Here is a 57,270-nt window from a genome sequence, read left to right as displayed (position 1 = left end):
GGCAGGCGATGACCTGCCCATCTTTCCTCTGATTTCCCGGCCTCAAAATCTCTTCCTGTCACGCATACATTCTGTTTTCGAGCCTTGCCGCAATTGGTAAAAAAGCTACCACTCCCAGATTTTGGACGGCGTCACCACCGCAGGCAGCGGGATATCCCATTCTTCGACAGGTAGCTTTTCCACTCGCTGACAATCGTGCGCGTAGCCTACGGGCTGGATCTTATGCTGCTGCCAGTTTTGAAGCGTCCGATCGTAAAATCCGCCGCCCATACCCAGGCGTTGCCCGACCTCATCAAACGCCACTAACGGCGTAATCAGTACATCCAGCTGTGAGAGCGGCAATACGTCACGTACATCAAGTCGTGGTTCCTGGATCTTTAAGCGATTGGTTACCAGGTCGCTGTGCGGATGATAATGCAGGAACAGCAGGTTGCCAGGGCTGAAGGGATGAAGAACCGGAAGATAGACGCGCTTGCCCGCTCGCCACAGCTGATCTATTAGCGGCTGGGTATCGAGTTCGCCATCGAACGAGAGGAATACCGCCACGGTATGAGCGAGTACAACAGGGGGAAAGCTGAGCATTCGGGTTGCGGCTTGCTGACCGTATTGTCGTTGCTGTTCGGAGGTAAGCGCGCGACGACGCTGCCGAATCAGTTGACGGATTTCATGCCGGGATAAAGGGAGTTCTGAAAGTAATGTCATGGCTGTTGCCAGGTAGAAGGGAATCTCCGAGATGCCGCCGCAGGCTGTAACCCTTGAACCCTTGGTTCAAGGTGAATGCGTCGTCACAGTTTTAAGGCTTCTCGGACGGGCCGAGCATGCTCACCAACCGTGGAGCGCCACATTCTTGTGGTATGAAATATCGGCTCAGGGGACTGGCCCGCTTGCAAACATCTCAGAGAAATTTTGTCTTCACGGTCACTCTACCACAGTAAACCGAAAAGTGTTATTCAAAGTTTTGGCCCGTTTTTTCGGTTATGCGACCCTGATCAAGCAACGCCTGTTCGATGGTCTGTTGTAGCATCCGAATACGTTGTTCCATGCTCGCCGCGTACTCACGCGTCTTCGCTTTTTCCTGAGTTAATTCATAGCTGATGTTCAACGCGGCGATGAAAACCAACTGCTCAGTATTTGTGACTCTAGTGCGAACTTTCAGATCTTGCAATCGCTGATTGAGATCGTCCGCAGCCTGATTCAACGCATCCCTTTGTTCAGGCGGGCAATTCACTCGCAGTGAACGGCCAAATATTTGGATATCGACGGGTTGTGCAGACATGCCACCTTCCTGCTGATTGACTGCGCTGCCTTCGTCTCCAGACCGTGGGTCCGCGAAGGGGCGACACTATAGCTACCCTGGTATCAAGATACAAGCCCTTTTCTGGTCCACCAGGGTCCAAAGTGGTAGCATACCATGAATATTCCTCCCTTTGATGACGAATGCTTATGTCTATACAGAACGAAATGCCTGGTTACAACGAAGTTAGCCAGTTTTTGAACCAACAAGGGGCTGGATTAACCCCGGCCGAAATGCACGGCTTGATAAGCGGAATGATTTGCGGCGGAAACAACGACAGCTCATGGCAGCCGCTGCTGCACGACCTGACGAACGAAGGTCTGGCCTTTGGTCACGAGCTGGCTCAGGCGCTGCTGAAAATGCACTCAGCCACCAGTGATGCCCTCGAAGACGACGGCTTCCTTTTTCAGCTTTATCTGCCTGAAGGGGATGACGTCAGCGTGTTCGATCGCGCCGATGCGCTGGCGGGATGGGTAAACCACTTTTTACTGGGCCTTGGCGTCACGCAGCCGAAGCTCGACAAAGTGACCGGCGAAACCGGGGAAGCGATTGACGACCTGCGCAATATCGCTCAATTGGGATATGACGAAGACGAAGATCAGGAAGAGCTGGAAATGTCGCTCGAAGAGATCATCGAATACGTGCGCGTAGCCGCCTTGCTGTGCCATGACACGTTTACGCGTCAGCAGCCGACCGCGCCGGAAGTCCGTAAACCGACTCTGCACTAAGAACGAAACGCAAAGGAGAGTGTGATGAGCGAGATATCTCAGCAAGAATTCCAGCGTCGTCGCCAGGCTTTACTGGCACAAATGCAGCCCGGCAGCGCCGCGCTGATTTTTGCCGCACCGGAAGCGACGCGTAGTGCGGACAGTGAATACCCTTACCGCCAAAGCAGTGATTTCTGGTACTTCACCGGTTTTAACGAACCTGAAGCCGTGCTGGTGCTGATTAAAAGTGATGACACTCATAACCACAGCGTTTTGTTCAATCGGGTTCGCGATCTGACAGCGGAAATCTGGTTTGGCCGCCGTCTGGGCCAGGATGCAGCCCCGGCAAAACTTGGCGTTGACCGGGCGCTGGCCTTCAGTGAAATCAACCAACAGCTGTATTTGCTGCTCAATGGTCTGGATGCGGTATACCACGCTCAGGGCGAGTATACCTGGGCCGACGAGATTGTGTGCACGGCGCTGGATAAACTGCGCAAAGGCTCCAGACAAAATCTGCACGCGCCTGCCGCGATAATCGACTGGCGTCCGATGGTGCATGAAATGCGCCTGTTCAAATCACCGGAAGAAATTGCGGTCATGCGTCGTACCGGAGAAATCACCGCACTGGCGCATACCCGCGCGATGGAAAAATGCCGTCCGGGAATGTTTGAATACCAGTTAGAAGGGGAGATTCACCATGAATTTACCCGTCATGGCGCGCGTTATCCGTCCTATAACACGATTGTCGGCAGCGGTGAAAACGGCTGTATCCTGCATTATACCGAAAATGAAAGTGAAATGCGCGATGGCGATTTGGTGCTGATTGACGCTGGCTGTGAATACAAAGGCTATGCGGGTGACATTACGCGTACCTTCCCGGTAAACGGTAAATTTACCCCAGCACAGCGTGAAATCTACGATATCGTACTGGAATCCTTAGAGACCAGCCTGCGTCTGTATCGTCCCGGAACGTCCATTCAGGAAGTCACTGGCGAAGTGGTGCGCATCATGATTACGGGCCTGGTGAAGCTTGGCATTCTGCACGGTGATGTCGATCAGTTGATTACCGAAAATGCGCACCGCCCATTCTTTATGCATGGCCTAAGTCACTGGCTGGGTCTGGATGTGCACGACGTCGGCGTTTATGGTCAGGACCGCTCACGTATTCTTGAGCCGGGAATGGTACTCACCGTCGAACCGGGACTGTATATCGCGCCGGATGCCGATGTACCACCGGCCTATCGTGGTATCGGTATTCGTATTGAGGATGACATCCTCATCACCGAGGACGGCAATGAAAACCTGACCGCCAGCGTAGTGAAGAAAGCTGATGACATTGAAGCCTTAATGGCTGCGGCGCGACTGCAATGAGCGTGATTATCGTTGGTGGTGGTATGGTCGGTGCGACGCTGGCGCTGGCCATTTCTCAGCTCAGCCATGGGACCCTGCCGGTTCATCTGATAGAAGCGAGCGAACCTGAAACTGACCGCCATCCTGGGTTTGACGCCCGGGCGATCGCGCTGGCGGCAGGAACCTGCCAACAGCTGGCGCGAATTGGCGTATGGCAGGCGATTGCCGATTGCGCAACGGCCATTAAAACGGTTCACGTCAGCGATCGCGGCCATGCCGGATTTGTGACGCTGGATGCGCAGGAATACCGTATTCCGGCTCTGGGCCAGGTGGTAGAACTGCACGACGTCGGGCTGCGTCTGTTTGCGCTGCTGCGCAAAGCACCGGGTGTCACATTGCACTGCCCCGACCGCGTAGCCAGCGTGTCGCGCACGCAGGAGCGCGTTGAAGTGACGCTGGAGAATGGCGAGATGATTACCGGTCGCCTGCTGGTGGCTGCTGACGGCACGCGTTCCGCACTGGCGACTGCCTGCGGTGTTGACTGGCTGCAACAGCCTTATGAGCAACTGGCGGTGATTGCCAACGTCACGACCTCTGTACCGCACGATGGGCGAGCGTTTGAACGCTTCACGCAATATGGCCCGCTGGCAATGCTGCCAATGTCTGACGGTCGCTGCTCGCTGGTGTGGTGCCATCCGCTGGAGCAGCGTGATGAGATCATGGCCTTGTCCGACGAACAGTTTTGCCGTGAACTGCAAACCGCTTTTGGCTGGCGACTGGGACGTATTACCCAGGCTGGTAAACGCAGCGCTTATCCGCTTTCGTTAACTACGGCGCTGAAAGCGATTACCCATCGTACCGTGCTGGTAGGGAACGCCGCCCAGACGCTGCATCCCATTGCCGGGCAAGGTTTCAACCTTGGCCTGCGCGATGTAATGAGCCTTGCTGAGACGTTGACGCAGGCGCAGAACGGCGCGGAAGATGTGGGTGATTATGCGGTGCTGGCACGCTATCAGCAGCGCCGCGAGCGCGATCGCGAGACGACGATTGGTGTGACCAACAATTTAGTGTATTTGTTTGCCAATCACTGGGCCCCGCTGGTTGTTGGGCGCAATGTCGGGTTGATGGCGATGGAATTATTCACCCCTGCGCGCGATGCGCTGGCGGAGCGGACCCTGGGTTGGGTTGCACGATAAATATGACCTGTAGGCCGGATAAGGCAACGCCGACATCCGGCAAGGGTCCCCGCAAAAATGCCTGATGGCGCTGCGCTTATCAGGCCTACGGATTACAGGTTTCGAGGTACAAACAGTGCAAAGTGTTGATGTAGCAATTGTTGGTGGCGGCATGGTGGGGCTGGCGGTTGCCTGTGGCCTGCAGGGCAGTGGGTTGCGCGTTGCTGTATTAGAACAACATGTTCCGCAGCCGTTGGCGGCGGATGCACCTCCTCAGCTTCGCGTTTCGGCCATTAATGCAGCCAGCGAAAAACTGCTTACCCGTCTTGGCGTCTGGTCCGACATTGTTGCCCGTCGCGCTTGCTGCTACCACGGTATGGAAGTCTGGGACAAAGACAGCTTTGGACGCATTGAATTTGATGACCAGAGCATGGGTTACAGCCATTTGGGCCACATCGTTGAAAACTCAGAAATCCATTATGCGCTGTGGCAAAAGGCGCAGCGTTCAGCGGATATTACGCTGATGGCGCCAGCTGAAATTCAGCAGGTGGCCTGGGGCGAGAACGAGGCATTTCTGAGCCTCAAAGATGGCGCAATGCTGACGGCGCGTCTGGTCGTCGGTGCCGATGGCGCTAATTCCTGGCTGCGCAATAAAGCGGACATTCCGCTCACCTTCTGGGACTACCGTCATCATGCGCTGGTGGCGACTATCCGTACGCAGGAAGCTCACGGTGCGGTTGCGCGTCAGGCGTTTCATGGCGAGGGGATCCTGGCATTCCTGCCACTCAGCGATCCACACCTGTGTTCTATTGTCTGGTCGCTCTCGCCGCAGGAAGCAGAACGTATGCAGCAGGCAAGCGTTGACGAGTTTAATCAGGCGCTGAATATCGCCTTTGATAATCGTCTGGGGCTGTGCAGCCTTGAAAGCGAACGTCAGGCGTTTCCGCTGACGGGACGTTATGCCCGCCAGTTCGCGGCCCATCGTCTGGCGCTGGTGGGGGATGCGGCGCATACCATCCACCCGCTGGCGGGTCAGGGGGTTAACCTTGGCTTTATGGATGCGGCGGAACTGATCGATGAGCTTAAGCGGCTACAGCGTCAGGGCAAAGATATTGGGCAGTATCTCTATTTACGCCGCTACGAGCGCAGCCGTAAGCACAGCGCAGCGCTGATGCTGGCGGGGATGCAGGGTTTCCGTGAACTGTTTGCAGGCGAGAATCCGGCGAAAAAACTGCTACGCGATATTGGGCTGAAACTGGCCGATACCCTCCCGGGTGTAAAACCACAACTCATCCGTCAGGCGATGGGACTGAACGATCTTCCCGAGTGGTTACGTTAGTGTCCGTAAGGACAATCTTAAGAGTTTGAGACCCGTCACACTTTCCTCTCCCGGCCTTCGCGCCGGGGTGCTTCTCTCATTTGAAATAATCTAATTCCACGCCTTTTTTCGCATTAGTTTTTCTAATATTACGTTTTTTTCATAACGCCATTTTTGACATTTTTTCCACATTTAATGTGGATTGATGCTGTATTTTTGCGCTTATCTTTGTTTGTTGTTCTGATTGATTGCTATATGTATGGAGTTTTATTCTGTTGGCGATCTGGCTGTTTTTCGCCATAAGCTAATGTGATGGTTAATTTTGACTTATGGTTTAGCGTCTGTTTCGGTGGTAAGTTCAGGACAAAGAGAACGTTTGCGTCGTAGCCCCTGGAGCGGCTGCGGTGCTGGGTTTCGTGGCGAAAATTTCACCGCGAAAGAGTTGGTAGCCCCGCTTATTCAACGAGGAAAAGATGGCTCAACAGACTCCTTTGTACGAACAACACACGCTATGTGGCGCGCGCATGGTCGATTTCCATGGCTGGATGATGCCACTGCATTACGGTTCTCAGCTCGATGAACACCATGCTGTTCGCACCGACGCCGGAATGTTTGATGTGTCGCATATGACCATCGTCGACCTGCGCGGTAGCCGCACCCGGGAGTTCTTGCGTTATCTGCTGGCAAACGACGTCGCGAAGCTAACGAAATCGGGTAAAGCCCTCTACTCCGGGATGCTCAACGCTTCGGGCGGCGTGATAGATGACCTGATTGTCTACTACTTCACTGAAGATTTCTTCCGCCTCGTTGTAAACTCCGCCACCCGCGAAAAAGACCTCTCCTGGATTACCCAACACGCTGAACCTTACGCCATCGACATCACCGTTCGTGACGACCTGTCGCTGATTGCGGTGCAGGGGCCAAATGCGCAGGAAAAAGCAGCTACGTTGTTTACTGACGAGCAGCGCCATGCGGTTGAAGGCATGAAGCCGTTTTTCGGCGTTCAGGCAGGTGATTTGTTTATCGCAACCACCGGTTATACCGGCGAAGCAGGTTATGAAATTGCCATGCCGAATGAAAAGGCGGCAGATTTCTGGCGTGCGCTGGTACAGGCTGGTGTCAAACCTTGCGGTCTCGGCGCGCGCGACACCCTGCGTCTGGAAGCGGGTATGAACCTGTATGGCCAGGAGATGGACGAAGGTATTTCTCCGCTGGCGGCCAACATGGGCTGGACCATCGCGTGGGAACCGGCTGACCGCGACTTTATTGGTCGTGAAGCGCTGGAAATGCAGCGTGAAAAAGGCCACGAACAGCTGGTCGGGCTGGTTATGACTGAGAAGGGCGTGCTGCGTAATGAACTGCCGGTGCGTTTCACCGATGCTTCTGGCAACCAACATGAAGGCATTATCACCAGTGGCACATTCTCCCCAACCCTGGGTTACAGCATCGCGTTGGCGCGCGTGCCTGCGGGTATCGGTGAGACTGCGATCGTACAGATCCGTAACCGTGAAATGCCGGTAAAAGTGACTAAACCTGTTTTTGTGCGTAACGGCAAAGCCGTCGCGTAATTCATCCTTTTTTGGAGATTGATTGATGAGCAACGTACCTGCAGAACTGAAATACAGCAAAGAACACGAATGGCTGCGCAAAGAAGCTGACGGCTCTTACACCGTTGGTATCACCGAACACGCTCAGGAGCTGTTAGGTGACATGGTTTTCGTTGACCTGCCAGAAGTTGGCGCCACCGTCAGCGCGGGCGATGATTGCGCCGTTGCGGAGTCCGTAAAAGCGGCATCCGATATCTATGCGCCAGTAGGCGGTGAGATTGTTGCGGTTAACGATGCGCTCAGCGACTCCCCGGAACTGGTCAACAGCGAACCGTATGCGGGCGGCTGGATTTTCAAAATCAAAGCCAGCGATGAAAGCGAAATTGAATCGCTGTTGGATGCCACTGCGTACGAGGCATTACTGGAAGACGAATAAGATTGTGCCGGATGGCACTGCGTTTATCCGGCCTACGGTTTTATGTAGGCCCGGTAAGCGTCAGCGCCACCGGGCAATTGAGTTAGAGACCATCACGATTCACTGCACGTTTCAGGAACCATCGCCCATGACACAGACGTTAAGCCAGCTTGAAAACAGCGGCGCTTTCATTGAACGCCACATCGGACCGGACGCCGCGCAGCAGCAAGAGATGCTGAATGCGGTTGGCGCCGAGTCGTTAAACGCGCTGATCGGCCAGATTGTGCCGAAAGACATTCAGCTCGCAACCCCGCCACAGGTGGGCGAGGCGGCAACCGAATACGCTGCGCTGGCTGAATTAAAAGCCATCGCCGGGCGTAACAAGCGCTTCACGTCCTACATTGGCATGGGCTACACCGCCGTGCAGTTGCCACCGGTTATTCTGCGTAACATGCTGGAAAACCCAGGCTGGTACACCGCATATACGCCGTATCAGCCGGAAGTCTCCCAGGGGCGTCTGGAAGCTCTGCTGAACTTCCAACAGGTCACACTGGACCTGACGGGCCTGGATATGGCTTCTGCTTCTCTGCTGGATGAAGCCACTGCGGCTGCTGAAGCCATGGCGATGGCCAAACGTGTCAGCAAACTGAAAAATGCCAACCGTTTCTTTGTGGCGGCTGATGTTCACCCGCAAACGCTGGACGTGGTTCGCACCCGTGCAGAGACCTTTGGCTTTGATGTTATTGTTGATGACGCGGCGAAAGCACTGGATCACCAGGATGTGTTTGGCGTGCTGTTGCAGCAGGTTGGCACCACCGGTGAAGTGCACGACTACAGCAAACTGATTGCCGAGCTGAAATCCCGTAAAGTTGTGGTCAGTGTCGCTGCCGACTTTATGGCGCTGGTACTGCTGACTGCACCGGGCAAACAGGGCGCGGATATTGTTTTCGGCTCTGCGCAACGCTTCGGCGTACCGATGGGTTACGGCGGCCCACACGCGGCATTCTTCGCCGCTAAAGACGAATTCAAACGCTCCATGCCAGGCCGTATTATCGGCGTATCGAAAGATGCGGCGGGCAATACCGCACTGCGCATGGCGATGCAGACTCGCGAGCAGCATATCCGCCGTGAGAAAGCGAACTCCAACATTTGTACCTCGCAGGTTCTGCTGGCCAACATCGCCAGCCTGTATGCCGTTTATCATGGTCCGGTTGGCCTGAAACGTATCGCTAATCGCATCCACCGCCTGACTGATATTCTGGCGGCCGGTCTGCAGCAGAAAGGGCTGAAGCTGCGCCATGCGCACTACTTCGACACTCTGTGTGTTGAAGTGGCCGACAAAGCGGCTGTTCTGGCGCGTGCCGAAGCGGCAGAAATCAACCTGCGTAGCGATATCCATAACGCGGTAGGTATTACGCTCGATGAAACCACCACCCGTGAAAACGTGGTGCAGTTGTTCAATGTTCTGCTGGGCGACAGCCACGGTTTGAATATCGATACGCTGGATAAAGATGTGGCGCTCGACAGCCGTTCCATTCAGGACAGCATGCTGCGTGACGATGCGATCCTCAGCCATCCGGTGTTTAATCGCTATCACAGTGAAACCGAGATGATGCGCTACATGCACTCGCTGGAGCGCAAAGATCTGGCGCTGAACCAGGCAATGATCCCGCTGGGTTCTTGCACCATGAAGCTGAACGCTGCCGCCGAGATGATCCCTATCACCTGGCCGGAATTCGCTGAACTTCACCCGTTCTGCCCGCCAGAGCAGGCAGAAGGTTATCACCAGATGATCGGCCAGCTTTCCGAGTGGTTGGTAAAACTGACCGGTTATGACGCCGTCTGCATGCAGCCGAACTCCGGCGCGCAGGGCGAATATGCGGGTCTGCTGGCGATTCGTCACTATCACGAAAGCCGTAACGAAGGCCACCGCGATATCTGTCTGATCCCGGCTTCTGCCCACGGCACTAACCCGGCATCCGCACAGATGGCGGGGATGCAGGTTGTGGTTGTCGCTTGTGATAAGAACGGCAACATCGACCTGGACGATCTGCGAGCAAAAGCAGAACAACATGCTGCGAATCTCTCCTGCATCATGGTGACCTATCCGTCTACTCACGGCGTGTATGAAGAAACGATCCGTGAAGTGTGCGACGTTGTACACCAGTTTGGCGGCCAGGTTTACCTCGATGGCGCGAACATGAACGCTCAGGTTGGGATCACCACGCCGGGCTTTATCGGCGCAGATGTTTCGCACCTCAACCTGCATAAAACATTCTGCATTCCGCACGGCGGCGGCGGCCCAGGTATGGGACCGATTGGCGTCAAATCACATCTGGCACCGTTCGTACCGGGTCACAGCGTAGTGCAGATTGAAGGAATGCTCACCCGTCAGGGCGCAGTTTCTGCGGCGCCGTTCGGTAGTGCATCCATTCTGCCAATCAGCTGGATGTACATCCGTATGATGGGTGCAGAAGGTCTGAAGCAGGCAAGCCAGGTGGCTATCCTTAACGCTAACTACATTGCCAGCCGTCTGAAAGATGCTTATCCGGTACTGTATACCGGCCGCGACGGTCGCGTGGCGCATGAATGCATTCTCGATATTCGCCCACTGAAAGAAGAGACCGGCATCAGCGAACTGGATATTGCCAAGCGTCTGATCGATTACGGTTTCCATGCGCCGACTATGTCATTCCCGGTCGCGGGTACCCTGATGGTTGAACCGACTGAATCTGAAAGCAAAGTGGAACTTGATCGCTTTATCAATGCGATGCTGGCAATCCGCGCTGAAATCGATCGCGTGAAAGCCGGTGAATGGTCACTGGAAGATAACCCGCTGGTTAACTCACCGCACACGCAAAACGAGCTGGTCGCGGAGTGGAATCACAGTTATAGCCGCGAAATCGCCGTCTTCCCGGCTGGTGTGGCGAACAAATACTGGCCGACCGTGAAACGCCTTGATGATGTTTACGGTGACCGTAACCTGTTCTGCTCCTGCGTGCCGATGAGCGAATATCAGTAACTTTTCCGCGCAGTAAAGCTTTTGTAGGCCGGGTAAGGCGAAGTCGCCTCCCGGCTTTTTCATATCTGGAGGTATCCATGGGAATCGCACTGGTTACTGGCGGCAGTCGCGGCATCGGGCGGGCAACCGCGCTGCAGTTAGCGCAAGAGGGTTACACGGTTGCGGTTAACTTTCATCACAATATCCGTGCAGCAACGGAGGTGGTGAATACCATTGCCGCTACCGGGGGAAAGGCGTTTGCTCTACGGGCTGATATCAGCGATGAAAGCCAGGTTGTGGCAATGTTTGAATCCATTGACCGCGAAGGTGAACCACTGTCTGCGTTAGTGAATAATGCCGGGATTTTGTTTGAACAGAGCACGGTGGAAAGCCTAACCGCCGAAAGAATTAACCGCGTGCTGGCGACCAATGTTACCGGCTATTTTTTGTGTTGTCGGGAAGCGGTAAAGCGCATGTCTTTCAAACACGGAGGGCAAGGCGGGGCGATTGTGAATGTCTCTTCGGCGGCATCGCGGCTTGGTGCGCCATTCGAATATGTTGATTACGCGGCCTCAAAAGGCGCTGTGGACACGCTCACCACCGGCCTTGCGCTGGAGGTTGCGGCGCAAGGGATCCGCGTAAACTGCGTGCGACCTGGTCTTATCTACACTGAAATGCACGCTTCAGGCGGCGAGCCGGGAAGGGTCGATCGCGTGAAATCGATGTTGCCTATGCAGCGCGGCGGACAACCGGAGGAGGTCGCGCAGGCGATTACCTGGCTGCTGAGCGAGAAGGCGTCGTACGTAACGGGCAGTTTTCTGGAACTGGCTGGCGGGAAGTAGGGTTTAATCGCCGGTTGGCGCTACGCTTATCCGGCCTACGGGAATTTAATCTGTAGGCTGGATAAGGCGTTTACGCCGCCATCCGGCAAAAAATCAAAGTTTCTCGCCGTTGCTGGCAATCACCGCTTTGTACCAGTTAAAACTTTTCTTGCGTGAACGCGACATATCGCCGGTGCCGTCGTCGTGTTTGTTCACGTAGATAAAGCCGTAGCGCTTGCTGTACTGACCGGTGGTGAACGAGACACAGTCGATGCAGCCCCACGGCGTGTAGCCCATCAGGTCTACGCCATCATAGGTTACCGCTTTCATCATCTCTTCAACGTGGGCGCGCAAATAGTCGATGCGATAGTCGTCGTTGATGCTGCCGTCTTCTTCCACTTTGTCGTAGGCACCAAATCCGTTTTCTACGATAAATAGCGGTTTCTGATAGCGCTCATACAGTTCGCATAAGGCGTAACGCAGACCGACCGGATCAATCTGCCAGCCCCAGTCGGACGCTTTTACGTGCGGGTTCGGTACGCTGCCCTCAAAACCAGAAATGGCATCGCCGCTGCCGCCTTCCGCTTTTACCGCGTTGGTCATGTAGTAACTGAATCCGAGATAGTCACAGGTGCCTTCACGCAGGATTTGCTCATCTCCAGCTTCCATTCGGATGTTGAATTCGCGGCGTTCCCACTCGTTCAGTACATATGATGGATAGTAGCCGCGCAGTTGAACGTCGGTGAAAACGTAGCGCTCACGCATCGATTCCTGCGCGAACATCACATCTTCAGGCTTACAGGAGAACGGGTACAGCGGCACCATCGCCAGCATGCAGCCGACTTTCATTTCCGGGTTGATGCGACGTGCGGCTTTCACTGCCAGAGCGCTGGCCACGAACTGGTGATGCAGCACCTGGTACATGGTTTCTTCCGGGTTTTCATGCTCGGTATACACCACGCCGGAGCAGCAATAACCAAACAGCGGTGCGCGCCAGTTGCGCTGGTTGTTGATCTCGTTAAAGGTCATCCAGTATTTGACCTTGTGCTTGTAGCGCTCAAAAACGACTTCAGCAAATCGGACAAAGAAATCGACGACTTTACGATTGGTCCAGCTGCCGTACTGTTGAACAAGGTGCAGCGGCATTTCAAAGTGGGAAAGGGTGATGACCGGTTCGATGTTGTACTTCAGCAGTTCATCGAACATGTCGTCGTAGAACTTTAGCCCTTCTTCATTCGGCTGGCTTTCATCCCCTTTGGGGAAGATACGGGTCCAGGCGATTGAGGTGCGGAAGCATTTGAAGCCCATCTCGGCAAACAGCTTAATGTCTTCTTTGTAATGACCGTAAAAATCGACGGCTTCGTGGTTGGGGTAGTACTTACCGGGCTCAACTTCCTGAGTGATTTCTCGCGGAACGCCGTGTGCCCCTCCGGTCAGTACATCGCAAATGCTGGGGCCTTTGCCACCTTTGTTCCAGCCGCCTTCAACCTGGTGCGCCGCAACCGCGCCGCCCCATAAAAAATCTTTTGGTAAGGTAAGTTTTTTCATCTGCGCTCAGTCTCAAATTAATACCATCTGATTTTGAGTCTAACAAAGGAAAGATAAATGTCACGATATAACAAAATAGCGCTAATGTGATTTGTTACATCCAAAAAACAGATTGTTTTTTTACGCTATTCTTTTCGCCAACTTGCGGCCGAGTGATTCCAGAATATAAATAACAGGGATCTGCGTGGTTATATCGTATACCCCGGCAATGCGCGTCTGTGGAACGTGCCAGGAGAGATTAAAGTCAGCCAATTTGGCCAGCCGCGAATGTTCATGACTGGTGACAGACAGAACCTTACAGTTATGCAGGCTGAACTGGCTGGCAAAGCGCAGGATCTCTTCTGTTTCACCGGAAACAGAAAGCACGATCGCCAGCGCGTTTCTGGCCATGTCATTCGTTACCGGGAAATAAGGGTCATCAATGTGATTACTGAATTTTCCAACGTTTGAGAAAAAACGTGCACCATATTTGGCTAAGGCTCCGGATGTTCCCGCCCCAACGAATATAATACGCTCGGAAGATAATATAATATCAACAGCCTGATCGAGCAGATTATCGAACTCATCGTTATTAACGCCTTTAAAGAAGCTGATAATTTCGCTGGCACCGAAATTAGCCTGTTGCGGTTCATTCTGCTCTAAATATAATTTGAAGCGCACGCGAAATTCTGAGTAACCTTCACACTTAAGCTTGCGGCAAAAGCGCAGTACGGTGGTAGTGGAAACACCCACGGCATCGGCCAGTTCGCGAATGGTCATGTACATGACTTTGTCACGGTTTTTGATGACATAGTTGTAGACCAGCATCTCAAGATTGTTGAGACTGGCGATGGCAGCGTGGGAGAACATACTCACAATGGCAAAACTCACTCATCAGACTTCATCTACAGGGAATAATAACATGCAGCCAAATGACATCACTTTTTTTCAGCGTTTCCAGGATGACATTCTGGCCGGACGCAAGACCATCACTATCCGTGACGAGTCTGAATCACACTTCAAAGCCGGGGACATTTTACGGGTTGGGCGCTTCGAAGATGACGGTTACTTCTGCACGATTGAGGTTGTTGGCACCTCAACCGTCACGCTGGATACGCTGACGGATAAACATGCCCAGCAGGAAAATATGACGCTTGAAGAACTTAAACATGTCATTGCCGAGATTTACCCGGATCAGACGCAATTTTATGTGATTGATTTTAAATGCCTTTGATTTTAATGGTACGCATGTTAGCTGAAATTTAAAAACTAACACCATGATTTTTAATGGTAAATATTTATCTGGTAATTATTTTAGCTAACAGGTGTTCACTGGAACCATTCTCAGTTACGCTAGAGGAGCAATCACGATAGGGTTCGTTTCTCGGGAGTAAGTTATGGTTCAGAAGCCATTAATCGCGCAGGGATATTCGCTGGCAGAGGAAATAGCCAACAGCATCAGTCACGGTATCGGGCTGGTGTTTGGGATTGTCGGACTGGTGTTGTTGCTGGTTCAGGCAGTGGATACCAATGCCAGCGCTATGGCGATTACCAGCTATAGCCTGTACGGCGGCAGCATGATCCTGCTGTTCCTCGCCTCAACCTTGTATCACGCGATCCCCCATCAGAGAGCGAAAGTCTGGCTGAAAAAGTTCGACCACTGTGCGATTTATCTGCTGATTGCCGGGACCTATACGCCATTTCTGCTGGTGGGGCTTGATTCGCCGCTGGCTCGTGGGTTGATGATTGTTATCTGGAGCCTGGCGCTGCTCGGTATTTTATTCAAACTGACCATCGCACACCGGTTTAAAATTCTGTCGCTGGTGACTTACCTGACAATGGGCTGGCTTTCGCTGATTGTGGTGTATCAACTGGCGGTGAAGTTGGCGGCGGGAGGCGTGACGTTGCTGGCTGTTGGCGGTGTGGTGTATTCGCTGGGCGTAATTTTCTACGTCTGTAAGCGTATTCCTTATAACCATGCGATCTGGCACGGTTTTGTGCTGGGCGGCAGCGTTTGCCACTTCCTGGCGATCTATCTGTACGTGGGGCAACACGCATAGATTCAGTGCAACCCCGGGGGCGGCGTAAACGCCTCGCCCGGGCTGTATTTTGTTGGCCGGACGAGGCAATGCCGCAATCCGGCGGCCTGTGCCGAATGGCCTAATGGCGCTGCGCTTATCAGGCCTACCAATTACTCTTCGTTTAACGAATATGGCAGCGGTACGATACGCAGCGTTTTTGCGTCGTCACGGACGCGGAACACGCTGTCGGCCTCCATGTCGTTATTCATCACAACCTGCACCAGTACCTGACCATCGGCCAGTTGTACTGCGGCAAGTACGGTACCAGTACGACGCCAGTTCTCGCCCATTTTTAATTCAAGGTCTTCGCCAGCTTCCGGTACTCGACCGGCGGCACCCGCCAAAGTCCACATGGCGCGTTTGTTGGCTCCGCGGAATTTTGCACGAGCCACCATTTCCTGACCGGTGTAGCAGCCTTTTTTAAAGCTGATCCCGCCCAGAGCCTGCAGATTGGTAGCCTGTGGAATAAACTGTGCACTGTTGGCTGTATCAATAACGGGGATACCCGCTTCGATATCCAGCGCCAGCCACTGCTGGCTGTTATTTAACTCTGCTTCGCCACGCAGCTTTTCAACCAAGGTTTCTGCTGTGGTGGCATCAACGATCAGCAGAAAACGTTCGGCAGGGTGTTCGAACCACAATACCGTGGAGGCACCTTCGGTAATGACCTGCTTATCACTGTTCGGTAATTCGCTGAAGATATTGGCCAGCGCTGCACGTGCCTGGAATCCCGCTACGCCCAGCAGGACGCGCTCGTCGTCTGGGGCGATCGCCACCTTCGAGAAGACCGCGTATTTTTTCAGCTCAGTGAGCTGCGCATCACGCAGGCTACGGCGCTCAAGCCATGCAAAACCGTCACCCTGGCGGAACAGACGCAGGTTGCTCCACATTTTACCTTTGGCGTCACAATGTGCAGCCAACAGGTGCTGATGCTCGGTCATCTGGCTGACATCCGCCGTGACCTGACCCTGAATATACTTCTCACTGTCGACACCGGTGATGGTGGCGAGCGCCCAGTCATCGAGCGTCATTAGCGTCAGAGGTAAACGCGTTGACGCAAAAGGCTGGCGAGGAGGAAAAGATGTAAAAGCCATAATAATGTCCTGATTTGCTTAACGCAGTGATGATGACTAATGGTAAAAGAGCTATGGCCCATTGCAAGCGGTTTAAACAGGCTATTTGTGCCATATATTGCGCTTTGCGAGGAGACATCCAAAATTGGTGAATCCTTTGGCTTAATAAGGTTTTATTTAGCGAGCGAGCTTCAGTTTACTGATATTCCCGTAAAAAGAGCGGGAAAAACACGTTACAATAGCGGGATACTTCGTTTTCGCGAGACAGGGAGAAGAACATGGATATTAACAACAAAGCACGTATTCATTGGGCATGCCGCCGCGGTATGCGCGAGCTGGACATCTCGATCATGCCGTTTTTTGAACATGAATATGACAGCTTAAGTGACGAAGAAAAACGTATCTTTATCCGTCTGCTAGAATGTGATGATCCAGATTTATTTAACTGGTTGATGAATCATGGGAAACCAGCTGATGAGCAGCTGGAACAGATGGTGCGACTTATCCAGACACGGAATCGGGAACGTGGTCCAGTGGCAATCTGATTTACGCGTATCATGGCGCGCGCAGTGGCTTTCACTGCTAATTCATGGGCTGGTCGCGGTGTTTATTTTATTGATGCCCTGGCCATTGAGCTACACCCCATTATGGCTGGTTTTACTCTCTCTGGTAGTGTTCGATAGCGTTCGCAGTCAGCGTCGAATCAACGCCTGTCAGGGTGAGATTCGGCTATTGATGGATGGCCGTCTGCGCTGGCAAGGGCAAGAGTGGTCTATCGTTAACGCCCCCTGGATGGTTAAAACAGGCATGATGCTGCGTTTGCGATCTGATGCCGGAAAACGTCAACATTTGTGGCTGGCAGTAGACAGTATGGATGATGCAGAGTGGCGGGATTTACGGCGGTTGATGCTGCAAAAGGCGAAGCAAGGGTAACGCATGACACATGCCTGATGGCGCGCAGCTTGAAGGCCTACAGTTAGGTGCGTCATGCAGGCCGGATAACGCATTTACGCCGTCATCCGGCAAATCGGTTATCAGGACCAGTGCTCGGCCATTTCCCCAAGAATTTGCTCGCACCAGGCCTGAATGCGTTCATCGCTGAGATCGTACTGGTTTGTCTCATCCAGCGCCAGGCCAACAAACAGTTGTCCATCAGCAATGACGGGTTTATCGCTGGTGAATTCGTAGCCTTCGGTGGGCCAGTAGCCGACAAACTTTACACCTTTGGTGATCAGTTTATCGTGCAGCATACCCAACGCATCCAGGAACCATTCGCCGTATCCCAACTGATCGCCCATACCGTAAAGTGCGACAATCTTGCCTTCCAGGTTGAGGTCGTCCAGTTGCTCCCAGACCGCTTCCCAGTCCTCCTGAATTTCACCGAAATCCCAGGTTGGGATGCCCAAAATGAGCACGTCATATTGCTCCATTAGGGTCGGGGAATCGTCTTTGAGGTTGTGCAGTGTCACCAGTTCGGGACCCAGGATATCGCGGATTTTTTCTGCTGCCATTTCGGTGTAGCAGGTGCTGGAACCGTAAAAAAGACCCATGTTCATGACGTAAACATCTCAATTCTGCTGTAGCGTTGCGGGTAGTGTAACAGAATCGCCGCATTCACGGCACAATGAGGCATAATGCATCAAAAATGAGAGTGGAATAAGGGGCGCGAGTGGAACAGGATCTGGCGCGCATCGAGCAGTTTCTTGATGCCCTGTGGCTGGAACGAAATCTGGCGGAAAACACATTAAGTGCGTATCGTCGCGATCTGATCATGCTTGTGGAATGGTTACATCACCGCGGCGCTTCGCTTGCGACCGCGCAAAGTGATGATCTGCAAGCCTTGCTGGCTGAGCGGATGGATGGAGGGTATAAAGCCACCAGTTCCGCACGTTTGCTCAGTGCGACGCGACGTTTTTTTCAGCATCTGTACCGCGAAAAATATCGCGAAGATGACCCCAGCGCCTCGCTTGCATCACCTAAACTTCCGCAGCGCCTGCCTAAAGATCTCAGCGAAGCGCAGGTTGAGCGGCTGCTACAAGCGCCGCTTATTGAGCAACCGCTGGAGCTACGCGACAAAGCCATGCTGGAAGTGCTGTATGCAACAGGCCTGCGCGTGTCTGAACTGGTAGGACTGACGATGAGTGACGTCAGCCTGCGTCAGGGTGTGGTACGGGTGATCGGTAAAGGTAACAAAGAGCGCCTTGTCCCGTTGGGTGAGGAGGCAGTGTACTGGCTGGAAACGTATCTGGAGCACGGGCGTCCATGGTTGCTCAACGGCGTATCGATTGATGTGCTGTTTCCTAGTCAGCGGGCGCAACAGATGACCCGTCAGACCTTCTGGCATCGTATCAAACACTATGCTGTGTTGGCGGGAATCGACAGCGAAAAGCTGTCACCGCACGTCCTGCGGCACGCGTTTGCCACGCATCTGCTCAACCATGGCGCAGACCTGCGCGTGGTGCAGATGCTACTGGGGCATAGCGATCTCTCGACAACGCAAATTTATACTCATGTCGCAACGGAGCGCTTGCGGCAACTACATCAACAGCATCACCCGCGAGCGTGAGTGCTGACAGGATAGGATAGGCTATGAAAAAAAGTTTTATGATGTTCACCCTGCTGGCGACGGCGTTTTCCGGCATGGTACATGCAGACGACGCGGCAATTCGTCAGTCATTAGCAAAGCTGGGTGTGCAGAGCACCGAGATTCAACCTGCTCCGGTTGCGGGCATGAAAACCGTACTGACCAATAGCGGCGTGCTGTACGTTACCGAAGACGGTAAACATATTATCCAGGGACCGATGTACGACGTGAGCGGCGCAAGTCCGGTGAATGTCACCAACCAACTGCTGATGAAGCATCTGAACGCGCTGGAAAAAGAGATGATCATCTACAAAGCGCCGCAGGAAAAACACGTCATTACCGTTTTCACCGACATCACTTGTGGTTACTGCCACAAGCTGCATGAAGAGATGAAAGATTACAATGCGTTGGGGATCACCGTACGTTATCTGGCCTTCCCACGTCAGGGGCTGGACAGTCAGGCTGAGCAGGACATGAAGTCTATCTGGTGTGCTAAGGACAAAAACAAAGCCTTTGACGACGCGATGACTGGCAAGGGCGTGAAAGCGGCGACCTGTGATGTGGATATCGCTAACCACTATGCGCTGGGCGTACAGTTTGGCGTCAGCGGTACACCGGCGATTGTGCTGAGCAATGGCTATGTCGTACCTGGTTATCAGGGCCCGAAAGAGATGAAAGAATTCCTCGACGCACATGCAAAACAGACCAGCGGTAAATAATTCGCGTGAAACAACAGATACAACTTCGTCGGCGTGAGGCCGACGAGACAGCCGAGTTACCTGCCGACTTGCCGCCACTGCTGCGCCGTTTATACGCCAGTCGCGGCGTGCGCAGCGCGCAGGAGCTTGAGCGTAGCGTCAAAGGAATGCTGCCGTGGCAGCATTTAAACGGTGTCGAAAAGGCGGTTGAGATCCTCTACAACGCCTTTCGTGCGGGAACTCGCATCATCGTTGTTGGCGATTTCGATGCCGATGGCGCGACCAGCACGGCGCTAAGCATCCTGGCGATGCGCGCGTTGGGCTGCAGTAACGTTGACTACCTGGTGCCAAATCGTTTTGAGGACGGTTATGGTTTAAGCCCGGAAGTCGTTGATCAGGCCCATGCCCGTGGTGCTCAGCTGATTGTCACCGTAGACAACGGCATCTCGTCTCACGCGGGTGTCGAACATGCCAGAACGTTGGGGATCCCGGTCGTTGTAACCGATCACCACCTGCCAGGGGATACGCTGCCGGGCGCAGAGGCGATTATCAATCCTAACCTGCACGACTGTGAGTTCCCGTCGAAATCGCTGGCAGGCGTTGGTGTAGCCTTCTATCTGATGCTGGCGCTGCGCACTTTCCTGCGTGACAAAGGCTGGTTTGATGAGCGAGGCATTGCACCGCCGAACCTGGCGGATTTGCTCGATCTGGTTGCGCTTGGCACGGTGGCGGACGTGGTACCGCTGGATGCCAATAACCGCATTCTGACGTGGCAAGGCTTATGCCGTATCCGTGCTGGAAAATGCCGCCCTGGTATTAAAGCGCTGCTGGAGATTTCCAATCGCGACCCCCTAAAGCTGGCAGCCAGTGATTTAGGTTTTGCCCTCGGGCCACGGCTGAATGCGGCGGGGCGTCTGGACGATATGTCCGTTGGCGTAGCGCTGTTGCTGTGCGACAACATTGGTGAAGCGCGCGTGCTGGCCAATGAGCTGGACGCACTCAACCAGACGCGCAAAGAGATTGAGCAGGGTATGCAGGCCGAAGCGCTGACCCTGTGTGAAAAGCTGGAACGCAGTAGCGATACGCTTCCGGGCGGCCTGGCAATGTATCATCCCGAGTGGCATCAGGGCGTTGTGGGGATTCTGGCATCGCGCATTAAAGAGCGATTCCATCGTCCGGTGATAGCGTTTGCCCCGGCAGGTGATGGTACTCTCAAAGGCTCCGGGCGTTCGATTCAGGGGCTGCACATGCGTGATGCGCTGGAGCGCCTGGACACCCTTCATCCGGGCATGATCATCAAGTTTGGCGGTCACGCCATGGCGGCGGGGTTATCGCTTGAAGAGGCGCAGTTTGAGCGTTTCCAGCAGCGTTTTGGCGAACTGGTTACCGAGTGGCTGGATCCCGCCTTACTGCAAGGTGAAGTGGTGTCGGATGGCCCACTGAGCGCAGCGGAGATGACCATGGAGGTCGCACAAATGCTACGCGATGCCGGACCGTGGGGACAAATGTTCCCGGAACCGCTGTTTGACGGGCATTTCCGTTTGCTCCAGCAGCGTCTGGTCGGTGAGCGTCATCTGAAGGTGATGGTCGAGCCCGTAGGCGGTGGTCCGCTGCTGGACGGCATTGCGTTTAACGTCGATACCACCTGCTGGCCGGACAACGGCGTGCGCGAAGTTCAGCTTGCCTACAAACTGGATATTAACGAGTTTCGCGGCAACCGTAGTTTGCAGATTATAATCGACAATATCTGGCCACTTTAGCGTCACTAATCGCTATAAAAAAGGGCGTGGATTAGTTACAATCCCGCTCTTATCACCGCATTTTGACTAGTCCAATAAAAGAAATCAGACAATGTTTGAAATTAATCCGGTAAATAACCGCATTCAGGACCTCACGGAGCGCTCTGACGTTCTTAGGGGGTATCTTTGACTATGATGCCAAGAAAGAGCGTCTGGAAGAAGTAAACGCCGAGCTGGAACAGCCGGACGTATGGAACGAACCCGAACGCGCGCAGGCGCTGGGTAAAGAGCGTTCTTCTCTTGAAGCCATCGTTGATACGCTCGATCAGATGAGCCAGGGCCTGGAAGATGTCTCCGGCCTGCTGGAACTGGCTGTAGAAGCCGACGACGAAGAAACCTTTAACGAAGCCGTAGCAGAACTCGACACGCTGGAAGATAAGCTGGCCCAGCTGGAATTCCGTCGTATGTTCTCCGGTGAATATGACAGCGCAGATTGCTATCTCGATATTCAGGCAGGTTCTGGCGGTACGGAAGCGCAGGACTGGGCAAGCATGCTGATGCGCATGTATCTGCGTTGGGCTGAAGCGCGCGGCTTTAAGACTGAAATTATTGAAGAGTCTGAAGGTGAAGTGGCGGGTATTAAATCCGTAACCATCAGAATTGCTGGCGAATATGCGTACGGTTGGCTGCGTACTGAAACCGGCGTACACCGTCTGGTTCGTAAGAGTCCGTTCGACTCCGGCGGACGTCGCCATACGTCGTTCAGTTCTGCGTTTGTTTATCCGGAAGTTGATGATGATATTGATATCGATATCAACCCGGCGGATCTGCGTATTGACGTTTACCGTGCCTCCGGTGCGGGTGGTCAGCACGTTAACCGTACGGAATCTGCGGTGCGTATTACCCACATCCCGACTGGGATTGTGACGCAGTGTCAGAACGACCGTTCCCAGCACAAGAACAAAGACCAGGCCATGAAGCAGATGAAAGCGAAGCTTTATGAACTGGAAATGCAGAAGAAGAATGCCGAGAAACAGGCGATGGAAGACAACAAGTCAGATATCGGCTGGGGTAGCCAGATTCGTTCTTATGTCCTTGATGACTCCCGCATCAAAGATCTGCGTACCGGGGTTGAAACCCGTAACACGCAGGCGGTGCTGGATGGCAGCCTGGATCAATTTATCGAAGCAAGTTTGAAAGCAGGGTTATGAGGAACCAACATGTCTGAACAACACGTACAGGGCGCTGACGCGGTAGCCGACCTTAACAATGAACTGAAAACGCGCCGTGAGAAGCTGGCGAGCCTGCGTGAGCAGGGGATCCCGTTCCCGAACGATTTCCGTCGCGATCATACCTCAGACCAACTGCATGCTGACTTCGACGCGAAAGAAAACGAAGAGCTGGAAGCGCTGAACATTGAGGTATCCGTTGCTGGCCGTATGATGACCCGTCGTATTATGGGTAAAGCATCATTCGTTACGCTGCAGGACGTTGGCGGCCGTATTCAGCTGTACGTAGCTCGCGATGACCTGCCGGAAGGCGTCTACAACGAGCAGTTCAAAAAATGGGATCTGGGCGATATCCTCGGCGCGAAAGGTAAGTTGTTCAAGACCAAGACCGGTGAGTTGTCTATTCACTGCACCGAACTGCGTCTGCTGACCAAAGCGCTGCGCCCGCTGCCGGACAAATTCCACGGTCTGCAGGATCAGGAAGCGCGCTATCGTCAACGTTACCTGGATCTCATCTCTAACGATGAATCCCGCAATACCTTTAAAGTGCGTTCACAGATTATGGCTGGCATCCGTCAGTTCATGGTTGCTCGTGGCTTTATGGAAGTAGAAACCCCGATGATGCAGGTGATCCCTGGCGGTGCGGCAGCGCGTCCGTTTATCACTCATCATAACGCGCTGGATCTGGACATGTACCTGCGTATCGCGCCGGAACTGTACCTCAAGCGTCTGGTGGTTGGCGGCTTCGAACGCGTATTCGAAATTAACCGTAACTTCCGTAACGAAGGCATCTCTGTTCGCCATAACCCAGAGTTCACCATGATGGAACTCTACATGGCTTATGCGGACTACAAAGATCTGATCGAACTGACCGAATCGCTGTTCCGTACGCTGGCGCAGAACGTTCTGGGAACGACTGAAGTGCCTTACGGTGAAGAAGTCTTCGACTTCGGTAAGCCGTTCGAAAAACTGACCATGCGCGAAGCGATTCAGAAATACCGTCCGGAAACTAACATGGCCGATCTGGATAACTTCGACTCTGCAAAAGCGATTGCTGAATCTATCGGCATCAAAGTTGAGAAGAGCTGGGGTCTGGGCCGTATTGTGACCGAGATCTTTGAAGAAGTTGCGGAAGCGCACCTGATTCAACCGACCTTCATTACCGAGTACCCGGCAGAAGTTTCTCCGCTGGCGCGTCGTAATGACGAAAACCCGGAAATCACTGACCGCTTCGAATTCTTCATCGGCGGGCGTGAAATCGGTAACGGTTTCAGCGAGCTGAACGATGCGGAAGATCAGGCGCAGCGTTTCCAGGATCAGGTTAACGCTAAAGATGCGGGTGATGACGAAGCAATGTTCTATGACGAAGACTACGTTACCGCTCTGGAACACGGTCTGCCGCCGACTGCGGGTCTGGGCATTGGTATCGACCGTATGGTTATGCTGTTCACCAACAGCCACACTATCCGCGACGTGATCCTGTTCCCGGCGATGCGCCCGGTTAAGTAAGATGTGAAATGCCGGATGGCGGCTGACGCCTTATCCGGCCTACGATTCGTTATGTAGGCCAGATAAGCGTAGCGCCATCAGGCAATAATTTGTTGGCAGTAATTCCGCAACAGCGCACGCGCTTCTTTGTCTGCAACCTGCATTACCATCCACGGGCTAAAAGCCCACGGCGTCGCGTCAATCCCGCTTAAGACATCCTCAAGACTGCTCCACTGGCAATCCATCACTTCATCTGGGTTTAGCTGTAGCGGACTCACGATATGTGCGGCATAAACCGGGCACACTTCGTTTTCCACAATTCCACTCGGGTCTGTAGCGCGATAACGAAAGTCAGCATACACGGGGCTGAGCGAGTCGATGTCTGCACCCAGTTCGAAGCGAGCCCGGCGGACAATAGCGGCTTCGTGGGTTTCACCCAACTGCGGGTGACCACAGACAGAGTTGGTCCAGACGCCAGGCCAGGCTTTTTTGTGCAGCGAGCGGCGGGTGACCAGCAGTTGGCCCAGCTCGTTAAATATCCAGCACGAGAAAGCGGAATGCAGGGGGGTTGTGGCGGTATGCGCCGCATATTTTTCCAGCGTTCCGCAGGGTTGGTCCTGCTCATTCAATAAAATGACATGTTCCTGTCGCATAGCGTCCACCATCAATCTTAAGCATCCATATTATATGCTTAATTAAGTCAGATTGATTAACAGAGGGTGTGAAATGCCAGGGCCGACGGTTCGTTGCGCGATATGATTTGGCATCCGGTTTCTGGCTGCTATGATAAAGCGTCTGAAAATGTTGCGAGGTATTGTTTTGAGTGCAGGACGCCTGAAGAAAAATGGCCTGGGTATCGTGATGTTGCTGTGCGTCGGTCTGCTGTTAGCAGGGTGTTCCGGGAGCAAGTCGTCTGATACAGGAAGTTATTCCGGCTCCGTGTATACCGTGAAGCGGGGGGATACGCTATACCGTATTTCGCGCGCTACCGGGACCAGCGTGAAAGAGATCGCCCGCCTGAATAATATTTCACCGCCCTATACCATTGAAGTAGGGCAAAAACTGAAGGTCAGCGGTGGCGCGAAAACCAGTTCTAACTCTGGCAAAACAACCAAGAAATCCTCAACCAAAACGGCAGCTGTCAGACCGTCTTCGTCCGTACCGCAGTCTTCCTGGCCTCCGGTAGGGCAACGTTGCTGGCTGTGGCCTGCCAGCGGTAAGGTGATCCTGCCTTATTCAACCGCGGACGGCGGCAACAAGGGCATTGATATCTCGGCTGCGCGCGGTACACCGATTTATGCCGCCGGCGCCGGGAAGGTGGTTTACGTCGGTAATCAGCTACGGGGCTATGGTAATCTCATCATGATTAAGCACAGTGAGGACTACATCACTGCGTATGCGCATAATGACACCATGCTGGTGAACAACGGTCAAAACGTGAAGGCCGGGCAGAAAATCGCGACGATGGGCAGCTCGGATGCGACTACGGTGCGGCTGCATTTCCAAATCCGCTACCGGGCGACGGCTATCGATCCGCTGCGTTATTTGCCGCCGCAGGGCAGTAAGCCAAAATGCTGACGGTGATTTAATCGCCAGTCAGTCGGTTAGTCCCTTGCCAAGAAGAGCGTAAGGTTTATAATCCCTTACGCACTTCGATGCGGGCGTAGTTCAATGGTAGAACGAGAGCTTCCCAAGCTCTATACGAGGGTTCGATTCCCTTCGCCCGCTCCAGATCTCTCCCCTTGTGGCAAAACTTCGATAAAACTCGTTTGCTTTCAACAACTTACTTAACATAAGTTGTCGTGATCGTTCTACCAATGAACGACGATTTACCAACACAAGGTACACTGTTAGTTGTCACGGATAGTTACTATGGAAATGAGAGTATAACTATTCGGCGGCGGCAGTTCCAACCTCACACCGCGATAGCACAACGTGAAGGCAAAGCCTGATCCGGGCATTGATTCTCATAACCTTACAGTGAAGCGCATTTTTGCCGATGCTCCCACATGCCACACGTCGAGATGACGTTGCAGGGAATAAACAGGTTTATGGTGGTGTTCGTACCTGCACACGAAATGCAGGCTCTGCCAGCGGTTCGGCCTCGCTCCTTCGGGTACATGGTCATCCTGATAAACTTCACTGTCTGACATACCCTGATGTTGTCGCCTAACGGCTCCGCGCGTTGTCTTACCACCAACGGGCTTATTGGCTGCTATTCCCTTAATTTAAGTATGGTACTATGTAGGGAAAATCTTAAAAGAAGGGTGGTTTATGGGCTGGTCTTCGTTGGTTAGGATAACCATTGGTACATTTCTATTAGCTGGGTTCTCGTTCTCTACATACGCGAAGAACTGCAAGAAAGGTATACCATGCGGTAATTCGTGCATTGCGGTTGGAAAAACGTGCAGGATTGGATCAAGTACCTCTTCTGCGTATAAAAATTATTCTTACTCTTACCCATCATCTTCTCTTCATAGTTCAATCCCTAACTCCTCTTCACATTCCCCATCAGCGAAGGTTGAGGGAAAAAACACAGCTTCAACTGCGAAAACCTATCTCTGTCAGTACGCTATTGCAGCAGTACAGAATGGTAGAATAGGTGCTTTACGTGTGCTGGGTAGTGCAGAGGTAACGTTGTATGTCGATAGCTTCAAAGCTAACCGTTCAAACGGTACATACCTGCTCTCACCAAAGCTGAAAACTAACGGTAAGTTGATGATGGCAGATGATAAAAGCAAAGTGTATGCCTATGATTCGTCGCTGATGAACTTTGCAATTAGTGACCGCATCGCAAGAAGCACCGAGCAATGGGATAATTGTAAACTGGTTCACAATTAATAAACTCAATTCGTGGGGATGGAATGAAAAAATTACTAATGGCTTTCGTGATTCTAACTTTACCTCTGCTCTCATTCGCTAAGGGTATTGGTTATGGAAATACTAAATGGGACATGAATCCGTCAGAAGTTATTGCGGCTCAAGGCAATGGCGCACATCTGATCTCACCAGAGAAGTATAAAGATAATTTTGGAAAAGTGCAGATTGATAATGTATCGATCGGTAGCGGTCTTTATACTGTCACATTCCTTTTTAATAGTGCAGATCGTCTTGTACAAACGAATGTAGCCAGTAATGAGAAAAAAAATGAAGGTATCGCTGCGAGTCAATTTGGCACATTGAGTCAATTGTTGACTCAGAAGTATGGGAAACCTGAGTTTTCAGATTCAGATAAAGCAACGTGGAAACTTCCTGACACTACGGTTGAGTTGAGTAAGATGGTCATTTCTGGAATCATGGCCCAAACAGTAGTTCGTTACATTCCAAACAGTAGGGTAACAAGCGATACTTCTAATCTTTAAGCCTTGCTGCATGGTCGAGCGAGCAATAACATAATGAACAGGGGGCATAATGCCCTCTATGATTGTTAACATCTATCCTCTCAACGCTCTTAGTCACATCATTAATAGGCGTAGTAGGATTCGCATAATCTGTTGCTTGGATAAACATTATGAGTGCTTCTTTATTATTCCGATTGTTCTTTGCGTTAGCGATAATTGCGGGATTTTCTTCTAATGTCGTTGCTATGACCGTTAATGATTTTATTAGCTACAAGGCAATGCTCATGTCTGCTAATGATCCTGCGAGTCCGTTAACACAAGAAGAAAGAGCTAAAATCCATGTACTCGAAAAGATGTCAAACCAGAATTTAAGCGGGATAGTAGATGGCGCTATTTCTCTGAATGATCTTTCAACACTTAAAGGACGTAGTAAAATCATTTGTTATCCTGCCGGAGAGCAGCTAAACGTTCAAAAATTTTCAGATGATCTTGCTGATTACTATGATCACATTGAGCCAAGTAAAAAAGCTATTCTGGCCTCTCAGCGTTTAGGATACTTTGCTACAGCATTTCTAATAAAGTCTTATCCGTGCCAGTGATCGCTCTCAGCTTTTCTACTCCACAAACGTGGCTGTGTAGCGGCATTGCTGTGATGGCTTTATCGTTACTGTCTCCGTATAATTAGCGTTGCTGTAGATGCAGATTTTCGCGTTGTCTGTCTCCTGCTCATCAGCCAGTGTTAACGTAATGCGTCCTGCGTGGGCCAAGGCTGGCAGCAGGGCCAGCGTAAGCACAATTAAGCGTTTCATGTTGATCACCATTCTAAAGAGAACTCCTCTGTTAAATCGTCCTGCACGTCCTGACCATACCCGATGTAATACATCGTTGAGCGCGGATCTGTCTGTCCCAGGAAATGGGCGATTGTCTCTATAGCCACCCCTGCATCGAACATCACGCGCCCACGGCTTTTACGTGGTGTATGGCATCCCACATTAGAGAATCCCGCTCTCCTTCCCAACTTCCCAAATTCAGCAAACACGGTGTTACGTGTCACTGGCTGGCCTTTGCTGCGTAATGTGGCAGCACTGAAAATGTAATCTGTAGCTACAGGCATCTTCGCTTGCTCTGCCTTGCGTTGTGCCACTACTGACAGCATGGACGCTGTAACTTTTGGCCTTACCACGTTTCCGGTTTTCTCCTGCTTCACCTTGAGGTGAGATTGCCCCTCTACGTCTTCATACTTGAGCTTGAGCACGTCAGAGATTCGTAACCCGCTCTCATACATAAACACCCACAAGCAATAGAACAGGTTGCTCCTGGCGTTGCGCTGTAGCTCTGCCGCCACTGCTTTAACATGGTCTGCACTCTTTAGCGCCTGGCTAATTCCTTTCATCGTTATTTCTCCTCTTGTTCGTTTCGTTGAAAACATCATTGATCGGAAATTGATCATTTTCAATAGGTTGTACGATACGCGTATTTAAGAAGAGCACGAAATGATCAAAATGTGTGCGCCATTGCGAGAGCAATTGAACGACCTGATCGAGGCCACCCAATTCTGTCAGCCGTCCCGCTCGAATATCGGTAACTGATTGAAAAATAAATAAAAACACACATCACCTCATGATTCATGAAACGGTGGTTCTGTCAAGAGATTTATTTTCGATGACGGGGAGTTACCCCTGTTTGCACCGTAAAGTGATGGAAAAGTGTACTGAATTAGTTAAATCAATAAGTTACAGAATACACTTTACCAAAGTGTATCGAAGTAGGGCGTAATTGCACTGTAGATGAGGCGTTAATGATAACGCCTCTCATTTGTTGCGATGAGATCTGATTTGTTGAGAATTATTCTCAAATGAAGGGGTTTGTGAGCATAAAAAAGAAACATCGTTTCAATTTAGAAAACTCGTTCAGCACATTGCACCTATCGTAAAAGTTCTTTGCCATGACAAACGACTCAGGAAGCCGCACGGCGTAAGGCTTAATCATAAGTGATGAAAGATACTTTGAAAGTGAGAAAGGCGCTCAGAGAGCGTTACAGGTGGATTATTTGGAATAGATTAAGCATCGCTTTACCTTGGTTTTAGCGGGTATTTAGAATGTAATTAGCGTGGGATTTTTCCGGCGCTATGGAGGCGAGTATTCGCTATTAACACGTAATCAGGATTGATGGAGGGTTAATTCTCCATAAAGTGGAATGCACTATTTGGTATGCGCTGATCATGCGCATGAAAGATAGCTTTACAGGAGAGATCAATCTTCACAGAAAGTTATTGTTGAGAAGAGATGCTCCTGTTGAGATAATTTGTCATGCTCGCTTCGCTCACTGACATAAACCAACTACTAACTACCCTTAATTAAATTAAGGTTATTAATTATCTCTCTTATGTTCTCGTATTCCTCGAACATACATCATTGTGCAAGATGGTTATGTGCAGATACTTTTTCATGCAACATTCACCCGCTGATCGCTGGTTCATCGTGAGCCTATACTTACCGAAGGTATCAAAATAAATGTAAAAGGACTTATCATTTAAAATGATACCTCCTCTTACTTGATACCCTCGTAATCAGGTTGATTGTGCAATGTAGCGTAGCTACAAAATCGGCTCACTTGCATGAAGAGCCGGAAATGATACCATAGATGACTAATTATGCACATTTTACTAATTTTATTCATTTTTTTTGCATAAATAGCTTGACAAACGTTAGTGAAATAGTGTATTCTGGTAAGTATGAAGGGGAGAAAACCTTCTGAAACTTTCGGCCCTGGGCGGGGTAATCTGCCTGGGGCTTTTTGCATCCAAAATCCGAAGGAGGTAGTTATTGAAGTATTTCAGCAGTGACCAGGTTTTTAATGATCTGGTGAATGGCAAGGTGAAACGCCACGTTATTTACGCATCCATGCAAGCAGCAAAATCGAGGGAGTATACAGACCGAATGAAAATGTTCGCTGACGCTCTCGCCCGTTATGACCAACACCGAAAGGAAATTAACCAATGATGAACATTCGTTTTAGTCCAGAAGTTTACGAGGCACTCCGCGAAGCCGCCACAATTAAAGGCGTAAGTATTCCGGCCCTGGTTAACTCCATTGTCAAAAATAACATCCTACAACAAGAGGAACCCAATGAAAGAAAAGAAGCAAGTAGTAAAATTCGTTGATGCAATTTGCGGATCTGGAAAATCCACCACATTACAGCACTACATCAAATCAAGTTTATTAACAAATTCCGAAGCAATTCCCCCTCGCTATCTCCTGGTAATGCCAACACATGAATTATGTAATCAAGTTAAGGAAGAACTTGAAGAGCGAAGGGTAAAGAGTTTTCATGTAGACACTGAAACGGAAGCGGTAAATCTCCTAATCTCAACTCTTGAATACGATTTTCAGCATTCGGTGATCATCTGCACACATCAATGTTTCATTCATTATTGTTATCGTGCAGCGCTTGAAACAGAACTTCAAAACCTTCTCCGTAATTTCAGCATCTTTGTTGATGAAATCCCTGATGCAATGTTTGGCGCTTACATCAAAGTACAGCATACAGATCGGACGGAAGAAAATTTCCCATTCCTAAAGTGGCTGGAAGAGCGGGACGGATTGTTATTCCTGCGTGAGGATTGTCAAACGGATTTCTATAAATACTGGCATGAAAAACAGGCGAGTGGTGCTGAGTTAAAGCGCCTACTTTGGGCGATTATGCAAGGTGCTGGACTTCTCTACGAAGAAAATAAACACCTGTTTGCTTTCACTGCATCACCAATTATCAGATCTGTAGAATGGGCTGAACAATTTACACTCTTAGGTGCTGGCTCTTCTCGAAGTTTGTTTGTCTGGGCTGCTGAACATCTGGCGAAATACGAAGTAGAGGAAGCTGGTGAACATTTACAGCCGCCACTTGAAAGACGTAAGCACAAGGGTGTGCCGGTTTCTCTGGTCGCCGTATGTGAGAACAGATGCACCCTAACAGCTTTACAGAAAGTATTTCATGAACATCTACAGGAAATTATCCAACGTGTACCAGGTGAATTTATCTTTGCCACTAACAGAGATAAATCCATCTGCGAATTTAAGACGATTGGAGACGAGATTCTAACCTGTGCTGAACGGGGCAAGCGTGTTTCAATGGCTTCCTACGGACTAAACCATTACCAGCACATGCACAATGCTGTGTTTCTGGGATGCAGTAATCTGGATCGTGATTTCCAGGGTAAATGGCGGCAGTATGCAGAGCTTAACGGATGGGATGTTGAAGAATTTGAACAGAAGCAACGTGCCGCGATGAACTATGAACGGTGCTACCAATTTATTAGCCGTACATCTGTACGTAATGCTGATACTGATCACCCTCTGGTGTTTGTAGTGCCGGATCTGGCAACTGCTGAATACATCAAAGAGCATTATTTCCCTGGAGCAAAGATTGAATGTCTGAAATTTGGGAAAGTCAGAAAGAAACGCGATACAACGAAAGGCGACAACACCCGCGCCGAAGTGCAGAAACATAAAGCCAATGGCCTTACTCAGAAACAAACTCAAGAAGTTATGAATGTTGGAATAGCAACAATCAAACGAAACTGGAACTAATCGGGAGGACTAATTGATACAATACATAAAACTGAACAACACAAACCAGATTCAAATCAACGATAGCGGGAAGGGCGTTTATTACGCGCTTATCTGGTTCTGGAAAGGCAGGAAAACCAAAATTACCTACGACGAGTTGTCCGATAAATCCGGTGTAAGTGATCACGGGATCAGATTCTGGCTTCGTGCTCTGCGCAACATTGGTGTGATTGAGATAGACGATGAAAGCCATTATCTATCATTCACGCTGAAACACATCGAACGAGACAATGTAGAATTTATCTACTCTAATTTCTAAAACACACAATAGGGAAACTTTTATGATAACTGCATTATGGTGGTGGGCTTTGCTGTACGGATTATACGTTATGACAAGACAAGGAGTTTCCCCTCTACGAGGAGTTAATGGGAAAAAGAAAACGTAACGTAGTTACAAAGCTTGAACGAAACGGGTAATGACTCCAACTTACTGATAGTGTTTTATGTTCAGATAATGCCCGATGACCTTGTCATGCAGCTCCACCGATTTTGAGAACGACAGTGACTTCCGTCCCAGCCTTGCCAGATGTTGTCTCAGATTCAGGTTATGTCGCTCAATGCGCTGAGTGTAACGCTTGCTGATAACGTGCAGCTTTCCCTTCAGGCGTGATTCATACAGCGGCCAGCCATCCGTCATCCATACCACGACCTCAAAGGCCGACAGCAGGCTCAGAAGACGCTCCAGTGTGGCCAGAGTGCGTTCACCGAAGACGTGCGCCACAACCGTCCTCCGTATCCTGTCATACGCGTAAAACAGCCAGCGCTGACATGATTTAGCACCGACGTAGCCCCACTGTTCGTCCATTTCAGCGCAGACAATCACATCACTGCCCGGTTGTATGCGCGAGGTTACCGACTGCGGCCTGAGTTTTTTAAGTGACGTAAAACCGTGTTGAGGCCAACGCCCATAATGCGTGCACTGGCGCGACATCCGACGCCATTCATGGCCATATCAATGATTTTCTGGTGCGTACCGGGCTGAGAGGCGGTGTAAGTGAACTGTAGTTGCCATGTTTTACGGCAATGAGAGCAGAGATAGCGCTGATGTCCGGCAGTGCTTTTGCCGTTACGCACCACGCCTTCAGTAGCGGAGCAGGAAGGACATCTGATGGAAATGGAAGCCACGCAAGCACCTTAAAATCACCATCATACACTAAATCAGTAAGTTGGCAGCATTACCCTAAAACGCAGGGAAATAGATCTGTAGGCGGGACTGTTAAACAGAAGGTAGTAAACAATGCACCTAAGAAAACCGAGGGTGATACGGTTACTACGGAGTTTAAGAAATAAATAAGGGAATTTTGCCCCTTTTACAAAGAAGATGATTCGAGCTATACCAACGAATCTACGTTCTCAAATGGGATGGATTTAAAAAGATAACCCTGTACCCCCCAAATGCCTGCTTCACGCAAGATTTCCATGCTTTTTCTATCCTCAATCCCTTCAATAACAATTTTGTCGCAGTGTTTTTTAATGGATGCAATTAACTGGTGGAAGGTTGTTTTTTTCACTTGTTCATTAAAGAAAATTCGATCTATTTTTACTACTTCAAAGTAACCTTCTATCAAACTAACTACATTCGCATTACCTGCCCCAAGGTCATCGAGCCACAGCCCATTCACACCCTGGCTCAGCGACTCTAATAAGGGGCTTTTTAATCCATTATCTAAACCAGGGAAATGCTCAGAAAGCTCAAGTTTGATGAATGGCATCGATTCGAAAGTTTGTCTCAGTATGTAGTCATGACGGATCAGAAAAGCCATTTGCTGATCAATGTTTAATGTGCAAAACAGATTATTACGTTCGAACCACTTTTTTTTATTAGCAATGTTACCGCATTGTTCGTATAGGAAAATCCGCTTCCTATCTAAATCCCAGGATGAAATAACAAATTCAGGATGTTGAGCTTTCTTGGTAATAGAAGTAAAACGAGTGAGAAGCTCAATCCCCATCAATTTCTCGTCAATACTCATTATTGGTTCTGCAATGAATTTTGTGTACATAATAAATTTCTTAATTTTTATATAGATCCATAATGTGATCTTTGTTACAAAAAATCAATTAGAGCTGCTGTTATGTAAATACATAGCTCGCTGAGTATTGGTAACTTATTGTTTTTTAAGGAAGTTTTAGTGTGGGTGGTTTGATCTATTGGTTTTTTTTGCTGCTATTTTAATCATGTTTTACTCGTAAAGCAATCATTGGTGTGTATTATTCATAAATAATAGCTTATTAGCCTAACTAAACTGTTTAAAAATAAGGGGCTTACGCCCCTTTTCCCGCTTTTGGAAAGATCAACTCGGGATAATCTACCATTTCCACATAGTCGGATAGCTCTTTCATGGAACATCCCGCGCTGTATGTCTTAAATGCTTCTGTGGCTGCGGCCTGGGAAGAGTGCCCTGTAATGTAACCAATTCTTTGTTCAGGGATGCCAGCCCGATCCAGGCAAGTGATAAAATGCCCCCTGAGACTGTGGAAACATTGACGATCTGTAGCGGTAGGCAATACACGACGGCGTAGCCTGGTGAACGCTTGAGAGTAGAATGGGCCTTTCTTACCGTCAGCACGGTTAATCTTGTTGGCCTGTGGGAACAGGTATTCTCCATAGCCGTGGCTTAGGTATTCATCGACAATCGCAGATAGTCGGGAGTGAATCGGCACATGCCTGATTCCCGCTTTCGTCTTTGACTTCGAGATGTAGAAACATTGTCCCCCTTCCACCGTCTGGATCTCTGATTTCTTAAGGCTTGCCAGTTCATCAAGGCGGCATCCTGAAAACAGCCCCATGATTATAATGTTCCTGATCTCCGGCTCTGCTGCATCCAATAACTTTTGCATCTGGTCAGGCTCGAATGGTTGGTAACTTTCAATAGTCGCCCTCGCTTCGAGGTTATGGCCGTGAAAAGGGTTATCTGGTGCTATGTCGTCGTAACTCCTCCGCGCATACTCGTACAGACTTCCCAGGCATGTTAGCCAGTTCTGCACGGTTTGAGGGGCTTTCTTGTCCTGCTGGTTGATGAACATTGCAACTTGTGAGCGTCTGATCTCCGTGATCTGAATGTCTGCACGGTTAAGCGAAGTAAGAAATACCTCTACGGCACGAGCAGATTTAGCCAGCGTCGAGAATGAGCGCTTATCTCTGTATCTGTCAGCGTATTGATCGCGGATAGCGGTTAACGTTGGCACTGTCTGGAGTGGGGCGCGTAGCGTGGTTTGCTTATGCAATCCGGCTATGGCGTTTTGTATGCGCCGTTCCTCCGTGTTTGGGGAATACTGTTCCTTAAGTGTCTTCCACTCGATGAGCATGTGATTACGAAAGTGTTTAGCGGCGTTAAGGTCTTTGGTTCCCGTCGATTTCCGGTACAGGCGTTTCCCGCCGAAAATGTGCCGCATGTACACCGGAATGAAGATCTGAAACATCCAGACGCCTTCCGAAGTTGGATAAAGATAAGATTGGCCCTTGATAGACATGAGAATGATCCTCTAAAATCTCCGCCATCAACTACCAATGTTGAGATCTTTCGCGGCTCTTGGGCGTTTCTGTTCGATTCCCTTCGCCCGCTCCAAAAATTCTCTCCCTGTAGTTAATCCTTAAAAACGTTAGATAGCGACACCGGAATCCGGTGGCAGCGTGCTGTTACCTTCACCCAGATTACGTTGTAGCAATACCGTGTCGAGCCATAGCCCATGTTTGAAGCCAATGTTTTTCAGTGTGCCGATTTGCGTAAATCCGGCCTGCTGATGGACTTTTAACGATCCCTGATTATTGCTGTCGCCGACGATGGCAATCAGTTGCCGATAACCCTGTGCTTCAGCCCAGCCAATCACATGACGCAGTAAGGCTTTTCCTACACCCTGACGCTGAGCCGTTGGAGCAATATAAATCGAATCCTCAAGGGTATAGTGGTAGGCATAGCGCTCGCGGTAGCGGGTGAGGTAGCAATACCCGATGACCTTATCTTCCTGCAGAGCGACGACCCACGGCAGCCCGAGGCTGCGGATTTTTTCCAGACGAGCAAGCATCTCGTGTGCATCCGGCGGGTCGGTTTCAAAGCTGCCGGTACCGTGAAGAACATGATGTGCATAGATATCGCGTATGGCGGGGATGTGCTTTTCTTCTGCATTAACGATTTTCATTGACCGGCTCCCATTGGCGTCTTTGCCCAGATTACCTGAAAGTCTGAGGGGAAGGTAAGTGCAAAAAATTATGCTTCTATCAGTTGCTTGTAATGCAAATAGGCTTGCATATTGTAAGGGGAAATAATTGATTGTGGTTGATATTGTCAATAGTACGCAAGGTTGGTAAATATATTAACAGGTAGAGTAATACACAATTATTCACGCACGTATTTGATTGAGTTTCCAAATACCAATTATGGTAGGTTTCGAAAAATGATAAATAAAGTTGTTTGATTTCAACGCATTGTTACTGTATCTAATTCTTCTTGCGCCTGTACCCTTATTTTCATTTCATTGGCCCTGTTTGAGCCCTAAAAATTAAGTTATATTTTGTTGTTAGCAGAGAGCCTATTATCAGATTTTTCTCTATTCACCTCTCAAAATAGTTACCATGCAAACAGTTGCGCGGTGTAGCTATGCTAACCAGCAATAGTAAGCATCGTCACATGATGTCACCGGGCAAACTTTGTTTAAATCCAGAATTCAATCCCAAGAGTATTAGGATTATTTAGTCTAAAATACTTTTTTGCCTAAGACTTTTCTTATTGCGTAGCCACGAACTACATGGAGTGATAAAATTCCCGAGTTTATGCCTCCTGTCCAACGATTAGAGGACGCGGTGCGGGTAGTCAATAAGACGAAAGAATTAATTGCTTCATAACCCTATTACGAAATAAGCGGCAGTGCATCTTACATGGTCGGCAACTGTCAGGGATTGATCGTAACTTATTGAAAACGCTTATTTTTACTCTGATGTAAGATATAAGGGCAGATATGTTCAGTATGCGTCGACATGCCAACTTCATTAAACGTTTTAAGTCTGTAAGCTGTTTATTTACGGCAAGCATTCTTTTCCCTATGCAAATCTCTGCTGCGGTATCAGATTATGATGCTTTGGTTATTGAAGCGCGGGGGGGGAATAGTGCGCCACTATTGCGCTACCTTGAGGATCAGGGAAAGAAAAGTGCGCTAACGCCAAATCAGGTTGCCGACTGGCTGCAAGTTTCTGGTTGGGTTGAGAACAACGATAAAACAACCATTCAAATCTGGCAGCGGTATCGTGGGCAGATGGATGTGCCTGCGCGCGGCAAAGTCGCCGCTGCACGTGCGTACCGTAACCAGAAAAACTGGAATGATTCATTGGCAGTGTGGGAAAGCGTTTTACAGGAAGAGCCTGATAACGTGGATGTACGCACCGGCTGGATAATGACGTTGGCGGATGCGCGCTACAACCAACAAGCCCTTACTGAAGCGAATAAATGGGCGCAGGCGCATCCGGGCGCAGACTCCGACGCACTGCTTGCCTACGTATATCATTCTCAGGGGAAAAACTGGGATGCACTGTTGGTTGCCAGCCTGGCGGATGATGTTGATCCAGGCAACAAAAATGCAAAATCCACGCTGCTATCTGCGCTGTCGGCGAACCGCGTTTCCGGACCCGCTTTAAATATGGCGGAGGTCGTTCCCACTGCTGATCCAGTGAAGCGCCGTCTTGAGCTTGATGCGGCGGCTGAAATGGTACGCTCCTCCTATACGTCCGCACGTAATGAAGAAGAACGGTTTATCGTGGCCGATAAAGCGCTGGCCCGTTATGACCAGTTGCTGGCGGCCTGGAAAGATGAGCCGTCTGCGCAGAATGATGTCCGTCGGGCGAGAATTGACCGTATGGGTGCCTTGTTGGTGCGTAAGCGTACTGCCGAAGTGATTGATGAGTATGAGTCCCTTTCTGCAAGCGGCGAAGTACCAAACTATGCAAAACGCTGGGTGGCATCAGCATGGTTAAGCGAACGTCAGCCGGAAAAAACCGAAGCGATGCTGGCGAGCATTTACTACCCGAATGGACCTATCCCGGTGACGCCGCTCAGTCCTGAGGATCAACAAGATCTGTTCTACGCGCACATTGATAATGAAAACTTCGATGCTGCCAAAAAACAAGTTGATGATTTGATCAAAGAGAGTCCGTATCTGCGGCGTATCTATGGCTCGCCAACGCCGCAGCCTAACGATAACTGGCTGCTCGGACAGTCGCTACTGACGCAATATCATATCGCTGCCAATGAACTGCCAGAGGCAGAAAAGCTCGCAGAGCATCTGGCACGAACAGGCTCTGGTAACCAGGGATTGCGCATATCTTATGCCTCTGTGCTTGAAGCGCGTGGATTGCCGCATGCGGCGGAGAAAGAGCTTAAGCTGGCGGAAGTCATTGAGCCAAGCAACCTGGAGCTGGAACGTCGGCAGGCTTACGTTGCACTGGATCTTCAGGAGTGGAAACAGGCAGATGAACTGACGGATGACGTTATTGCCCGTAGCCCGGATGATGAAGCGACGCTGCGCCTCGCGCGTATTCGTGATGTCCACAAAATGTCGGAAGTGCGCATTAGCGGTACGCAGGGGATCTCGTCCGATAGCCCGGTCAGCGGTAAGAATGACTTCAACATCAACACGGCTATTTACAGTCCGCCAATTAATGACAACTGGCGACTGTTTACCGGATTCAACTTTGCTACTGGTGAATTTGAGGAAGGGAAGGGCATCAGCCGCGATCTGGCGGCGGGTGCAGAATGGACTTCCCGCGATTACTGGGCGGAAATGGAAGTGTCTGGCCGAAATTATGGCGATGGTCAGAAGATTGGCGGGCGTCTATCCGGCTGGCATGACTTTAATGACAACTGGCGCGTTGGTGGATCGGCCGAGCGCCTCTCTCGCAATACCCCGTTGCGCGCGCTGCGTAGTGGCGTGTATGCCAACGGCGGCGATATGTTTGTTCGCTGGTATCAAAACGAACGACGTGAATATCAACTGTCGTTTGCCGCATCACATTTCTCGGACGGTAACGATCGCATCGAATACGGACTCAGCGGAAAAGAGCGCATGTGGACCACGCCGCGCTTCACGCTGGACTTTACACCGGGTATCGGCGGGAGCACCAACACCAAAGAAAATGTTCCGTATTACAACCCGAAGAGTGATTTTTCCGTTGTCCCTGGCTTGAGCGCGGAGCAGGTTCTTTACCGCCACTATGATACCGTCTGGACGCAGCAAGGTCTGGCTGGCGTAGGTGGCTACTGGCAGCAAGGTGAAGATGCAGGCGCTATCGTCCAGGTGGGATACGGCCAACGGCTTAAATGGAACAACGTCGTAGACGGCGGGGTGATGCTGATTTGGGATAAACGCCCCTATGACGGTAAACGTGAGCGGAATATCTCCCTCGCTTTCGATTTAAATGTCAGGTTTTAAGGATTGTTCATGCTGAAAAGATGCCTGTGGCTTAGCGCATTAATCGCTGGCTGGTTGATGATTACCGCGTGCAGCAGCGCGCACAATACAACGCCTCGCTATGTTCCTCCCGCAGAGAGAACGCCGCTGACGGCGGATCATCCGTGGCCGAAAAATAGCTTTCTGGTGCTCGGCTACCATGATGTGGAGGATGGTGCAGCCGACCAGCGCTACCTCTCTGTGCGTACCAGCGCGTTGAGCGACCAAATGGCCTGGCTGCGTGATAATGGCTATCAACCGATCAGCGTGCAGCAAATTCTGGACGCCCATGACGGTAAAATTGTACTGCCGGAAAAAGCGGTACTGCTCACCTTTGACGATGGATATAGCAGTTTTTATACCCGCGTCTGGCCGCTACTGAAAGCCTACAACTGGCCTGCGCTCTGGGCGCCAGTAGGCAGTTGGGTAGATGCGCCAGCCAACAAAAAAGTCGATTTTGGCGGCTTAATGACCGCGCGAGACAAATTCGCCACCTGGAAAATGGTCGAAGAAATGGGCAAGTCGCCGTTGGTAGAAGTCGGTGCGCACACCTGGAACTCGCACTTTGGCGCTGAGGCCAACCCGCAGGGGAGTAAAGAGCCCGCTGTGGCGAACCGCCTGTATGATAAGAAAACCGGCACTTACGAAACGGACGAACAGTACACGCGACGTATAAACACGGATATCTCTCTGATCACTAACAAGATCAAAGCGGTGACCGGCAAATCGCCGCGCGCGTGGGTATGGCCTTACGGCGCAGCCAACGGTACAACGTTAAACCTGGCCAAAGAGCATGGCTATAAGATGGCCTTTACGCTTAATGAAGGGTTGGCAAATGCCGCGTTTCTCGATGATATTCCGCGCGTGCTGATTTCTGATAACCCATCCCTTAAGCGCTTTGCCAGTCAGGTCGCTCAGGTCCGTGAACCACAGACGATGCGCGTGATGCATGTCGATCTGGATTACGTGTATGACAAAGACCCTGCTCAGCAGAAGCGAAATATCGATAAGCTGATCCAGCGCGTTTATGACATGCGTATTTCTCATGTCTTCCTGCAGGCGTACGCCGATCCGCAGGGCGACGGGAATATTCGCGAACTCTATTTCCCCAACCGCTGGCTGCCGATGCGTGCCGATCTCTTTAACTATATCTCCTGGCAGTTACAAACGCGGGCAGGGGTGACGGTGTATGCCTGGATGCCGGTTCTGGCTTTCGATCTCGACGCGTCCATTCCACGCGTAACCGCATGGGATCCGAAAACGGGACGCACTGCTATCAATCACGAGAACTATGTTCGTCTCTCGCCCTGGGACAGCGAAGCGCGCAAACGCATCACTGAAATCTATGAAGACCTGGCGAAGCACGCCAGCTTCAAAGGTATTTTGTTCCATGACGATGCTTTCCTGACGGATTTTGAAGATGCGTCACCGGAGGCGTTAGCCGCCTACCGTGCCGCAGGGCTTCCGGGCAGTATCGAGCAAATACGTAATAATCCTCAGGCGTTCGAGCGCTGGACTCGCCTGAAAAGTAAGATGCTGATTGACTTCACCAAACAACTGACCCGGACGGTGCGTAATATTCGCGGTCCACAGGTGCAAACTGCGCGCAATATTTACGCCATGCCGGTACTGGAGCCTGAAAGTGAAGCCTGGTTTGCACAAAACCTGAATGATTTCCTCAATACCTATGACTGGACGGCGCCGATGGCGATGCCATTCATGGAACAGATCCCGGCCAATGATGCCAACGCATGGCTTGACCGACTGGTGAATGCCGTTGCACAAACCCCTGGGGCGCTGGATAAAACCGTGTTTGAACTGCAGGCACGAGACTGGCGTAAATCCGGGGATCAGGCTGAAATCAGCGGAAAACAAATAGCCGAATGGATGCGCCAGCTGAAATTAAGCGGTGCAGGTAACTACGGCTATTACCCGGATGATTTCATCAGCGACAAACCTGAGATGTCAGAGATTCGCTCGACGTTCTCCTCATACTGGTATCCGCAAAAATGACCGATCGCATTATTGCTTTCCTGATACTTTGCCTGATGTTCAGCCTGCCGTTTGGTGTGGCTGTCATCTTTACAGGTGAAGTGATGTTGAACTTCGTCTTCTTCTGGCCTTTATTCATGTCTGGCTTATGGATAAGCGGCGGAGTCTATTTCTGGTTTTACCGTGAACGTCACTGGAAATGGGGAGATGACACTCCACCACCGACATTGCAGGGGAATCCACTGGTTTCCATTCTGATCCCCTGTTTTAACGAAGGGATCAATGCGCGTGAAACCATTGAGGCAGCACTGGCCCAGCGATATAAGAATATCGAAGTGATCGCCATCAACGATGGTTCGACGGATGACACTCACGACGTGCTGGAACAACTGGCAGTGGAATACCCCAGCCTGCGGGTGATTCATCTGGCTGAAAACCAGGGCAAAGCGCTGGCGCTCAAGACCGGTGCGGCCGCGGCGCGCAGCGATTATCTGGTGTGTATTGATGGCGATGCGTTACTGGAACGCGATGCCGTCGCTTATATGGTGGCTCCGCTGATCCAGTTCCCGCGCGTTGGTGCAGTGACGGGGAACCCGCGAATTCGAACCCGCTCTACGTTAATCGGTCGTGTGCAGGTCGGTGAGTTCACTTCCATTATCGGCTTGATTAAGCGTACTCAGCGAGTCTATGGGCAGATCTTTAGTGTCTCAGGTGTGGTTGCGGCGTTTCGTCGTCGCGCGCTGGCCGAGGTCGGTTACTGGAGCCCGGACATGATCACCGAAGATATCGATATCAGCTGGAAGCTGCAATTGCGCCACTGGTCGGTATTCTTTGAGCCGCGCGCACTGTGCTGGATCCTGATGCCTGAAACCTTAAGAGGGCTGTGGAAGCAGCGTTTGCGCTGGGCGCAGGGTGGTGCAGAGGTGTTTATCGTTAACATGCGTCGTCTGTGGTCGTGGGAGTTCCGCCGCATGTGGCCGCTGTTTCTTGAGTTCTGTTTTTCTACCGCCTGGGCATTTGCCTATGCGATCAGTATCGTGCTGTTCCTTTTAGGACTGATGATCCCGATGCCGGACTCGCTGTATGTACAGCATCTGTTCCCACCGGCCTTTACCGGGCTTATCCTCGGCGTGGTGTGCTTGCTGCAGTTTGCGGTGAGCCTGATGATTGAACGACGCTATGAAAAAAATATTGGCGCTTCATTGTTCTGGATTATCTGGTTCCCGGTGGTGTACTGGATGCTAAGCCTGTTCACCACGCTGGTGTCATTCCCGAAAGTGATGCTCAAACGCAAACGTGGCAGAGCGCGTTGGGTGAGTCCTGACCGCGGTATTGGGAGGATCGAATCATGAACCAGCCACTGATCTTCACGGAGCGGCGTTTGCTGCCGCGCATCATCGATGTGTTGTTGACGGCCATCGCCTGGGTTGGATTTATCTATTTAATCTATAAAGGGCTGATCACAGCCCTGGCGCATTCACCGTATATGGGGGTGCGACCCTTTTTCACCACGCTGGATACGGTCACGTTTTATATCCTTGTCGCCCTGGTCAACGGCCTGGTGCTGATTGGCTGGGCGAAGTACAACCAGTTTCGTTTTCGGGTCGAACGCCGCAGTCGCAGACCCGGGCTTGAAGACCATGAGCTGGCAGAAAGTTTGCGTATTACCCGGGAGCTGGTTACGGAACTGAACAAGGCGAGGGTGCTGACGGTCCACCATCATGAGAATGGCGAAATCAGTCATATCGATGTGGACAGGGATATTGCCGATAACCGCCTCCCGCCGCCGACGCCTGCGATGTTGGAGTATTTGCCGCCAGAGCCGCAGCCGTCGATACAGAAAAAGCCTGAATGATATTTCTGATTTCAGCCGCTTCCTTCAGCCTCGCATAGGTCTATGATTAAACCAGACAATAAAAAAATGCGAGGCAATGTCGTGGATAAGGAACTACTGGATGCAGGTTACCGGGCCTATACCGGCGAGAAGATTGACGTCTACTTCAACACGGCGATGTGTCAGCATTCGGGCAATTGCGTGCGGGGAAGCGCGAAGCTGTTTAACCTGAAACGTAAACCGTGGATTATTCCGGATGAAGTGGACGTTGCCACGGTCATCAAGGTCATCGATACCTGTCCGAGCGGTGCTCTGAAATATCGCCAAAAATGAGTGAGGGAAGCATGGAAATTCTTGCAGGCCACAACAAATTTTATGTCAACGATGCCGAAGGCAATCAGGTTGCCGAGATTGTCTTTGTGCCGACGGGCGAGCATCTGAGTATCATTGAACATACCGATGTTGACCCCAGTCTGAAAGGTCAGGGCGTCGGCAAACTGCTGGTGGCGAAAGTGGTAGAGAAGATGCGCGCTGAAAACCGCAAAGTGATTCCGCTGTGCCCGTTTGCCAAACATGAATTTGATAAAACCCGCGAGTACGACGATATCCGCGCCTGATTATCTTATATGCACTGGAAGGTATAACGGCCATCCGGTGCATCACGCCCGATGCAGTAAATCCTGATAAATCCCCGTCAGTATCCCTTGCGGGCCAAACTCTTTTTTAATCCACTGAGTGACACGACCGGTTGCCGAATGCTGGGTTGCCAACAGCATTCGTGAATCCTGACGTGGGTTGTGGATCTGCCGTGTCACCAGCAACGACTTTTCCATCGCCTCGCGCACCATATAGTCTGGCAGAAAACCGATGCCCTCCCCCAGGATCTGGCACTGGCACTTGGTATTAAAATCGGGAACCAGAATCGACTCTTGACCGTGTAACAGCCAACCGACTTTTTTGTTGATGGTGTGTGCGGTGTCTTCCACCATGATGTTCGGGTACAGGCGCAGTTGGCTTTCAGAGATGGGTTCAGGCATAAACGCCAGCGGATGATCCGGGGCAATCGCGAACGACCAACGGATCGCGCCGATCTCGGTGTAATCAATTCCGCCGCCGTCCAGTAATGTATCGGGCGCGCCAATCGCGATATTGGCCAGGTTATTGATGATCGAATCCCAGACGCCGTTATACACCTCTGTAGTGACGGTTATCTGGCAGGTTGGAAACTGTTTCTTGAGTACCTGCAGCAGCCGCGCCGTATGTTGAGGGGTATACAACAGTTGGTTAATGCAGATGCGCACCCGAGCCTCAATTCCCTGAGCGATGGTATCAATGCTGCGCTTGATTGCGTGGAAATCGTTGAGCAGGTCGGTCGCCTTGCGAAACAGATAGCGTCCGGACTCGGTCAGCTCAATGCTGCGAGTACTGCGGGTAAACAGCACCACGTCGAGACCCATTTCCATGCGCTTAATGGTGTAACTAATTGCCGATGTGGTTAAGCCAAGCTCCTCCGCTGCCTTGCTGAAACTGCTATAGCGGGCAGCCATCGTAAATGCCAGTAGGTTTTCCTCGGTAAATATTGAATTCATCTTTCTTCCCTCCGGCGACAATGCGCATCCGCACCACGATGATTGTTGAATGTATTTGTAATCCTTATACAGAGCAATCAGTTTTGAACAGAATTTAACACTAGTTTTACATTTGATTTGAAGGCAATCACACTTCTGTATTTTAATTGCAGGCCGCTATCCGTGCAGCATACCGCCTGATTTTCCGGACTACTGATTAGTGGCTAAAAGGGCCCCAGCCATAAGGGAAAGATTGCACTACAGCACGTTTTGCTCTCATTGTTAAAATTGATTCAATAATCGATGCGCTAACGATGAATGAAATTTAAGCGGATGTTATTCTCTGCACTCTATTGCTATTCTCAGGTTATCGGATATTTAAAAAGTCTAAAAAACTGCAGGAGAGCGATTATGTCAGAGAAAGAACTCATTACTGAATTTCTGCTGGCGGCAGAGCAGGGCAATGCCGATGGATTAAAATCCTGTCTGGCAAAAAATGTGGATATTAACGCCACCAACCGCCAGGGGCGTACTGCCATTATTATTGCCAGCCTGAATAAACATTATGACTGTGTTTCTTTATTGATTGCTGCGGGTGCCGATATTAATAAACAAGATCAAACTTGTTTTAATCCCTTCCTGATTAGCTGCCTGACTAATGATTTAACGCTGTTGCGTACGGTATTACCGGCTGACCCCGACCTCAATTGCCTGAGCCGTTTTGGCGGCGTTGGTATTACACCTGCCAGCGAAAAAGGTCATGTCGAGATCGTGCGCGAACTACTGCTGCGTACCGATATCAATGTCAACCATACTAATTTTGTTGGCTGGACGCCGCTCCTGGAAGCCATCGTGCTAAATGACGGCGGTGCGAAGCAGCAGGAGATCGTTAAGCTGCTGCTCGACCATGGCGCAAACCCGCACATGACGGATAAATACGGTAAAACCCCGCTGGAACTGGCGCGAGAGAAAGGGTACCACGAAATTGCCGAGCTGCTGATTGCGGCCGTAGCCTGACACAGGAGCGCCATTATCGCTACGCCATCACGGCGATGCGTGCGGGCGCTAACCGCAGACAGCGCGTTTCTCACTTTCCGGGGAACGGGACGGGTTGAACAGGTTTTTTCCCACGCGGTAAACCTGTTGATACCCGAACAGCAGCGGCTGCTGACGTTACTGAGTGAAGATTGTGATAACGCACCTAACAGCTGTCGGTTGGCGCTGACGCATTGTGAAGACCTGTTTCACCCCGGTGAGCGGGTCAATTTTAGCGGGTCGGGAATAGTTGTTGGCAATGATAAATGGATAGAAACCGCCGGTTGCCAGCTGTGGCGAATACCACGGTGGACATCTGATGCAGCAAGCCTTGCCGCAGTCGGCTGGCAGCACTGGGAAGAGGTTATCCGCCAACAGCTAAGAAGCGACGACACATTATTTCTGTACCGGGGTGACAATCCGTTTTATCAGGAAATCACCCGTCAATTACTCAACCGCCGACAAACATTACTGACGGCGTTGCGTACAGGAGAAAATATTACTACGGCGGTCAGCCATTTAATTGGTTTGGGGATAGGGCTGACGCCCTCATCGGATGATTATTTAGTAGGCTTAAGCACCATTTTATTTATTCCCGGACATCCGCTGAGGAAATATAGAGATGATTTTTTAGCGGCATTGCAACGTGCAGGAAATAATACAACGCTACTTAGCCAAATAACGCTAGAGGAAGCATTTAATCAGCGTTATCGGGAAAGCATCGGACGGCTGCTGAACCAATTTATTACTGAGCAACAACTCGTTTCTACGCAATATATTACTGACATTAAAAATATCGGTTCAAGTTCTGGCTGCGACATGCTGTATGGCATGGCGGATGCCTGCGCCCTGAGCCACAGGTCCGGAGGGAATTATGTCGATCAGGATAGTTGTTAAAAAGAACACGTATTTTGATTCTGTCTCACTGATGTCTATCTCCACGCGCGCAAATAAGCTCGATGGCGTTGAGCAGGCGTTTGTGGCTATGGCGACAGAGATGAATAAGGGCGTGCTGAAGAATCTCGGCCTGCTGACGCCTGAACTGGAAGAGGCGAAAAGTGGCGATCTGATGATTGTCATTAAAGGCGCGAGCGACGAAGCAAACGCGCAAACGCTGGTGGCTATCGATGAACTGTTTACGCATAAAGAGCAGGGGGGTCAGCACGAAGCGCGCTATGCCACGCTTGCCAGCGCGAAAAAGCATGTGCCTGACAGCAATCTGGCGGTGATCTCGGTCAATGGCCTGTTTGCCGCGCGTGAAGCGCGTCAGGCGCTGCAAAATAACCTCAATGTGATGCTGTTCTCTGACAATGTCTCTCTTGAGGACGAGCTGGCGCTTAAGCAGCTGGCGCATGAAAAAGGGCTGTTGATGATGGGACCAGATTGTGGAACCGCCATTATTAACGGCGCGGCGCTGTGTTTTGGCAACGCGGTGCGTCGCGGCAACATCGGCATTATTGGTGCCTCCGGTACCGGTAGCCAGGAACTGAGCGTACGCATTCACGAGTTTGGCGGCGGGATTTCCCAGCTGATTGGCACAGGTGGACGCGATCTGAGCGAAAAGATTGGTGGCCTGATGATGCTTGACGCGATTGGCATGCTGGAGGCCGATCCGCAAACTGAGATCATCGCACTTATCTCCAAACCGCCTGCGCCAGCGGTGGCGCGCAAGGTGCTGGAACGGGCGCGCGCCTGTCATAAGCCCGTGGTGGTGTGTTTCCTCGGACGTGAAGCCGCGCCTGCGGATGAAAAAGGCCTACAGTTTGCCCGCGGTACTAAAGAGGCGGCGTTGAAAGCGGTACTGCTGACCGGCGTGAAAAAAGAGAGTCTGGATCTGCATCCGCTCAACTGGCCGCTGATTGAAGAGGTTCGCGCCCGTCTGACTCCACAGCAAAAGTACATCCGCGGCTTGTTCTGCGGCGGCACGTTGTGCGATGAGGCGATGTTTGCTGCCATGGAAAAACATGCCGAAGTTTACAGCAACATTCATCCGGATCCGGCATTCCGCCTGAAAGATCTCAACCGCAGCGTGGCGCATACCTTCCTCGATTTCGGTGATGACGATTTTACCAATGGCAAACCGCACCCGATGATCGATCCCACCAACCGCATTAGTCGTCTGTTACAGGAAGCGCGCGATCCTGAAGTTGGCGTGATCGTGATGGACTTCGTCCTTGGATTTGGATCGCATGAAGATCCGGTTGGCGTGATGCTCGATGCGATCGTTGAAGCCAAAGCGATCGCCACCGCAGACGGTCGTCCGCTTGAGATCCTCGGCTATGTGCTGGGAACCGATCTTGATACGCCGTCGCTGGAAAAACAGTGTCAGATGCTGACCGACGCCGGGGTTATCTGGGCGAGCAGTAGCACCAACACCGGATTGCTGGCGCGTGAATTTATCTGTAAAGGGGAGGAAGCCTGATGAGCCAGACACTGTTTAACCAGCCGCTGAACGTGATTAACGTTGGAATCGCAATGTTCAGCGATGACCTGAAAAAGCAGAACGTACCGGTGACCCAGCTCGACTGGACGCCGCCGGGCCAGGGCAACATGCAGGTGGTAGCGGCACTGGACGACATTGCCGATTCACCGCTGGCAGACAAAATCGCGGCCGCTAACCAGCAGGCGCTGGAACGCATTATCCAGTCGCATCCGGTGCTGATTGGCTATGACCAGGCGATCAACGTCGTGCCGGGCATGACCCGTAATACCATCCTGCACGCCGGGCCGCCAATCCGCTGGGAAAAAATGTGCGGCGCAATGAAGGGGGCGGTAACCGGGGCGCTGGTCTTTGAAGGGCTGGCGAAAGATCTGGATGAAGCCGCGGAACTGGCCGCCTCGGGTGAAATCATCTTCTCTCCGTGCCACGAGCATGACTGTGTCGGCTCGATGGCGGGCGTGACGTCGGCATCGATGTTTATGCACATCGTCGAGAACAAAACCTATGGCAACCGCGCATATACCAATATGAGCGAGCAGATGGCGAAGATCCTGCGTATGGGCGCGAACGATCAGAGCGTTATCGATCGTTTGAACTGGATGCGCGATGTGCTGGGACCGATGCTGCGCGACGCTATGAAACTGGCGGGCGAAATCGATCTGCGCCTGATGCTGGCGCAGGCATTGCACATGGGTGATGAGTGCCATAACCGCAACAACGCCGGGACGGCGCTGCTGATTCAGGCGCTGACGCCGTGGATTATTCAGACCGGCTATCCGGTTGAGCAGCAACGTGAGGTGTTCGAGTTCGTCCTCAGTAGTGATTACTTCTCCGGACCGACCTGGATGGCGATGTGTAAAGCCGCAATGGACGCTGCACACGGTATTGAATACAGCACCGTGGTGACGACGATGGCGCGCAATGGCGTTGAGTTCGGTCTGCGCATTAGTGGCTTACCGGGCCAGTGGTTTACCGGTCCGGCGCAGCAGGTGATTGGGCCGATGTTTGCGGGCTATAAGCCGGAAGATTCCGGACGTGATATCGGCGATAGCGCGATCACCGAAACCTACGGCATTGGCGGTTTCGCGATGGCGACGGCACCGGCCATCGTAGCGCTGGTGGGCGGTACGGTCGAAGAGGCCGTTGATTTCTCTCGCCAGATGCGAGAAATCACTCTCGGCGAAAACCCCAACGTCACCATTCCGCTGCTTGGTTTTATGGGCGTACCGACTGCTATTGATATTACGCGCGTAGGCAGCACCGGCATTCTGCCGGTGATCAACACCGCTATTGCGCACAAAGACACGGGGATCGGCATGATCGGCGCCGGAATAGTTCACCCGCCGTTCGCCTGTTTTGAAAAGGCGATCCTCAACTGGCGCGACCGCTACTGCCAATAACAATAACCGGGGCTAACGCGGTTAGCCCCACAGTAGCGAAGCGAAAAACGTTGCTTACCTGCAGGGCCGGGCGATCTCCGCGATCGCAAATGATGCTTAACCTGTTAAGGATATTCCATGAACAGCATAAAACTAGAATGGAAACGTGGTGACTGGGCGGCTTACTTTGGGCTGATGACCAACAACCTGACTAACCTGCTGACAATGATGGGGCTGCTCATTTTTGTCGTCGGGATCCCTACCGAAATTGTCTACGGTCGTATTGCGCCTGCCTTTGGTCTGGCGGTGCTGGTGGCCAGCGTCTGCTACGCCTGGTTTGGCCTGCAGATGGCAAAGCACACCGGGCGTAACGACGTAACGGCGCTGCCGTCCGGACCGAGTGCACCGTCAATCTTCACCGTGACCTTCCTGGTGCTGATGCCGGTTTATCAGCAAACCAAAGATGCCAACTTCGCTATCCAGATAGCCCTGGTGTGGTGCTTTGTCGAAGCGTTGATCCTGGTCGGCGGCTCCTTCCTGGGCGAGACCATCCGCAAGATGATCCCGCGTACGGTACTGCTTTCTTGTCTGTCCGGCCTGGGGCTGTTGCTGCTGGCGATGAACCCGATGCTGCAGGCATTCGAAGCGCCGACGGTTTCTTTCATCGTCCTGTTGCTGATCTTCATTAACTGGTTCGGTAAGAAGCCGATTTTTGCCCGTATTCCTACCGGTTTACTGCTGCTAATTGCCGGTACGGCCCTGGCGTGGATCTCCGGTTTACAAAGCCCGGAAGCTATTAAAGCTTCGATGTCTTCCTTTGGCTTCAACCCGCCGGAAATTCATGTCGACAGCTTCCTGCAAGGTTTACCGCACGCACTGCCGTATCTGGCTTCTGCAGTTCCTTTGGGCCTGGCGAACTATATTTTTGACCTTGAGAACATTGAAAGTGCGCACGCGGCGGGCGATGAGTACAACACCCGTAAGGTCATGATGGCGAACGGCTTTGCCTCCATGCTCGGCTGCATGCTGGGTAACCCGTTCCCGGTGACCGTATATGTTGGGCATGCGGGCTGGAAAGCGATGGGCGCCAGCATCGGCTATACCCTCGCTTCAGGCATCACCATGTTCCTGGTGCCGCTGTTTGGGCTGGGCGCGTTTATGCTCGCCATTATTCCGATGACCGCGATAGTGCCGATTCTGGTGTTTATCGGCGTGGTGACCGCCAACCAGGTGGTGCGAGAAACGCCCAAAGTCGAGGTTCCCGTTATCTTCATCTGTCTGTTCCCGTGGATCGCCAACTGGGCATTGACCATCGTCAACAGCGTGATGGGTGCCGCCGGAACATCCGCGGGGAAACTGGGTAGTGACTTGCTGCACAGCAAAGGTGTCTATTACGACGGACTGGTGCATCTGGGAAGCGGCGCACCGCTGGCCAGCATGCTGTGGGGCTGCGTCGCTATCTTCGCCATTATGAACAAGCCGCTACGCGGGGCGATTGCCGCAGCCTTTGGCGCGCTGTTATCGCTGTTTGGCGTGATCCACTCCCCGGCGGTTGGCTTTGCGGAAGGCAGCTCGATGATGTTTGTTGTGGCCTACCTGATGATGAGCGGCATGTTTGTCCTCAAGCATGTTCTTGATAGCCGTGAAGCGGTGACTGCGCCTGAGCAGGAACCGACGAAAACGACCTGAATTGCCTGCAAGCGGAAGATAACACTATGAAAGAACTTGTGGTCGTTGCCATTGGCGGCAACAGCATTATCAAAGATAACGCCAGCCAGTCGATTGAACACCAGGCTGAAGCGGTGAAAGCGGTAGCGGATACGGTGCTGGAGATGCTGGCATCGGACTACAACATTGTGCTGACGCACGGTAACGGGCCACAGGTAGGGCTGGATCTGCGGCGTGCGGAAATCGCGCACGAGCGTGAAGGGCTGCCGCTTACCCCGCTGGCAAACTGCGTTGCTGATACGCAGGGCGGTATCGGTTACCTGATCCAACAGGCGCTGAATAACCGTCTGGCGCGGCGCGGTGAGCAGAGGGCAGTTACGGTGGTCACGCAGGTGGAGGTCGACAAAAACGATCCGGGCTTCGCTAATCCGACCAAGCCCATTGGAGCGTTCTTTAGCGAAGTGCAGCGTGATGAACTGCAGCGGGTCAATCCGGGCTGGCGCTTTGTTGAGGATTCGGGGCGCGGCTACCGTCGGGTAGTCGCCTCTCCACAACCGAAGCGCATTGTCGAGGCGGAGGCGATCAAAACGCTGACCCAGCAAGGCTTTGTGGTTATTGGCGCGGGCGGCGGCGGGATCCCGGTGGTGCGTAGCGATCAAGGGGATTACCAGAGCGTGGACGCGGTGATTGATAAAGATCTCTCCACGGCGCTACTGGCGCAGGAGATCCGCGCCGACATTTTGGTGATCACCACCGGCGTCGAGCAGGTCTGTATTCATTTTGGCAAACCCAACCAGCAGGCGCTGGATACGGTGGATGTTGCAACGATGACCCGTTACATGCAGGAGGGTCATTTCCCGCCTGGCAGCATGTTACCCAAGATCGTTGCCAGCCTGGCGTTTCTGGAGCGTGGCGGTAAACGAGTAATCATCACCACGCCGGAATGCCTGCCTGCCGCACTGCGCGGCGAAACGGGCACCCATATTGTCCATTCCTGAGAGGAGACGTGAATGAAGGAAAGTAACAGCCGCCGTGAATTTTTAAGCCAGAGCGGAAAAATGGTGACCGCTGCCGCGCTGTTTGGCGCGGTCGCTCCGGTCGCGTATGCTGCTAATCCTGTCGGGAACACCTGCGGGTCGAAGAGCACAATGACGATTAACGATAAACACTATTACCTGGATAACGTCCTGCTGGAAGCGGGCTTTGATTACGAAAACTCGGTGGTGGTGCACACCCGTACCGCGCTGCAAACCGTTGAAATCAAAGACGGAAAAATCGTTGCGCTGCGCGAGAATAAGCAGCATCCGGATGCGACGCTGCCTCACTATGATGCGGGTGGAAAGCTGATGCTGCCCGCCATGCGCGACATGCACATCCATCTGGATAAAACCTTTTACGGCGGTCCCTGGCGTTCGCTGAACCGTCCGGCTGGCACCACTATTCAGGATATGATCCGCCTGGAACAAAAGCTGCTGCCTGAACTCCAGCCTTATACGCAGGAGCGTGCGGAAAAGCTGATCGATCTGCTGCAATCAAAAGGCACCTCGATCGCCCGCAGCCACTGCAACATAGAACCGGTTTCCGGGCTGAAAAATCTCGAAAACCTGCAGGCGGTACTGGCGCGTCGTCAGCCGGGTTTTGCCTGTGAAATCGTGGCATTTCCGCAGCATGGCCTGCTGTTATCAAAATCTGAACCGCTGATGCGTGAAGCGATGCAGGCGGGAGCGCATTACGTCGGCGGTCTGGACCCAACCAGCGTCGATGGGGCGATGGAAAAATCCCTCGACACCATGTTCCAGATTGCGCTGGATTACGATAAAGGCGTAGATATCCATCTGCATGAAACCAGCCCGGCGGGCGTGGCGGCGGTGAATTACATGGTGGAAACGGTGGAGAAAACGCCGCAATTAAAGGGCAAACTGACCATCAGCCACGCGTTTGCGCTGGCAACGCTGAACGAACAGCAGGTGGATGCGCTGGCGAGCCGCATGGCAGCACAGCAGATTACCATTGCCTCGACGGTGCCGATCGGCACCTTGCACATGCCGCTCAAGCAGTTGCGTGATAAAGGCGTGGAAGTGATTACCGGAACCGACAGCGTAATTGATCACTGGTCGCCGTACGGGCTGGGCGACATGCTGGAGAAGGCGAATCTGTACGCCCAGCTCTATATTCGCCCCAATGAGCTTAACCTGTCGCGTGCGCTGTTTCTTGCCACCGGCGATGTGCTGCCGCTAAACGATAAAGGTGAGCGCGTGTGGCCGAAAGCGCAGGATGAAGCCAGTTTTGTGCTGGTGGATGCCTCTTGTTCGGCAGAAGCGGTCGCGCGAATTTCTCCACGCACCGCGACCTTCCATAAAGGGCAACTGGTGTGGGGGAATGTTGCAAGCTAGCCAGGTTTTACGCGCAGCGGCAATCGCTGCTGCGCTCTCTTGGTGTTAACCGACGATCCCCATATAGCCGTGAATCCCCATATATAAGCCGACCATCGCAATGAGCACACTGGAAAAATAGGGTGCTTTGCGGGCCATCGTGTTAAATCCGCTCCAGCGTTTGGCCGCCTGCTGCACGCTGATTGCCGCTCCCACGCCCACCGTTACCAGCGTCAGCGCCAGCCCGAGGCTGAAGCACAGCACCATGGTCGCGCCCAGCGTGAAGGCTTTGAGCTGGATGCAAATCAGCAGCACCGTAATGGCGGCAGGGCAGGGGATTAACCCGCCGGTCAAACCAAATAGTAATATTTGGCCGTTGGTGACCTCTTTGCCCGCAAAGCGGCGCTGAATATCGGTGGCATGCGCCCGTTCGTGGGCATCCTGATACTCTTTCGATCCTTCGGTGAGTCCTGCCAGTGCGGCATGGTCGTGATTATGCTCGTGTTCGTGATGATGATGATCGTCATCGTGGTCATGATGGTGGTGATGGTCATCATCATCATGGTGGTGATGGTCATCATGATCATGGTGGTGATGGTCATCATGATCATGGTGGTGGTGATGCTCGTGATTGTGGTCGTGATGCGTCTGGGCCAGCCAGTTCTGCTCTCCCTGCCAGGTTCGCCAGAACATCCAGAATGCGGTCCCGAGAATAATAATCGCCGAGACAAACTGCAGCCAGGGCTCAACGGCCTGGGCAGTAAACGCTTTGCTGATATACATCCCGCCGAGCGCAATCAGCCATACCACGGCGGTATGCGACAGCGTTGCTGCCAGCCCCAGCATCACCGCCTGTTTGATGGTCCCCTTAATGGCAATAATAAAGGCCGCCATCATCGTCTTGGAATGCCCCGGCTCCAGGCCGTGTAACACACCCAATAGAATCGCGCTGGGAATGAAAAACCAGGCGTTACCTTGCTGAAGAAGCGTAGAAAACTCACCCATGAGAATGATTCTTAGTTGTTTAATTTCGCCTGATCCTACTCCCCCCCAGTATCAAATGCTACCCCCCAGTAGAATGTCGATGGTATTGTCCCTACAGCCAGACGTTAAAAAGGTAAAGTTATGTCACATACGATCCGCGACAAACAAAAGCTGAAAGCCCGAACCAGCAAGATTCAGGGGCAGGTAGCGGCGTTGAAAACCATGCTGGATGAACCGCATGAATGCGCGGCAGTATTGCAGCAAATAGCGGCGATCCGCGGGGCAGTAAACGGATTAATGCGTGAAGTGATTAAAGGTCATCTGACCGAGCACATTGTGCATCAGGGCGATGAAATTAAGCGCGAAGAGGATTTGGATGTGGTCCTGAAAGTGCTGGATTCGTACATCAAATAAGTCAGTTTAACGGCTCATCCGCTTACTGGAATGAGCCGCTAAACAACACGTTCTAGCCAAAAAACATCACAGATACGCACAGCAGACCGACAATCAGGGTGATCAGATTACCCACTGAACGGTATGGCTTCAGCGCCGGGATCAGATAGGTAGACAATGTCGGCATGATAAACAGAATCATGGCAATCAGCGGGCCGCTTATCGCGTAAATCATTGAAATAGCATTAGGATTAATGCAGCAGATGATAAACGTGATAGCCGAGACAAGCATGATGGACAGAGCGCGGTTAAAGGCCCGGCTTTTCTTCACACCCACCTGATGCAACGACGTTTTTACTACCTCCGTTGCCCCTTCAATCACGCCAAAGTAGGTGCCGAGGAACGATTTTGACATCGCGACAACGGCAACGATGATCCCGGAAATCGACAGCCATGCCGGTGCGTTTGGCATCATCGACAGCGCGGAAAGAATCGTCACGCCTTCATTTTTCGCGTCTTCGATATAGTTTGTCGGAATCGAAAGCAAGCAGCTGAAGACGAAAAACAGTACGCTCAGGCAGATGATGACGTAGGCTACCTTCATGATTTTTTTGCATTTACCCATGGCCTGCTCGCCGTATTTCTCTCGTCTGTCGATGGCGAACGTAGAGATAATTGGCGTATGGCTAAAAGCGAAAACCATCACGGGAATAGATATCCAAACCTGATGAAGCGTGTGCTGATCGAAAGACATCTGGCCGGTGAGTAGCGTTGGCTGCCAGCTTCCGGTCAGGTAGAGCGAAAGGAACAAAAAGTACGCGATGAGCGGGAACACCAAAAAGCCCATGACCCGAATAGTGGCTTGCCGGCCCATCAGAAAAATCAGGTTCAGCACCAGCACCACGCCAAGGCTGACCAACATGCGGATCCGCAGATCGATAGTGATATGTTTTGCCAGCTGTTCAGTGAGTGAATTGGTTATCGCTACGGCGTAGATCAGCACCACCACAAAGAAGGCAATAAAATAGAGGGTGGTGATCAGGCTGCCAATCTTCTTGCCGTAGTAGTGGGTAACCGCGCCAGTGATCCCTTCACCAGCCGACGTTTTTGAGGACAGGATAAACTGACACAGCGCCTTGTGCGGCCAGTAGGTTAAAGGCCAGGCGACGAGTGCGGTGATAAACAATACCACCGCGCCTGCAGAACCCAGCTGTATGGGTAGGAATAGGGTTCCTGCGCCGACGGCAGTCCCATATAGTGCGAAGCTCCAGAGAGTCTCTTCTTTTGACCAAAATTTCGACATTATTTGAACGTATCAACTATAAAATAAACAAAAAGAAGCGCAATTTACCACAAATGGCAGGGGCTGGGGGAGGTGTGAACAAGCGGGCGAGTGAATGGGACAATAGCCGGAACCGAGAAGATTCCGACTATTATTTTAATTATCAGGCAGTAACGCGCTGCTGGCGGCGCTTCATAACGCGCTCGCGTAACGTGTCATAAGCCCAGTTATAGAACATGGTGTACGGCAGGAAGAACAGGAAGAAACCTATTTCCAGCGTGAATGCCTGAACCAGGCTGACGTTCAGCACATACGCCACGATGCTCACCCCGATCACAATAAAACCGCTCTCGAAGCCTAAGGCGTGAAATGCTCGCACTTTCGCCGTACGTTTTACCAGGTGTGACGGCCACAAACGGTCAAACAGGGCGTTATAAATGATATTCCAGATCATCGCTGTGGTGGCGAGAAGAATGGTCAGTCCGCCCATTTCCAGCACCGAGCGCTGCATCAACCATGCGGTGGTTGGTGCGAGGATCGCGGTGGCAATGCCTTCAAAGCAGACGGCATGAAAAATACGCTCCACTAACGAGCGGCGTTGGACAGTATCGTGTTGCATAACCTAAAACCTTCTTTGATGCCCGGATAACGGAATGGTGGCAATTTTATCGTTTTATGTGATATCTAAAAGATAGTATCCATCGATAAAGTAGATAGTTCATGCGTTATTCTCCTGAAGCATTAACGGCATTTGTGGAGACCGTTTCCTGCGGTTCATTTTCTGCGGCGGCCCGGCGGCTGCGTAAAAGCCAGTCCACTATCAGTACGGCCATTGCGCATCTGGAAGCCGATCTTGGTTTTGCGCTGTTTGA

General features: G+C 51.7%; 56 protein-coding genes, 1 tRNA gene and 1 other RNA gene (1 of these 58 running past the window's edge). 39 read left to right on the top strand and 19 right to left on the bottom strand.

Annotation, left to right across the window (positions count from 1 at the left end; all coding sequences use genetic code 11):
- Window positions 1-105: 105 nt before the first annotated feature.
- The 3 genes from OGY67_RS08410 to zapA all read right to left on the bottom strand — a co-directional run bounded on the left by OGY67_RS08410 (window position 106) and on the right by zapA (window position 1,276).
- Window positions 106-702 (bottom strand): 5-formyltetrahydrofolate cyclo-ligase, encoded by a 597-nt coding sequence (locus tag OGY67_RS08410; protein ID WP_100271935.1) that lies wholly within the window; start codon window positions 700-702, stop codon window positions 106-108.
- A 19-nt stretch (window positions 703-721) separates the two neighbouring features.
- A non-coding RNA gene (gene ssrS / locus OGY67_RS08405) (6S RNA) lies at window positions 722-905 on the bottom strand.
- A 41-nt stretch (window positions 906-946) separates the two neighbouring features.
- Complete coding sequence (zapA, locus tag OGY67_RS08400) at window positions 947-1,276, bottom strand: cell division protein ZapA (RefSeq protein ID WP_003026980.1); 330 nt, start codon at window positions 1,274-1,276, stop codon at window positions 947-949.
- 167 nt (window positions 1,277-1,443) lie between these two features.
- On the opposite strand from zapA, the gene OGY67_RS08395 reads away from it, so the two are divergent.
- The 8 genes from OGY67_RS08395 to OGY67_RS08360 all read left to right on the top strand — a co-directional run bounded on the left by OGY67_RS08395 (window position 1,444) and on the right by OGY67_RS08360 (window position 11,649).
- Complete coding sequence (locus OGY67_RS08395; protein ID WP_003026978.1) at window positions 1,444-2,022, top strand: YecA/YgfB family protein; 579 nt, start codon at window positions 1,444-1,446, stop codon at window positions 2,020-2,022.
- A 24-nt stretch (window positions 2,023-2,046) separates the two neighbouring features.
- Entirely contained in the window at window positions 2,047-3,372 is a 1,326-nt protein-coding gene (gene pepP, locus OGY67_RS08390; RefSeq protein ID WP_286573858.1) for a Xaa-Pro aminopeptidase, read from the top strand.
- On the top strand, window positions 3,369-4,547 hold the full coding sequence (gene ubiH, locus OGY67_RS08385) for a 2-octaprenyl-6-methoxyphenyl hydroxylase (protein WP_103015235.1): 1,179 nt from the start codon (window positions 3,369-3,371) through the stop codon (window positions 4,545-4,547). Before pepP ends, ubiH begins: the two co-directional genes overlap by 4 nt.
- Window positions 4,548-4,662: 115 nt before the next feature.
- Complete coding sequence (ubiI, locus tag OGY67_RS08380; RefSeq protein WP_008785748.1) at window positions 4,663-5,865, top strand: FAD-dependent 2-octaprenylphenol hydroxylase; 1,203 nt, start codon at window positions 4,663-4,665, stop codon at window positions 5,863-5,865.
- A gap of 452 nt (window positions 5,866-6,317) precedes the next feature.
- Complete coding sequence (gene gcvT / locus OGY67_RS08375) at window positions 6,318-7,412, top strand: glycine cleavage system aminomethyltransferase GcvT (RefSeq protein ID WP_057067556.1); 1,095 nt, start codon at window positions 6,318-6,320, stop codon at window positions 7,410-7,412.
- A gap of 25 nt (window positions 7,413-7,437) precedes the next feature.
- Window positions 7,438-7,827, top strand: a complete 390-nt coding sequence (gene gcvH, locus OGY67_RS08370; RefSeq protein WP_003026965.1) for a glycine cleavage system protein GcvH — start codon at window positions 7,438-7,440, stop codon at window positions 7,825-7,827.
- A gap of 127 nt (window positions 7,828-7,954) precedes the next feature.
- Complete coding sequence (gcvP, locus tag OGY67_RS08365) at window positions 7,955-10,828, top strand: aminomethyl-transferring glycine dehydrogenase (protein WP_079934161.1); 2,874 nt, start codon at window positions 7,955-7,957, stop codon at window positions 10,826-10,828.
- A 77-nt stretch (window positions 10,829-10,905) separates the two neighbouring features.
- A complete protein-coding gene (locus tag OGY67_RS08360; RefSeq protein WP_048215587.1) occupies window positions 10,906-11,649 on the top strand; it encodes an SDR family oxidoreductase in 744 nt (247 codons plus the stop codon).
- 93 nt (window positions 11,650-11,742) lie between these two features.
- On the opposite strand, the gene bglA is transcribed toward OGY67_RS08360, so the two are convergent.
- The gene (gene bglA, locus OGY67_RS08355; protein WP_057067555.1) at window positions 11,743-13,176 is read right to left on the bottom strand and encodes a 6-phospho-beta-glucosidase BglA; all 1,434 of its coding nucleotides are present in this window, start codon (window positions 13,174-13,176) and stop codon (window positions 11,743-11,745) included.
- 120 nt (window positions 13,177-13,296) lie between these two features.
- A complete protein-coding gene (locus OGY67_RS08350) occupies window positions 13,297-14,025 on the bottom strand; it encodes a MurR/RpiR family transcriptional regulator (protein ID WP_008785744.1) in 729 nt (242 codons plus the stop codon).
- A 52-nt stretch (window positions 14,026-14,077) separates the two neighbouring features.
- On the opposite strand from OGY67_RS08350, the gene yqfB reads away from it, so the two are divergent.
- Window positions 14,078-14,389 (top strand): N(4)-acetylcytidine aminohydrolase, encoded by a 312-nt coding sequence (gene yqfB, locus OGY67_RS08345; RefSeq protein ID WP_048225466.1) that lies wholly within the window; start codon window positions 14,078-14,080, stop codon window positions 14,387-14,389.
- A gap of 163 nt (window positions 14,390-14,552) precedes the next feature.
- Window positions 14,553-15,215, top strand: coding sequence for a PAQR family membrane homeostasis protein TrhA (trhA, locus tag OGY67_RS08340; protein ID WP_006686898.1), 663 nt, complete (start codon window positions 14,553-14,555; stop codon window positions 15,213-15,215).
- A gap of 131 nt (window positions 15,216-15,346) precedes the next feature.
- Here the strand turns inward: trhA and ygfZ are convergent, their stop codons facing one another.
- Window positions 15,347-16,330: a tRNA-modifying protein YgfZ gene (gene ygfZ / locus OGY67_RS08335; RefSeq protein WP_234692661.1), complete on the bottom strand. Its 984-nt coding sequence runs from the start codon at window positions 16,328-16,330 to the stop codon at window positions 15,347-15,349.
- 257 nt (window positions 16,331-16,587) lie between these two features.
- On the opposite strand from ygfZ, the gene sdhE reads away from it, so the two are divergent.
- Both sdhE and OGY67_RS08325 read left to right on the top strand, forming a co-directional pair.
- Window positions 16,588-16,854 (top strand): FAD assembly factor SdhE, encoded by a 267-nt coding sequence (sdhE, locus tag OGY67_RS08330; RefSeq protein WP_003825514.1) that lies wholly within the window; start codon window positions 16,588-16,590, stop codon window positions 16,852-16,854.
- A complete protein-coding gene (locus OGY67_RS08325; protein WP_234692660.1) occupies window positions 16,835-17,242 on the top strand; it encodes a protein YgfX in 408 nt (135 codons plus the stop codon). The genes sdhE and OGY67_RS08325 overlap by 20 nt, the downstream gene beginning before the upstream one ends.
- Before the next feature lie 101 nt (window positions 17,243-17,343).
- Here OGY67_RS08325 and fldB read toward each other — a convergent pair whose 3' ends face one another.
- On the bottom strand, window positions 17,344-17,865 hold the full coding sequence (fldB, locus tag OGY67_RS08320; RefSeq protein ID WP_003026933.1) for a flavodoxin FldB: 522 nt from the start codon (window positions 17,863-17,865) through the stop codon (window positions 17,344-17,346).
- Window positions 17,866-17,978: 113 nt separating this feature from the next.
- Here fldB and xerD point away from each other — a divergent pair, with 113 nt between their 5' ends.
- The 5 genes from xerD (at window position 17,979) to lysS (ending at window position 24,068) form a co-directional block, all read left to right on the top strand.
- Window positions 17,979-18,875 carry a site-specific tyrosine recombinase XerD gene (xerD, locus tag OGY67_RS08315; protein WP_286573857.1) on the top strand — a complete coding sequence of 299 codons (897 nt, stop codon included), beginning with the start codon at window positions 17,979-17,981 and terminating at the stop codon, window positions 18,873-18,875.
- 23 nt (window positions 18,876-18,898) lie between these two features.
- Window positions 18,899-19,612, top strand: a complete 714-nt coding sequence (gene dsbC, locus OGY67_RS08310) for a bifunctional protein-disulfide isomerase/oxidoreductase DsbC (RefSeq protein ID WP_234692658.1) — start codon at window positions 18,899-18,901, stop codon at window positions 19,610-19,612.
- Between the two features lie 5 nt (window positions 19,613-19,617).
- Entirely contained in the window at window positions 19,618-21,351 is a 1,734-nt protein-coding gene (gene recJ / locus OGY67_RS08305; RefSeq protein ID WP_234692657.1) for a single-stranded-DNA-specific exonuclease RecJ, read from the top strand.
- 91 nt (window positions 21,352-21,442) lie between these two features.
- A protein-coding gene (gene prfB / locus OGY67_RS08300) for a peptide chain release factor 2 (RefSeq protein WP_100194817.1) occupies window positions 21,443-22,541 on the top strand; the annotation gives its coding sequence in 2 pieces (ribosomal slippage) (window positions 21,443-21,517 and window positions 21,519-22,541; 1,098 coding nt in all).
- Window positions 22,542-22,550: 9 nt separating this feature from the next.
- Entirely contained in the window at window positions 22,551-24,068 is a 1,518-nt protein-coding gene (gene lysS, locus OGY67_RS08295; RefSeq protein ID WP_003026911.1) for a lysine--tRNA ligase, read from the top strand.
- A gap of 77 nt (window positions 24,069-24,145) precedes the next feature.
- Here lysS and idi read toward each other — a convergent pair whose 3' ends face one another.
- Window positions 24,146-24,700, bottom strand: a complete 555-nt coding sequence (gene idi, locus OGY67_RS08290) for an isopentenyl-diphosphate Delta-isomerase (RefSeq protein WP_048215592.1) — start codon at window positions 24,698-24,700, stop codon at window positions 24,146-24,148.
- A 166-nt stretch (window positions 24,701-24,866) separates the two neighbouring features.
- On the opposite strand from idi, the gene actS reads away from it, so the two are divergent.
- From actS to OGY67_RS08265, 5 genes are all read left to right on the top strand, one after another.
- Entirely contained in the window at window positions 24,867-25,625 is a 759-nt protein-coding gene (gene actS / locus OGY67_RS08285) for an amidase activator ActS (RefSeq protein WP_020996306.1), read from the top strand.
- Window positions 25,626-25,704: 79 nt separating this feature from the next.
- Window positions 25,705-25,778, top strand: a tRNA-Gly gene (locus OGY67_RS08280).
- A gap of 543 nt (window positions 25,779-26,321) precedes the next feature.
- Window positions 26,322-26,888, top strand: coding sequence for a hypothetical protein (locus tag OGY67_RS08275; RefSeq protein WP_286573856.1), 567 nt, complete (start codon window positions 26,322-26,324; stop codon window positions 26,886-26,888).
- Window positions 26,889-26,911: 23 nt separating this feature from the next.
- The gene (locus OGY67_RS08270; RefSeq protein WP_165718320.1) at window positions 26,912-27,409 is read left to right on the top strand and encodes a hypothetical protein; all 498 of its coding nucleotides are present in this window, start codon (window positions 26,912-26,914) and stop codon (window positions 27,407-27,409) included.
- 149 nt (window positions 27,410-27,558) lie between these two features.
- The gene (locus OGY67_RS08265; protein ID WP_148062171.1) at window positions 27,559-27,987 is read left to right on the top strand and encodes a hypothetical protein; all 429 of its coding nucleotides are present in this window, start codon (window positions 27,559-27,561) and stop codon (window positions 27,985-27,987) included.
- Window positions 27,988-28,002: 15 nt separating this feature from the next.
- Here the strand turns inward: OGY67_RS08265 and OGY67_RS08260 are convergent, their stop codons facing one another.
- Window positions 28,003-28,209 (bottom strand): hypothetical protein, encoded by a 207-nt coding sequence (locus tag OGY67_RS08260; RefSeq protein WP_123551977.1) that lies wholly within the window; start codon window positions 28,207-28,209, stop codon window positions 28,003-28,005.
- Window positions 28,203-28,781, bottom strand: a complete 579-nt coding sequence (locus tag OGY67_RS08255) for a tyrosine-type recombinase/integrase (RefSeq protein ID WP_165718319.1) — start codon at window positions 28,779-28,781, stop codon at window positions 28,203-28,205. Before OGY67_RS08255 ends, OGY67_RS08260 begins: the two co-directional genes overlap by 7 nt.
- 1,606 nt (window positions 28,782-30,387) lie before the next feature.
- Between OGY67_RS08255 and OGY67_RS08250 the strand changes: the two genes are divergently transcribed.
- Complete coding sequence (locus OGY67_RS08250; RefSeq protein WP_155167263.1) at window positions 30,388-30,552, top strand: hypothetical protein; 165 nt, start codon at window positions 30,388-30,390, stop codon at window positions 30,550-30,552.
- A complete protein-coding gene (locus tag OGY67_RS08245) occupies window positions 30,518-31,975 on the top strand; it encodes a DEAD/DEAH box helicase (protein WP_207786966.1) in 1,458 nt (485 codons plus the stop codon). Before OGY67_RS08250 ends, OGY67_RS08245 begins: the two co-directional genes overlap by 35 nt.
- On the opposite strand, the gene OGY67_RS08240 is transcribed toward OGY67_RS08245, so the two are convergent.
- From OGY67_RS08240 to OGY67_RS08220, 5 genes are all read right to left on the bottom strand, one after another.
- Window positions 31,956-32,207: a hypothetical protein gene (locus OGY67_RS08240; RefSeq protein ID WP_155167260.1), complete on the bottom strand. Its 252-nt coding sequence runs from the start codon at window positions 32,205-32,207 to the stop codon at window positions 31,956-31,958. The genes OGY67_RS08245 and OGY67_RS08240 overlap by 20 nt on opposite strands.
- Window positions 32,208-32,441: 234 nt before the next feature.
- Window positions 32,442-33,139 (bottom strand): IS1 family transposase gene (locus tag OGY67_RS08235; protein WP_243428317.1). Its coding sequence is split into 2 segments (ribosomal slippage): window positions 32,442-32,890 and window positions 32,890-33,139, totalling 699 coding nucleotides; the frame shifts between segments, so codons are not numbered across the junction.
- 206 nt (window positions 33,140-33,345) lie between these two features.
- Window positions 33,346-33,987: an EAL domain-containing protein gene (locus OGY67_RS08230; RefSeq protein ID WP_255584719.1), complete on the bottom strand. Its 642-nt coding sequence runs from the start codon at window positions 33,985-33,987 to the stop codon at window positions 33,346-33,348.
- A gap of 292 nt (window positions 33,988-34,279) precedes the next feature.
- Window positions 34,280-35,488: a tyrosine-type recombinase/integrase gene (locus tag OGY67_RS08225; RefSeq protein ID WP_155167256.1), complete on the bottom strand. Its 1,209-nt coding sequence runs from the start codon at window positions 35,486-35,488 to the stop codon at window positions 34,280-34,282.
- 129 nt (window positions 35,489-35,617) lie between these two features.
- A complete protein-coding gene (locus tag OGY67_RS08220) occupies window positions 35,618-36,154 on the bottom strand; it encodes a GNAT family N-acetyltransferase (protein WP_286573855.1) in 537 nt (178 codons plus the stop codon).
- Window positions 36,155-36,970: 816 nt separating this feature from the next.
- Here OGY67_RS08220 and pgaA point away from each other — a divergent pair.
- From pgaA to OGY67_RS08190, 6 genes are all read left to right on the top strand, one after another.
- A complete protein-coding gene (gene pgaA, locus OGY67_RS08215; protein ID WP_286573854.1) occupies window positions 36,971-39,433 on the top strand; it encodes a poly-beta-1,6 N-acetyl-D-glucosamine export porin PgaA in 2,463 nt (820 codons plus the stop codon).
- A gap of 9 nt (window positions 39,434-39,442) precedes the next feature.
- The gene (gene pgaB, locus OGY67_RS08210; protein WP_048215612.1) at window positions 39,443-41,464 is read left to right on the top strand and encodes a poly-beta-1,6-N-acetyl-D-glucosamine N-deacetylase PgaB; all 2,022 of its coding nucleotides are present in this window, start codon (window positions 39,443-39,445) and stop codon (window positions 41,462-41,464) included.
- Window positions 41,461-42,795: a poly-beta-1,6-N-acetyl-D-glucosamine synthase gene (gene pgaC / locus OGY67_RS08205; protein WP_048236716.1), complete on the top strand. Its 1,335-nt coding sequence runs from the start codon at window positions 41,461-41,463 to the stop codon at window positions 42,793-42,795. The genes pgaB and pgaC overlap by 4 nt, the downstream gene beginning before the upstream one ends.
- Window positions 42,792-43,298, top strand: a complete 507-nt coding sequence (gene pgaD / locus OGY67_RS08200; RefSeq protein WP_003825542.1) for a poly-beta-1,6-N-acetyl-D-glucosamine biosynthesis protein PgaD — start codon at window positions 42,792-42,794, stop codon at window positions 43,296-43,298. The genes pgaC and pgaD overlap by 4 nt, the downstream gene beginning before the upstream one ends.
- Before the next feature lie 81 nt (window positions 43,299-43,379).
- Window positions 43,380-43,610 (top strand): 4Fe-4S mono-cluster protein YjdI, encoded by a 231-nt coding sequence (yjdI, locus tag OGY67_RS08195; protein ID WP_003825544.1) that lies wholly within the window; start codon window positions 43,380-43,382, stop codon window positions 43,608-43,610.
- A gap of 11 nt (window positions 43,611-43,621) precedes the next feature.
- Window positions 43,622-43,894: a GNAT family N-acetyltransferase gene (locus tag OGY67_RS08190; RefSeq protein WP_016157396.1), complete on the top strand. Its 273-nt coding sequence runs from the start codon at window positions 43,622-43,624 to the stop codon at window positions 43,892-43,894.
- A gap of 42 nt (window positions 43,895-43,936) precedes the next feature.
- Here OGY67_RS08190 and OGY67_RS08185 read toward each other — a convergent pair whose 3' ends face one another.
- Window positions 43,937-44,866 carry a LysR substrate-binding domain-containing protein gene (locus OGY67_RS08185; protein WP_003825551.1) on the bottom strand — a complete coding sequence of 310 codons (930 nt, stop codon included), beginning with the start codon at window positions 44,864-44,866 and terminating at the stop codon, window positions 43,937-43,939.
- 390 nt (window positions 44,867-45,256) lie between these two features.
- Here OGY67_RS08185 and OGY67_RS08180 point away from each other — a divergent pair, with 390 nt between their 5' ends.
- From OGY67_RS08180 to OGY67_RS08150, 7 genes are all read left to right on the top strand, one after another.
- Entirely contained in the window at window positions 45,257-45,862 is a 606-nt protein-coding gene (locus OGY67_RS08180) for an ankyrin repeat domain-containing protein (RefSeq protein WP_186413021.1), read from the top strand.
- A 39-nt stretch (window positions 45,863-45,901) separates the two neighbouring features.
- Entirely contained in the window at window positions 45,902-46,777 is an 876-nt protein-coding gene (locus tag OGY67_RS08175) for an oxamate carbamoyltransferase subunit AllH family protein (RefSeq protein ID WP_502872194.1), read from the top strand.
- Entirely contained in the window at window positions 46,755-48,302 is a 1,548-nt protein-coding gene (gene fdrA, locus OGY67_RS08170; RefSeq protein ID WP_286573853.1) for an acyl-CoA synthetase FdrA, read from the top strand. Before OGY67_RS08175 ends, fdrA begins: the two co-directional genes overlap by 23 nt.
- The gene (locus tag OGY67_RS08165) at window positions 48,302-49,720 is read left to right on the top strand and encodes a YlbE family protein (RefSeq protein ID WP_286573852.1); all 1,419 of its coding nucleotides are present in this window, start codon (window positions 48,302-48,304) and stop codon (window positions 49,718-49,720) included. Before fdrA ends, OGY67_RS08165 begins: the two co-directional genes overlap by 1 nt.
- 117 nt (window positions 49,721-49,837) lie before the next feature.
- A complete protein-coding gene (locus tag OGY67_RS08160) occupies window positions 49,838-51,388 on the top strand; it encodes a hypothetical protein (protein WP_003825560.1) in 1,551 nt (516 codons plus the stop codon).
- Between the two features lie 26 nt (window positions 51,389-51,414).
- Entirely contained in the window at window positions 51,415-52,365 is a 951-nt protein-coding gene (locus tag OGY67_RS08155; RefSeq protein WP_008785727.1) for a carbamate kinase family protein, read from the top strand.
- A gap of 12 nt (window positions 52,366-52,377) precedes the next feature.
- Window positions 52,378-53,760 carry an amidohydrolase family protein gene (locus tag OGY67_RS08150; protein WP_008785726.1) on the top strand — a complete coding sequence of 461 codons (1,383 nt, stop codon included), beginning with the start codon at window positions 52,378-52,380 and terminating at the stop codon, window positions 53,758-53,760.
- Window positions 53,761-53,805: 45 nt separating this feature from the next.
- Here OGY67_RS08150 and OGY67_RS08145 read toward each other — a convergent pair whose 3' ends face one another.
- Window positions 53,806-54,744 carry a nickel/cobalt efflux protein RcnA gene (locus tag OGY67_RS08145; RefSeq protein WP_186413024.1) on the bottom strand — a complete coding sequence of 313 codons (939 nt, stop codon included), beginning with the start codon at window positions 54,742-54,744 and terminating at the stop codon, window positions 53,806-53,808.
- 120 nt (window positions 54,745-54,864) lie between these two features.
- Between OGY67_RS08145 and rcnR the strand changes: the two genes are divergently transcribed.
- Complete coding sequence (gene rcnR / locus OGY67_RS08140; RefSeq protein WP_003825567.1) at window positions 54,865-55,137, top strand: Ni(II)/Co(II)-binding transcriptional repressor RcnR; 273 nt, start codon at window positions 54,865-54,867, stop codon at window positions 55,135-55,137.
- 52 nt (window positions 55,138-55,189) lie between these two features.
- Here rcnR and OGY67_RS08135 read toward each other — a convergent pair whose 3' ends face one another.
- Window positions 55,190-56,419, bottom strand: coding sequence for an amino acid permease (locus OGY67_RS08135; RefSeq protein WP_008785724.1), 1,230 nt, complete (start codon window positions 56,417-56,419; stop codon window positions 55,190-55,192).
- A 142-nt stretch (window positions 56,420-56,561) separates the two neighbouring features.
- A complete protein-coding gene (locus OGY67_RS08130) occupies window positions 56,562-57,017 on the bottom strand; it encodes a multidrug/biocide efflux PACE transporter (protein ID WP_008785723.1) in 456 nt (151 codons plus the stop codon).
- Between the two features lie 101 nt (window positions 57,018-57,118).
- Between OGY67_RS08130 and OGY67_RS08125 the strand changes: the two genes are divergently transcribed.
- Window positions 57,119-57,270, top strand: the beginning of a protein-coding gene (locus tag OGY67_RS08125; RefSeq protein ID WP_008785722.1) for a LysR family transcriptional regulator. It continues 733 nt past the right edge of the window; the window shows 152 of its 885 coding nt (coding positions 1-152); the start codon lies at window positions 57,119-57,121; its stop codon lies beyond the right edge, outside the window.

Source organism: Citrobacter sp. Cpo015 (genome assembly GCF_030333035.1).
In the GTDB taxonomy this organism is placed as follows: domain Bacteria; phylum Pseudomonadota; class Gammaproteobacteria; order Enterobacterales; family Enterobacteriaceae; genus Citrobacter; species Citrobacter portucalensis.
The sequence above is the reverse complement of the archived record's forward strand: the minus strand, read 5'-3'. Positions and strand labels throughout refer to the sequence as shown.

Bases quoted from the DNA above. Each gene is read 5' to 3' on its own strand.
- OGY67_RS08410 (WP_100271935.1), bottom strand. From the start codon at position 702: ATGACATTACTTTCAGAACTCCCTTTATCCCGGCATGAAATCCGTCAA.
- zapA (WP_003026980.1), bottom strand. From the start codon at position 1,276: ATGTCTGCACAACCCGTCGATATCCAAATATTTGGCCGTTCACTGCGA.
- OGY67_RS08395 (WP_003026978.1), top strand. From the start codon at position 1,444: ATGTCTATACAGAACGAAATGCCTGGTTACAACGAAGTTAGCCAGTTT.
- pepP (WP_286573858.1), top strand. From the start codon at position 2,047: ATGAGCGAGATATCTCAGCAAGAATTCCAGCGTCGTCGCCAGGCTTTA.
- ubiH (WP_103015235.1), top strand. From the start codon at position 3,369: ATGAGCGTGATTATCGTTGGTGGTGGTATGGTCGGTGCGACGCTGGCG.
- gcvT (WP_057067556.1), top strand. From the start codon at position 6,318: ATGGCTCAACAGACTCCTTTGTACGAACAACACACGCTATGTGGCGCG.
- gcvH (WP_003026965.1), top strand. From the start codon at position 7,438: ATGAGCAACGTACCTGCAGAACTGAAATACAGCAAAGAACACGAATGG.
- gcvP (WP_079934161.1), top strand. From the start codon at position 7,955: ATGACACAGACGTTAAGCCAGCTTGAAAACAGCGGCGCTTTCATTGAA.
- OGY67_RS08360 (WP_048215587.1), top strand. From the start codon at position 10,906: ATGGGAATCGCACTGGTTACTGGCGGCAGTCGCGGCATCGGGCGGGCA.
- bglA (WP_057067555.1), bottom strand. From the start codon at position 13,176: ATGAAAAAACTTACCTTACCAAAAGATTTTTTATGGGGCGGCGCGGTT.
- OGY67_RS08350 (WP_008785744.1), bottom strand. From the start codon at position 14,025: ATGTTCTCCCACGCTGCCATCGCCAGTCTCAACAATCTTGAGATGCTG.
- yqfB (WP_048225466.1), top strand. From the start codon at position 14,078: ATGCAGCCAAATGACATCACTTTTTTTCAGCGTTTCCAGGATGACATT.
- trhA (WP_006686898.1), top strand. From the start codon at position 14,553: ATGGTTCAGAAGCCATTAATCGCGCAGGGATATTCGCTGGCAGAGGAA.
- ygfZ (WP_234692661.1), bottom strand. From the start codon at position 16,330: ATGGCTTTTACATCTTTTCCTCCTCGCCAGCCTTTTGCGTCAACGCGT.
- sdhE (WP_003825514.1), top strand. From the start codon at position 16,588: ATGGATATTAACAACAAAGCACGTATTCATTGGGCATGCCGCCGCGGT.
- fldB (WP_003026933.1), bottom strand. From the start codon at position 17,865: ATGAACATGGGTCTTTTTTACGGTTCCAGCACCTGCTACACCGAAATG.
- dsbC (WP_234692658.1), top strand. From the start codon at position 18,899: ATGAAAAAAAGTTTTATGATGTTCACCCTGCTGGCGACGGCGTTTTCC.
- lysS (WP_003026911.1), top strand. From the start codon at position 22,551: ATGTCTGAACAACACGTACAGGGCGCTGACGCGGTAGCCGACCTTAAC.
- idi (WP_048215592.1), bottom strand. From the start codon at position 24,700: ATGCGACAGGAACATGTCATTTTATTGAATGAGCAGGACCAACCCTGC.
- OGY67_RS08275 (WP_286573856.1), top strand. From the start codon at position 26,322: ATGGGCTGGTCTTCGTTGGTTAGGATAACCATTGGTACATTTCTATTA.
- OGY67_RS08270 (WP_165718320.1), top strand. From the start codon at position 26,912: ATGAAAAAATTACTAATGGCTTTCGTGATTCTAACTTTACCTCTGCTC.
- OGY67_RS08265 (WP_148062171.1), top strand. From the start codon at position 27,559: ATGAGTGCTTCTTTATTATTCCGATTGTTCTTTGCGTTAGCGATAATT.
- OGY67_RS08260 (WP_123551977.1), bottom strand. From the start codon at position 28,209: ATGGTGATCAACATGAAACGCTTAATTGTGCTTACGCTGGCCCTGCTG.
- OGY67_RS08255 (WP_165718319.1), bottom strand. From the start codon at position 28,781: ATGAAAGGAATTAGCCAGGCGCTAAAGAGTGCAGACCATGTTAAAGCA.
- OGY67_RS08250 (WP_155167263.1), top strand. From the start codon at position 30,388: ATGATGAACATTCGTTTTAGTCCAGAAGTTTACGAGGCACTCCGCGAA.
- OGY67_RS08245 (WP_207786966.1), top strand. From the start codon at position 30,518: ATGAAAGAAAAGAAGCAAGTAGTAAAATTCGTTGATGCAATTTGCGGA.
- OGY67_RS08240 (WP_155167260.1), bottom strand. From the start codon at position 32,207: ATGGCTTTCATCGTCTATCTCAATCACACCAATGTTGCGCAGAGCACG.
- OGY67_RS08230 (WP_255584719.1), bottom strand. From the start codon at position 33,987: ATGAGTATTGACGAGAAATTGATGGGGATTGAGCTTCTCACTCGTTTT.
- OGY67_RS08225 (WP_155167256.1), bottom strand. From the start codon at position 35,488: ATGTCTATCAAGGGCCAATCTTATCTTTATCCAACTTCGGAAGGCGTC.
- OGY67_RS08220 (WP_286573855.1), bottom strand. From the start codon at position 36,154: ATGAAAATCGTTAATGCAGAAGAAAAGCACATCCCCGCCATACGCGAT.
- pgaA (WP_286573854.1), top strand. From the start codon at position 36,971: ATGTTCAGTATGCGTCGACATGCCAACTTCATTAAACGTTTTAAGTCT.
- pgaB (WP_048215612.1), top strand. From the start codon at position 39,443: ATGCTGAAAAGATGCCTGTGGCTTAGCGCATTAATCGCTGGCTGGTTG.
- pgaC (WP_048236716.1), top strand. From the start codon at position 41,461: ATGACCGATCGCATTATTGCTTTCCTGATACTTTGCCTGATGTTCAGC.
- pgaD (WP_003825542.1), top strand. From the start codon at position 42,792: ATGAACCAGCCACTGATCTTCACGGAGCGGCGTTTGCTGCCGCGCATC.
- OGY67_RS08190 (WP_016157396.1), top strand. From the start codon at position 43,622: ATGGAAATTCTTGCAGGCCACAACAAATTTTATGTCAACGATGCCGAA.
- OGY67_RS08185 (WP_003825551.1), bottom strand. From the start codon at position 44,866: ATGAATTCAATATTTACCGAGGAAAACCTACTGGCATTTACGATGGCT.
- OGY67_RS08180 (WP_186413021.1), top strand. From the start codon at position 45,257: ATGTCAGAGAAAGAACTCATTACTGAATTTCTGCTGGCGGCAGAGCAG.
- fdrA (WP_286573853.1), top strand. From the start codon at position 46,755: ATGTCGATCAGGATAGTTGTTAAAAAGAACACGTATTTTGATTCTGTC.
- OGY67_RS08165 (WP_286573852.1), top strand. From the start codon at position 48,302: ATGAGCCAGACACTGTTTAACCAGCCGCTGAACGTGATTAACGTTGGA.
- OGY67_RS08160 (WP_003825560.1), top strand. From the start codon at position 49,838: ATGAACAGCATAAAACTAGAATGGAAACGTGGTGACTGGGCGGCTTAC.
- OGY67_RS08155 (WP_008785727.1), top strand. From the start codon at position 51,415: ATGAAAGAACTTGTGGTCGTTGCCATTGGCGGCAACAGCATTATCAAA.
- OGY67_RS08150 (WP_008785726.1), top strand. From the start codon at position 52,378: ATGAAGGAAAGTAACAGCCGCCGTGAATTTTTAAGCCAGAGCGGAAAA.
- OGY67_RS08145 (WP_186413024.1), bottom strand. From the start codon at position 54,744: ATGGGTGAGTTTTCTACGCTTCTTCAGCAAGGTAACGCCTGGTTTTTC.
- rcnR (WP_003825567.1), top strand. From the start codon at position 54,865: ATGTCACATACGATCCGCGACAAACAAAAGCTGAAAGCCCGAACCAGC.
- OGY67_RS08135 (WP_008785724.1), bottom strand. From the start codon at position 56,419: ATGTCGAAATTTTGGTCAAAAGAAGAGACTCTCTGGAGCTTCGCACTA.
- OGY67_RS08130 (WP_008785723.1), bottom strand. From the start codon at position 57,017: ATGCAACACGATACTGTCCAACGCCGCTCGTTAGTGGAGCGTATTTTT.